A 50,617-nucleotide genomic window follows, 5' to 3' on the forward strand; every position below is an offset into this window, starting at 1 on the left:
CGGTGGCTAATTAATAAATCAAAAAGAGCACCTGGCTGACTTAGCCAGGTGCTCTTTTTGCGTATCATTTCTTCTTATTTTTAATAATATTTACAAGAAAATGCTTGTGCTGTTCATCCATGAGTTGACCTAATTGAATAAACGAATGAAATAGTGCCGGCCGGTCTAATAAAAACTTGACTCTATCCCCGCAATTAACTGGTTTTAAGAAGAGATTAGAAAATTCCGGCATTGAAGCCAAAGAAACAGGTTGCTCATTGCTCCAGAATAGTGCATGTAAAAATAGCCCTATTCCCCTTTTCATCTCCGACAATATGGATTCCCTTTTACGATTCCTAAAAGCACGGGCTATTTCCTCTTGCTGTACCTCCCATGCTTGATAAAGGAAAGAGACGGCCTGGCCAGGTTCATTCCATGGCCACTCTCCCTCAACCCCGAAATAATAGTTTTTTTCATGTAAAAACAAGACAATATTCTCTGTAATAAACGGAGGATTTATGACCAATTCACAAAAAAATGGGTGATCCAATTCAACAGGGATATGGCGCCCAGTATCTTGATTATTCATATTTATAGCTTCCCCTTCATCCTCTTTTTTCCCTCTCTGCATACTGAAAGGAGAGGGCAAGTTGGGCATTGGGGATTTTGTGCCTTGCAATGATACCTGCCAAAGAAAATCATTCGGTGGTGTGTAAGGGACCATTCGTCCATTGGCACTTTCTTCATCAATGTTTTTTCAACTTCAAGGACTGAATCCTTCCATCTGCAAATTCCAAGCCGTTTGCTTACCCGTTCAACATGTGTGTCAACGGCTATCGCTGGTACGCCGTAGGCAACGGAAACAACAACATTGGCTGTTTTCCGGCCCACTCCAGGCAGCTTTGTCAATTCATCCCTATCACGTGGTACTTCCCCTCCATATGATTCGATAAGCATGGAGCATAGTTTTTGAATATTTTTTGCTTTATTCCTGAATAAGCCTATCGACCGGATGTCATTTTGCAATTCTTCGAGCGGGACATCCAAATAATCCTGTGGAGTTTTGTATTTAGCAAATAAATTGCTGGTCACTTTATTTACTAATACATCCGTACATTGTGCGGAAAGGGCTACAGCTATGACTAATTCAAATGGATTCGAATGGGTTAGTTCACAATGGGCATCGGGAAACATCTCGCCCATCTCATCAAGGCAAAAACGAATTTGTTCTTTGTTCAACACAATTATTCACCTGCTCTTATCGTCTAGATTGATACGTTTTCTGCCAATTCACCATCTGGGCAAAGCAAAAACGAGAGAAGGTCTCTCTCGCTTTTAAAACCAGTATTATTGATCAAGCCAATTGTAAAACGGAACAGCTGCGACTGGCTGGTTTTGGCGGTCCAACGGACTAATCCTGGGCTGTTGGCGCTGCCGGAATTTCTGGCTTTGCGTTCGTGCCTGCTCAATGGTTTTAATACCGTTCTTTTTCCATTCAAAAAGTATCCGGTCAATATATCTAAAGTTAAGCTTTCCTGACATGACGGCTTCCCTAAGCGCAGTCTTGATAATTTGTGGTGCGTGCTTATCATCGTCCACCCACATTGCCAGAGTTTCACATTCAAACGGTGACAGCGGCCTGCCGAATTCCTTTTCAAAAACTGTGTACAGGTCCGCCTCCTCTGACTGCCTTCCGAGCTCTTTCTCGTTCTTTTGATTCAAGCTGAATTGGTCGATTAGCTTTTCCCATAGCGGGTCAAGAGAATATTTTTCAAAACGGATGCCATCCGGAGAATATTGATCAATTATTTCTATGTATCCTCTCTGTATCAATTTCCTTAATAAATCCGTGCACTCATTAATGGAAATTGTCATCCTGGAAGAAAGCTCTTCAGGTGTAGGAAAATTAATCCCTTTCTGGGCGTAGGCAAGTATGTTTAAAATAATGGCCAAATCATATTCTGTTAGTTTTAAGTTCCTGTATTCTGAGAATAGCAAGGAAGGTATAGTTACATTCCCCTCATTCATCCATGCAAGGATACCCGTCTTCATAATTCGACACCTCCCTTACAGTATATCATGAACAGGACTGTTCAAGTAAGGTATTCATTCAGACTACTTTTTGGGAATGGGGCGTTGAAACAAAAATCCAAATAAAGATTTATAGGAATAATGCCTATTTACTTGGTGGAATATATCTAGAAAAAACCCGCCAAATCGGCTTATTTGGCGGGTTTTTATGCTGTGTTATGGATACAGTCTGTTCAAGAGGCGCGGGAATGGAATTGTTTCCCGTACGTGTTCAACCCCACTAATCCAGGCGACCGTTCTTTCAAGCCCAAGGCCAAATCCTGAATGAGGAACGGAGCCATATTTCCTAAGTTCCAAATACCAGTTATAAGCCGGTTCAGGAAGCTTATGCTCTTCCAGGCGCTGTTTTAACAGGTCATAATCATGGATACGTTCAGAACCGCCAATGATCTCCCCATAACCTTCCGGAGCAATCATATCCGCGCACAAAACTACATCATCACGTTCTGGGTGCGGCTGCATGTAAAACGGCTTTAATCCTGTTGGATAATGGATGATGAAAATCGGCTTGTCATAGCTTTCCGCAATAGCGGTTTCATGGGGCGCCCCGAAGTCATCACCCCATTGGACGTCCTCGAACCCTTTCTCGTGAAGCAGTTTGAGTGCGTCATCGTACGTAATGCGAGGGAAAGGAGCTTTAATTTGTTCAAGCTTTGCCGTATCCCTGCCCAGAGTTTTAAGCTCAAGCTGGCAATTTTTCAAAACAGATTGAACGATATAGGACACGTACTCTTCCTGGACGACTAGGCTTTCTTCATGCCCCGTAAATGCCATTTCCGGCTCCATCATCCAGAACTCAATCAAATGGCGCCTAGTTTTGGATTTTTCCGCGCGGAAGGTCGGCCCGAATGAAAAGACCTTGCCAAGCGCCATAGCTGCCGCTTCCAAGTGAAGCTGGCCGCTTTGGGAAAGAAAAGCATCTTCTTCAAAATACTTTGTATGGAATAGCTCTGTTGTTCCTTCCGGAGCACTGCCAGTCAAAATTGGCGGATCCACCTTAACAAACCCGTTGTTATTAAAGAATTCATACGTTGAGCGGATGATTTCATTCCTGATTTTCATGACCGCATGCTGGCGTTTCGAACGTAGCCAAAGATGCCGGTTGTCCATCAGGAATTCAGTTCCGTGCTCTTTCGGGGTAATCGGGTAATCTGTGGCAAGCTGAATGACCTCAATCCCCTTGACGTTCATTTCGAAGCCAAATGGTGAGCGCTCATCCTTTTGGATTACGCCTGTTACGTAGAGAGAAGATTCCTGTGTTATCGTTTTGGCAGCCTGGAATATCTCTTCAGCCACCTCGTTCTTGACTACAACTCCCTGGATGAATCCGGTGCCATCCCTTAACTGAAGGAAAGCAATTTTACCGCTGGAACGTTTGTTGGCAAGCCAAGCCCCAATCCTTACTTCTTCTCCAACATATTTGTGTACCTCTGCAATCGTCGATTTAATCACTGTTTTTTCCCTCCAAAACTAGCAAGACAATTTCTATGTATCACCCTATTATACAATTGTAAAATTCCGCTAGCAAGGAAACTGGAAAACAGTTCCCTTGCCGTGTAGAATTATTTTTTTGTTCTTTCTTCAACAAACCTGTGGATTCGGCCAACCGCTTCTTCAAGATTTTCGAGTGAAGTTGCATACGATAGCCGGATATTCTCCATTGCGCCGAAGCCAGACCCTGGTACTACGGCCACTTTTGCTTCTTCCAGAAGCGCTTCGGAGAATTCATCTGCATCCTTAAAGCCGCATGCCTCGACAGCTTTTTGGACATTCGGAAATAGATAAAACGCGCCTTGTGGTCTTATACAGCTAAAGCCAGGAATGGAAACGAGCTTTGGAAAAATCGCCTCAAGCCTGCTCTCAAAAGCTCTCTTCATTTCCTCTACAGGCTCCTGTGTCCCCCTATATGCTTCGATTGTGGCATATTGTGAGGTTGTAGTCGGGTTGGACGTGCTATGGCTTGCCAAATTTGTCATCGCCTCGATGATTTCCTTCTTTCCTGCGGCATAGCCAATCCTCCACCCTGTCATCGAATGGGATTTCGAGACGCCATTCACCACGATGGTTTGCTCTTTTAATTCGGGTGAAATTTGGGCGATGGAAACGTGCTTTACTTCCCCATAAACAAGTTTTTCATAAATCTCATCAGAGACAATAAGGATATTATGCTTCAAGCAAATTTCACCTAAAGCTTTTAATTCTTCACGTGAATAAACCATTCCGGTCGGATTTCCCGGTGAATTTAAAATAACTGCCTTCGTCCGGTTTGTAATGGAGCTTTCGAGCTGTTCAGGAGAAATTTTAAACTGGCTGTCTTCCTTGCATTCAATGATGACTGGCTGACCATCGGCAAGCTTTACTTGCTCGGTATAGCTTACCCAGTACGGGGCGGGTATGATAACCTCATCCCCCTTATCCAGCAATACTTGAAATAGGGTATACAGAATATGCTTGGCGCCATTCCCAACGATAATTTCATTCAGAGCGTAATTTATTCCCTGATCCTTTGCGAATTTTTCCGCAATTGCTTTCTTCAAGTCCGGCAGGCCAGCAGAAGGGGTATATTTTGTGTGTCCTTCATCCATTGATTTCTTGGCTGCTTCGAGAATATGTTCTGGAGTGTTGTAGTCGGGTTCACCTGCTCCAAGTCCAATTATGTCATGCCCCTGGCTTTGCAGTTCCTTTGCTTTCGCTGTGATGGCAAGCGTTGGGGATGGGGACAATGCGAGCACCCTCTGGGCCAATTTTGTTTTCATGCTGTAACCTCCAAAGTACTTGATTAAAGATTCTCTATTAATTTGTACATTTCGCCTGAATCAAAATACACGTAATAGTAATTTAATAAACCGTTTCCAGTAGTATAATAAACCTCCCAAAATGGAACCTCTTTTTCCATACCCGGCCTTACAGATATGATTTCTTTCGGATGCTTTTCATTTTTGACCTTGCGGATTGCGTCATTTTTTGAAACACCCTTTTCGAGATTCCGAATGACAGCCTTCTTGCCCTTTTCCGGTATCCAAGCAATGACCTTCTCGCCATTATCGTTTACGCCTTCAACCACATAAACCGTTTCGTTGCCATTATATAAATAAAAATTGGTTGGATTCTTCAAATCTGTTTCTTCCCTTGCCAGACGGAAAGCTTTTTGTTCCGCGTCCCTGATAGGACTTGTTGCATTGGAGTAGATCCATCCGGCTATCCCTGTGAATAAGGCAAGGAACAGGATACTGAACAAAACAATTTTTTTCACTTCCTCGCCCCTTTACGTTCGATAAATCGTAAAAATAGCTTTGGAATCATCGCTGCGGTCAAGCGAAAGGCCGAACATTAAATCCCTGTCCTTCAGGCACCTGTTCAACGCATCCACAACCTTGTAAAGGTCTGGGCTATGTTCGATTTTTACTGTTGAGAGAATCTCAATTTTACTTTCCATGATACATCCTCCATCGTCTCCCCCGTGAATGTCCAATCCGGGAAGATTGTATTTACTAATTATATCAGTTAACGATTTGTTTGTTAAAAACCAAATTACCCCTTGATATGATTTCTACATTTAGCTAGGGCTATAGCCAACTCTCAATTTCCGTAACCACTTCATCAATGTCCGCCCTCTTGACGGCAACAGGCGGAATGGATTGCAGGAATTCCCTTCCGTACGAAGATTCCCCTAGCCGTTTATCAAAAACAACGATTACGCCTTTATCATTGCCCGTCCTGATTAACCGTCCAAAACCTTGCTTAAATCTGAGGACGGCTTCAGGAAGCGAATACTCCGAAAATGGCTTTCCTCCCCTTTTTTCAATCAATTCACACTTTGCTTTGGTAAGCGGCTCATCTGGAGGACTGAAAGGAAGCCGGACGACAATGAGACAGGACAGCCCTTCACCAGGGATATCAATTCCCTCCCAAAAACTGTTTGTCCCAAAAAGGACAGCCTTGTCATACTTCTGGAAGCTTCTTGTAAGCCTCGACCTGCTTCCGCCCGTAATACCTTGCGCAATCAAAGCATACTCTGAGAGAAGCCCGCTTTCCTTTACCAATTCATATGTCTTCCTGAGCATATCGTGCGAAGTAAATAAGACTAGGAGCCGTCCTTGTGCGGCATCGCAGATGGAGATAATCCTTCCGGCAATTTCCGTAATATATTCATTCTGCGGCACAGAGTTGATTTCAGGCAAATCGGTTGATATGAATAATTTCACGTTTTCCCTATAGTCAAATGGTGAGGGGATAGCAAGTAAATTAGCATAATCAGCATCGAGGCCCAGCCCTTCAAGAGTAAATCGGAAAGAATGATTAACAGTCAATGTTGCAGAAGTCAGAATTACTGATTTTTTTTCCAGGAAAAATCTTGTGGAAATTTCATTTGAAACCGAAACGGGCATTGATATGAGCCCCGTTGAATTTTGCGGAGCCCGAAGGTCGGCCTCTACCCATTTCACAAAGCCTTCTCCGCTGTTAAAAAAGCTTCCTATACCTCTTCTAAGTGTTTCAAGTTCCTCGATAAAAGCAATTAGGCTTCCGATAAAACCTAAAGACTCTTTAGTTTTTATTTCTTCCATCAGCCGCATAATTGAGGTTGTGGAAGAATGCAAATCCTTTAAACAAAACGAAAAACGGATGGCGGCATTTTTCAGCGCCTCCCATTCCCTTTTATTGTAATTTTCGCTAATTCTGGAGGTAATCCTTTTGGCTGTGCCTCGTTTTCCATCCCTAGAAGCATAGGCCACTGCCAGCTTAAAAAATTCGTCCATTTCATATATAGCCTCTGCAACCAGGCTGTTCAGTTTGGGCTGAGAAGGAACTTTCCCGCGGAGTGGATGCGATCCAATCACCTTCTCAGTTTTATAAAAAAGCTGGCGCTGTTCATAAAGGCCGAAATGCCCAAGAACGAGCCTTGCACCCAGATAATCAATCCTCACTCCTAAGTGCTTGGCTGCCGCCTTTTCGAAATGGTGCCCTTCATCAATGACAGCATAATCATACTCCGGTAATACTTTTCCACCGGCCTCAATGTCGGAAAGAATTAGCGCATGGTTCGTGATGATCAGGTCTGCCTGGGCTGCATTCTCTTTAGCTCTTCTGTAAAAATCAAATTCGTCCCAAGGACTGCTTCCAAAAGGATCGTCCTTCTCGTTCCGAATCGTATTCCAATAGAGAAGTCCCCCGCTTGATAGGTTCAATTCGTCCCTATCTCCATATTCCGTCCTCGTGAGCCAGACAAGAATCTGCATCTTCGCAAGGGTGGTGTCATAGTTGTCATTCTCATCTTCCAAACTTTTTGCAAACTTACGAATGGATATGTAATTGTTCCTCCCCTTTAGAAGGGCGGATTTCAATGAAAAAGGAATAATTTGCTCCAATTGGGGTATTTCCTTCGCCATAAGCTGTTCCTGAAGCTGAATCGTGTGTGTACTGATAATCACTTTTTTCCTATATCGTTTTGAGAAAAAAGCGGCAGGTAGTAAATAGCCAAGCGATTTCCCGATACCAGTCCCCGCTTCTATCAGCGCATGTGTACCGTTTTGGAAGGAATGGTACACCTCATCCATCATTTCATTTTGCCCAGACCTGCTTTCGAGCCTTGCTTCACATTTTGTAAACAATAGCTCCTTTTCGTCCATGCTGTATGGAAAGGTTATGGATTCAGAGATATCAGATTGGGCATTGTTGCAATAGTCTTGCTTTTTCAAGGCAATGCCGTTCACAAGAGCCAATGATTCAGGCATCTCCGCATCGGCGGTTTTTTGAAGGGCAATCTTGTTCAGCACCAGGTTCAGGTCACTTTTCAGACCCTCCGCCAACTGGGACAACTGAAAAAGAATCCTTTCTGGAAACTCCGCTATTTTTCTAAGGAATAAAAGGAATAATTCCGCAGTTACCAATGCGTCACTGTCCGCCTGGTGCGGGCGATCGTGGGTAAGCCCTTCCCTTTCAGCGAGGTCAGACAGCTTATAGCTATCAGCACCCGGCTCCATGAATCTCGCTAGTTCAACTGTGTCGATGACCGGACCTGAAAAAGCCTTTTCACCTGCCATGAGCAGTTCTTCCTGCAGAAAGCCCAGGTCGAAAAGGACATTATGGGCAACGAAGTAAGCATCGTCGAGGAGCGAGGATACCTTTCCCGAAATAGCCGAGAACAATGGGGCATCCTGGACATCGGAATCGCGAATTCCGGTCAATTCTTCTATAAAAGCGGGAATTGGCTGCAGAGGATTAACAAAGGAAGTAAAAACCTCGGTTATTTTGCCGCCCTCGATCACTACTGCGGCAAACTGAATAATCCTATCGCCTTTCTTTGGTGAGTTCCCTGTCGTTTCGAGATCGACTACAACAAATTTTTTAGCCATACTAAACACCCCAACTATTCTTTCAAACAAAACGGTAACATAAAAAACGAAAAATAAAAAGCGGGGTGAAAAACAACGTCTGCAACGGGAGCAAATAATAGCAGCTTCTTCATGGGGAGTGATGAATTCCTTATCCCTCCGGACTTCTAAAAAGAAAACTCCCTGGCAACGGGAGTTTTCAAATAGGAATCGAGCTTTTTACATAATCGTATTGGCAGGCTCAGCATGGAGAAGCTCGACAATTTGGTTGTATTCGTCCATTATCGCTACCTTTGGCTTATGCCCTGTCACTTTTTCTTCAGGAACAAGCACGTACGAAATGATTATGACAACATCGCCTTCCTGTACCAACCTAGCAGCCGCTCCGTTCAGGCAGACGACTCCGCTTCCCCGTTCACCGGGTATAATATAGGTTTCAAGCCTCGCTCCGTTATTATTGTTGACGATTTGCACCTTTTCATTAGCAACCATCCCGACTGCATCAAGTAGATCCTCATCAATCGTGATGCTGCCGACATAATTCAGGTTGGCTTCAGTCACACGCGCGCGGTGAATTTTTCCGTTCATCATGGTGCGGAACATTTTTCTCTCCTCCATATCCCGGCTATAGCAGCATTACACTCAGCGTTAGGGATTTAACGTAAAAATCATATTGTCAATTAGCCTTGCCCCCGAAAAGCGGACAGCAAGAGCAATGATGAATTGTCCTTCCAGCGTTTCGATCGGCTTCAATTCAGGGTAGCTGTATAGTTCGATATAATCAATTTTCCCGCTGGTCTGGTTTTCAATTATTGATTTCATATTTTCAATAATGGCTCCGGGATTCCTTTTCCCACTTTCTATCGCTGCCCGGGCAGACCGGAGGCTTAAATATAGTGAAGAAGCTTCTTTCCGTTCTTCCGGTGTCAGAAAAACATTCCTTGAGCTTTTCGCCAGCCCGTCTTCCTCCCTGACAGTTTCAACAGCCACTAGTTTGACCGGTATATTCAAATCCCTGATCAGCCCTTCAACGACAGCAACCTGCTGGGCGTCCTTTTGCCCAAAGTAGGCTCTGTCCGGCATGACGATATTAAAGAGCTTTGACAGCACTGTTGCGACTCCGTCAAAATGTCCGGGCCTCGATTTTCCGCAAAGGACATCCGTTCTATCCTGGACGGTTATTTTTACTGAAGGAGCCGCAGGATACATTTCCGAAACGGAAGGCGTGAAAATATAATCTGCCCCCGCCTGCTCGGCGAGCCTCCTGTCATGGCCTAAATCCCTTGGATAGGAATCAAAATCCTCGTTTGGGCCAAATTGGAGCGGATTGACGAAAATGCTGACTACGACTACATCATTTTCCTTCCTGGCTTTTTGAATCAATGCCAGGTGGCCTTCATGGAGGTATCCCATTGTAGGGACGAAGCCAATTGATTGCCCGTTCCTTTTATGCGCACTTAATTCCTCGCGCAATTCCTTTATGCCTTCGACCAGTTTCATTCCTTCACACCATAAAGGGCCTGGAGCTCTTCTTCCTTCATAGTAAAAGAATGGATTTTTTCTGGGAAAATTCCGGTTTTCACTTCTGAAATATATTGTCCGATCATTTCTGTAATATTGACGCTTACTTGTCCGTATTGCTTGACGAATTTAGGAACCTTTCCGGATCCATAGCCCACCAGGTCGTGATAAACAAGAACTTGTCCATCCACTCCTGAGCCTGCACCTATGCCGATGACAGGTATGGACAGCTTCCGGGATACCTGCGCAGCCAGCTGCTTTGGCACACACTCTAGCACGACGGCAAACGCGCCCGCTTCCTCGCAAAGCCGGGCATCTTCAATTAACTTAATAGCCGCCTCGGCATCTTTACCCTGGACTTTGTATCCGCCAAGCACGCCAACGGATTGGGGTGTAAGACCAAGGTGTGCGACGACAGGTACGCCTGCAGTAGTGAGGGCCTTTATTTTGCCCAGTACCTCATCGGCGCCTTCAAGCTTTACGGCGTGGGCTCCGGTCTCCTGGATAATCCTAGCCGCATTAACCAACGTTTCTCCAGTGGAAACATGGTAGCTCATGAAAGGCATATCGACAACCACGAAAGTATCGGGAGCTCCCCTCCGTACTGCCTTCGCATGATGGACCATGTCGTTTACTGTAACAGGCACCGTTGTTTCATAACCAAGGACAACCATGCCAAGGGAATCACCGACCAGGATCATGTCAACCCCAGCTTGTTCCGCTGTTTTGGCCGAAGGATAGTCATATGCGGTCAGCATAGCTATCTTTTCTCCAGCCTCTTTCATTTTTAAAAAATCCGTTGTTTGCTTCATCAAATATCCTCCTTTTGATCGGAAGAGGGTAACGGGTAAGCCGACAGCATAAAAAAAGATCCAGCTGAAGGCAGAGGATCCCGTACGAAAAGTATGATTTATCCCTCTGTCCCGGTCCATTACGGATCTAGGCAGAAACCATTTTAAATTGTCCTTGCAAATGGTGCAGTTCACCTGGATACCGCCCAATCGAATTATAGCAAAAAACCCCTTTCCATTGCCAATATAAAATTTAGGAAAGGGGAAAATCTATATCTGCAGAATAAATCTGATGGATCCTGCCGCTTACGTCTTCAAGCTGCAGTACCCCCTCATTCGTAATCCCTAGCGCCTTCCCCTCAATTACACCGCTGTAGGTCCTTGCCCTGACCCGGGAACCCATTCCCTGCGCGTAGCTTTCCCATAACAGCTTGATTGGATAAAAACCTTTTTCGAGGAAAATGAGATAAAGCTTTTCGAACTGTGAGCAAAATTCGCGAATAATCATAGATCGCCGTGCTTCCTGGCCTGTCTCCAAGGCGATTGAAGTGGCAATTCCCTGAAGTTCTCCGGGGAAGTCCTCGTTCTTTTGGTTTACATTCACACCAATGCCAATGATAACCGAATGGATCCGATCTGATTCGGCCTGCATCTCGGTAAGAATGCCAGTGATTTTTTTTCCATTTACAAGGATATCATTCGGCCATTTAATCGCCACTGATATGCCTGATGCCTCTTCGATCGCCCGAGCGACTGCTACCGCTGTAAGGAGAGTAAGCTGCGGGGCCCGTTGCGGCGGAATATCCGGCCGGAGGAGCAGACTCATCCAAATGCCTGAACCTTTCGGGGAATGCCATTTTCGGTCCATCCGCCCTCTGCCTGAAGTTTGCTCATCGGCTACAACGAGCGTGCCTTCAGGTGCGTCGGCTGCTGAAAGGGCCAGCGCAAGCTTCTGAGTGGAATCAACCGTTTCCCGATAATGAATCGTTTGTCCGATAAACCTGGATTTAAGGCCGAGCCTGATTTCATCCGCTGTTAAAGCCAATGGAGTATTGGAAATCCGGTAGCCTTTCCTTTTAACAGCTTCAATCGTGAAGCCTTCCGAGCGAAGCCCTTCGATATGCTTCCAGACGGCAGTCCTGGAGCAGCCGATCATAGCGGCAAGAGCCTGTCCTGATAAAAAACGATCACCCGCATTCGTGAAAGCGTCCAGGAGCTTTTTCCTTATGTCCGATTGCATTTCGCCAGCCACTCCTTAATTTCCTCTTTATCATTCTCGAGACGGCCTTCAAGAACCATTTTTTCAACAGCCACTAGTGTTTCTTTTACCCAAGGGCCGCCGCTCTTGCCTTCCCAGCGGATAATGTCCCCTCCCATCACCGCCAGCTCCCTTCTGTCTTTGATGGGAAGCCGGTTGTAGGTGCCAAGCCATCTTTCCATGGTTTCTTTGTTTGCATTGCCACCAGCGGCCTGTACAAGCGCCTCTGTCGATACAATTGCCTCTTCTCCGGCCTCATACAGGGTGAGTAAATCCCAATCTCCGGCTAACCTCATTTTCATGCATTGAAGCAGTTTAAGAACCCAGCTAAGCTGTTTGACAGAAAACCTCCATGAGCGTAAAAAAAGTTCGGCTTCTTTTTTGTCCAGTTCAAGGCAATATAACAGAAGCGCCCACATTTCATCGATGCCAAGCAGGCTGGAATCCAAGGTAAGATACTTTTCCAGTTCGGCCTTTCTCCCAATTAAGCCGGGAAGAAATTCGAGCATACCTGTAGCAACTAGGATTTCAAGGCCGGATTTTCTTTCCTTTCCTCCGAGCAGCTTTTCAAATTCCGCCTTTTTTCGTTCAATTGCAATATGCCGGAGCAAACCGGCAGACTCTTTCAGGGAGGATAATGTTCCATTTTCGATTGTGAATCCAAGCTGGCTCACAAATCTTGCCGCCCTCATCATCCTGAGTGCGTCTTCCCCAAATCGTTCAGCGGGGGCGCCAACCGTTCTGATCTGCTTCCGACTAATATCGGCTCTTCCCCCAAAGGGATCTACCAATTCCCCGTTCCTATCCATCGCCATGGCATTTATAGTGAAGTCACGGCGCTTTAAATCTTCATGGAGAGATGAAACAAACTCGACCCGTTCTGGCCTTCTAAAGTCCGTGTATCCCGACTCCGTCCTAAAAGTAGTGACCTCATAAGAATTCCCCTTTACAAGGACAAGGACTGTTCCATGCTCGATTCCAACATCCACTGTCTTTCTAAAAATCTCTTTAATCTCTTCCGGGCGGGCGGAAGTGGCGATATCGATATCGCCTATCGCTCTTGATAAAATCCGGTCCCTGACTGATCCGCCGACAAAATAAGCTTCATGTCCCGCTGCATGGATTGCATCCAGGACAGGAAGCGCATCGTAAAAAGGCTTCTCCACGGCTTTCACCCTATTCCAAGAGTTTATAATAAAGGCTTTCGTATTGGCAGACAATCTTGTCCGCATTGAATCGGTCTTTTACCTCATTTGACGCTCGCGCGGAAAATTCCCTATGAAGCTCCTCATCTGAAAGGAGGGATATGGCTTTCGAGGATATCGCGTCAATATCCCCAAGCTGGCAAATGTACCCGTTCTCCCCATTGGTAATTACTTCGGGAATCCCGCCAATGCAAGTACCAATGCAAGGGACTCCGCACGCCATCGCCTCGAGGGCCACTAAACCAAAACTCTCCTTTTCGGAAAGAAGGAGCATCAGGTCGCTGATTGAGTAGAGTTCTTCTACATTATCCTGCTTCCCAAGGAACAAGACTTTATTCTTTAAGCCAAGATCGTTGACAAGCTTGGCAACACTCCTCATATCAGGTCCATCGCCGACAAGCAGCAGCTTTGCCGGCATCGCAGAGGAAATGCGTGCAAACGTCCTAATTACGTCGGGAACCCGCTTTACTGGCCTGAAGTTGGAAACATGAATAACAACCTTTTCCATTTCCTTTATCCCAAGCTTTTCTTTCAGGTCTGATTCACCATTCCTTAAATAAATTCTTTCGTCAATAAAATTATAAACTGTTTCAATTTTTTTATCGGGATTAAGGAGCTCCAATGTCTCCTTGGAAAGCGAATTTGAAACCGCGGTTACGATATCGGATTTTTCAATACCGAATTTTATCGCATCCGAAAGGGACGCGTCATGCCCTAGTACAGTGATATCCGTACCATGGAGAGTGGTGATGATTTTCAAATTCCTGCCGCTCATTTCCCGGGCCAAAATGGCGCAAACAGCATGGGGAATAGCGTAATGGACATGGAGCAGGTCCAGGCATTCCTGATTTGCAACTTCAGCCATTTTGCTTGCCAGTGCGATATCATAGGGAGGGTATTGGAAAACCGAATACTGATTCACCTCTACCTGATGATAATGGATGTTATGGTACATCCGTTTGAGCCTGAAGGGCATGCTGGAAGTGATAAAATGGATTTCATGGCCCTTTTCCGCAAGCAGCTTCCCTAGTTCGGTGGCGATGACTCCCGAGCCGCCAACTGATGGGTAGCAGGTAATTCCAATTTTAAGCTTTTTCATCATTAAATTTCTCCCATCAAATCCAGGTCAAGCAACAGGGGCGCCCCGGCTATATACCCTTCAGCAAACCGGACTCCGGCTTGCTTTCCGAAAAGGCTCTCCCTTGCTTCAATGGACTCGATGTATCCATTTACAAGCGGGGTGTCGAAACTGTCCGCACTTTTGACGAACTGGCTTTTATATGAATTTAAAGCATCCTTTTTCTTTTCCATATAATTCGATATGTCGATAAAAAAATCAGGGGTGTGAAAACCATTAATCATGTAATAATGCGTTTTTTCCACCTTATGGGAGGGAAAGCTGGTTCCATCATAAAATTTTCTGATGCCTGCGGAAAAAACAGCCTCCCTGACCAGGCGGGCGCAGTTCCCGTGATCAGGATGCCGATCCTCCTCGTACGGAGCAAAAATTATCCTTGGCCGGTACTGCCTTATTACCGAGACAATCTTCTTTATGTATTCTTGTTCAATTAACAGCCCCCTGTCAGGCAGGCCGAGTGTAATCCGCTCCGCTCCAAGTATGGCCGCTGAGCTTTCTGCTTCCTGTTTCCTCGTTTCTACATCTCCATTTGAGGATAGTTCTGCCTGGGTCAAATCACAAATGACTATTCTTTTACCCTTGGCGGAAAATTTGGCGATTGCTCCCCCCATTCCAATTTCAACATCATCGGAATGTGCACCGAAGGCAAGGATATCCGTCTGTTCATTCGCTTCCATCATTGTCTGATTCCCTCGCAATCGTTCTCCAATCCAGGTGGCCCTCCTCAATTCCCTTTATCAGAATTTCAGCCGTCCCCATATTAGTAGCCAATGGGATGGAGTATACGTCGCACAGGCGCAGCAATGCGCTGACATCAGGTTCATGCGGCTGGGCTGTCAGCGGGTCACGGAAAAAGAAAATAGAATCCATTTTATTTTTCGCGACCATTGCGCCGATTTCCTGGTCGCCACCAAGCGGGCCGGATTGAAAACGGTAAATCTCAAGCCCGGTTGCTTCGGATATTCTCTTACCCGTTGTTCCTGTCGCAAATAAGGTGTGTTCGGCAAAAATATCCTTGTATGCCACGGTAAACTGCACAAGGTCGTCTTTCTTTTTGTCATGGGCGATCAAAGCAATATTCACAGTCACTTCACCTATTCCATAATATTTTCAAGGCCGTATACGAATGAATCAATTTTCATAACAGTTTCAACAGCGGTTTTTACACCCGACATAAATGAGGCCCTTGTGTAAGAGTCATGGCGGATCATGAGTGTCTGCCCTTCTGAACCGAACAAGACTTCCTGATGGGCAATCAGGCCTGGCAGGCGTACGGAATGGATTCGCATTCCATCCTTTTCGGCGCCCCTTGCTCCAGGAATTGTTTCTTTTTCGTCCGGATGGCCCTGTTTTTTCGTCGCCCGTTCTTCGGAGATCATTTGGGCGGTCTTTATAGCGGTGCCAGAAGGAGCATCCAGCTTCCTGTCATGGTGCATTTCAATAATTTCCACATCTGAAAAATATTTTGCAGCCATTTTTGCGAACTTCATCATAAGGATTGCACCAATGGCGAAATTCGGAGCAATGATGCACCCCAGGCCCTTTTCACTGGCAAGCTCTTCAAGTTCTTTCAGGTCTTCAGGGCTGAATCCGGTCGTCCCAATTACAGGCCTAACATTATAGGTTAAAGCCGTCCTTGCATGGTGCATTCCCGCTTCGGGAACGGTCAAATCAATAAGGACATCAGCTTTTACTTTTTGAAGGCATTCCTCAATATTCGAAAAAACAGGCACTTCGGTTATAGGGAAGTGGCCGATTTCACCTAATTTACTGCCGCCGTTCTTCCTGTCCAGGACTGCCACAAGCTCAAATCCGGGAGTTTCGGCAGCTAACTTAACCGCTTCGGATCCCATTCTGCCACGGGGCCCGGCAATAACCACTCTTATTTTTTCCATGCCCACCACTCCATTATCTGTTATTTTTTTGTCCAGCGATCTTTATCCCTTGTCCTGAATTTCTCCATCACCATGTCATGCGCCTGTTGAAGGTCGATATTCAGGGAATTGGCTAGGCAGATAAGAACAAACAGAACATCACCGATTTCTTCCTCAACTGTTTTTTCCTTTTCTGTCTTCTTTTTTGGTTTTTCACCATAATAATGGTTAATCTCCCTGGCAAGTTCACCAAGTTCTTCGGTGAGCCTTGCCGTCATTGCCAGAGGGCTGAAATAGCCTTCCTTGAATTGCCCTATGTGCTCGTCCACCTCTTTTTGAAGCTGGCTTACCGTCTTGGCATCCTTCATGATAACACCCCGTATGTAATAAAGTATAACTTTCATCAGTGGAGGTTTCATCCCCAACTGATTAATTTGACCCAATCCGACCCTTAAGAGGGTTGAACCCCGCCTCTTTTCTTGCTAACCCTTGTTTTTTAGGTGGGTCTTACTGCCCGCGTGGGATATAAATTATGTTTAGGAAAAGTTGCTGATGGCTATAGCTTTCATGTTAGCTAAATTATTTTCCATTTACAATATTATTGCACATGTTTGATTTTGACCGCAATTGCTCTTATCTGTTTTATTCGCTATAATTAAATCCGCTTTGACAGGGCAAATTATGGCAAGGGAGGCAGCAAATTATGATATATGGCCTAAAAGTAAAAAATATTTTATTGATTCTGCTCGGCACTGCAATCATGTCGTTTGGAATTGTAAATTTCAATATCCAGAATAAGCTTGCTGAAGGCGGAGTGACAGGGATTACCCTCCTTCTTTACTTTCTTTTTAAATTCAATCCCGCTTATACGAATCTCCTGATAAACATTCCCCTCTTTTTTATGGGCTGGAAGCTGCTTGGCCGAAAATCCTTCTACTATACCGTTATCGGTACTGTCGGAGTTTCTGTGTTTTTATGGATATTCCAAAAGGTGCCTCTTGATATGCCCCTAAAAGACGACCTCCTTCTTGCGGCATTGTTCGCAGGCGTCTGCATTGGAGTCGGCCTAGGAATTATTTTCAGATTTGGAGGTACATCGGGCGGGGTTGACATTATCGCCAGGGTTGCACAGAAATACTGGGGTATCAGCATGGGAAGAACGATGTTTTTGTTCGATGCGATTGTCATTCTCGCTTCTTGGCTGACTTATTTAAATTACAGAGAAGCAATGTATACGCTTGTTGCAGTCTTTGTCGGCGCAAGAGTCATCGATGTAATGGCCGAGGGAGCCTATTCGGCCAGGGGTGCGATGATTATTTCAGAAAAAAACAAGGAAATAGCCGAAAAAATCTTGAGCGAGCTCGACCGTGGGGTGACCGTTTTAAAAGGCTACGGTTATTTTACAAAAAACGAACGGGAAGTTTTGTATTGCGTTGTACCGAAAAATGAAATTATCAGGTTGAAAAACGCAATTACTTCCGTTGACCCGCACGCTTTTGTCTCCGTGACGGCAGTCCATGATGTACTCGGTGAAGGCTTTACACTTGATTCGAACAAAAACCCTTTTGAGATATAGAGAATGGGCGAAAACAAAAATCATCTAAGCAAAAAGAAAAGAGCGGAGCCATTAATTATGGCCCGCTCTTTGTTATTCGCTTCTATTCATTCCAGTATAGATAAGAACGAGCCTTACAAGCTCGAGTACGGCTACCGCCGCTGCTGCAACATAGGTCAATGCTGCTGCATCCAAAACTTTTTTCGTATTTCTCTCTTCTTCATTACGGATGATTCCGAGCGAAATTACCTGGTCCATTGCCCTTGAAGAAGCATTGAATTCGACTGGCAGGGTAACAACCTGGAACAGGACAGCCGCCGCCATGAAGGCGATTCCGACAAGGAGCATCCCTTGCAAATTCGCTAGAATTCCAATCAAAATCAAAACCCAGGCAAAATTGCTGCCGATGTTTGCGACTGGAACGAGTGCATGCCTGAACCGCAAGAACGCATAAGCCTGATCATCCTGGATGGCGTGCCCAACCTCATGGGCTGCAACAGCCGTTGCGGCAAGAGAGTGTCCATGATAGATATCAGGGGAAAGCCGAATGGCCTTAGCCCTTGGATCGTAATGGTCGCTAAGAAAGCCCCTGCCCTCTTCAATCCGAACATCGTATATTCCATTTGACTGAAGAATTTCCCTCGCCACTTCAGCGCCTGTTTTTCTGGAAGAAGACTCAATTTTCGAGTATTTATTGAATGCTCCCTTAACCCTCATTTGTGCCCAAAGCGGGATTAAGATAATTAGTCCAATATAAAGGATAAACATCATTTGCCTCCTACAGTTTTCTTGTTGTTATTTAAAATTTTATTTGGACAAGGAGTGAATGTCAATCTTTTAGCTTAATGGACCGTTTTTTCGCTATTTCCCTGTCGGCTTTATATTTTTTCCAGCCCACATAGGAAAGTGTCAGAATAATGATGCTTCCTGTCGATATGATTACCCACCAAAGCGAAGGGTCTGCCTCATCCTCCTCTACCCCTTCAAAAATGTCCTGCAGGCTTGCCTCCAACTCATTCAGTTCAACTTTTTCCTCCTTACTTGCAGGCGTTACTGGGTTAATTGAGGAAAGGAAATCAACCCTCGCATTCAGCCTTTGTATAGAATCTGCCCCAACATTAATTTTCATGCTTGGATATATCAAATCGTATAACGATAGGAAAGAATTCAAATTTACGTGAAATTCCATGGATTTTCCTTCAAGGGCAGCCTTTTTCGCAAGCAGGAACGACCCCATTACTTGATCTTCCATCTCAGCCCACAATGGTTCATGGGAAGAGGCGAGAGCATCCATCACAAGCCTGAAGCGGGTTACCTTGTTTAGCCGTTCATTGTACTCCATTGAAGGGCTTGCAACCGCCTCCATTGCTTCATCTCTTGACATTGATACGATTCTTGCTTCATCAACTGAAAAAGGGAAACGTCCACCACTCATGCTTCGCAATTGCTCTGAAAAGTAATTCAATAGTTTCTCGGCATCCTCATAGCGCTGATCCTTGACCATTTGGAAGGCGTCGTCCGAAAGTGTATCGAGTTGTTCTATAGCTGCAGGCCGGCCATCCGCCAAAACCTGGACCGGGAAAGATAATAAAAATAGGACAATAAGAAAGATTTTTAGCCTCATACATTGCCACTCCTCTCATACTACTAGAATGTATGAAAAAAAGGACAAGTCTAGAACTTGTCCAAGGGGTGGGTGTATAAATTCCATCTTTGATTTTAGCCTTAACAATCAGGGTTAGAGTTTTAGTTCAATACGTCCCGGCCTAAGGCAAACATACCAGGCAAGGAAGATGGAAACGATAGAAAGCCAGAATGTAAAGTAACCTATTTCTTGTACATAAATGTTAAGGACTTCATATCTTGGCAGCATAAAAAACACATAATCAATTACGTCATTATGTAGCGTCCAAACTGCAGTTACGGTAAGATGCCACCACTTTACCCGGTAAAACGGTGCGTAAAGCAAACCCTGGACTGCCATGGCAAAATGCGAGCCTACTAGCATCCAGCCAATCCAGCTCAACTCCCCTGTAACAGCCCAAACGAACAAATTCATGGCTACCGCCCATATCCCGTACTTGAATAACGTTACAAGTGCCAACGCCTCCAGCAATGGCCAATTCCTTTTAAGGAGAAACGCAATTAAGACGAACACGAAAAACAGGCTGGCCGTTGGGCTGTCTGGTACAAAGGGAAGAAAAACAGGAGGTGTTTCATTTAGTTGGCCGCCATACCAGTAATATCCGTATGCAGTACCGGCAATATTGACTATTAACAAGAGCCATAGGAAGGGCCTGTAAGCCAGAAAAGGATAAATCTGTTTGATCACAAAAATTGCCGCCTTTACAGTTTATGTATAAATGATCCTATCACAAAAGGAAGAAAAGAAAAAGCTGGTGAGTTTCCATCACCAGCTTTTTCAATCTACTCGCTTTTCAGGGTAGAAATGTATTCAGAAAGTTTCTTAAGCTCCTCATCGGTGCCTTTAAAGATCCCCGCAGGCATATTCTTGAAACCCTTTACGGCAACTTCCGCGACGTGGTCAGCTGGGAACTCCTCGTCGACCAGCTTTGGTCCCATAGCCGTTCCTTGTAGCTCGCCGCCATGGCAGCTAATACAACCTTGAGCTTCATAGATTTTGTATCCATCAACATCCTTGTCAATTCCCTGGATAATTTGCCCCTGCCTCTTGGCTGCATCCCAGTCATGGGTCGCTACAGACTGATAAGTCAGGAAGAAAACGCTTGCTATACCCAAAAGCATGAATGCAGTGGCGGCCGGGCGTTTTGATGGCCTGCGTTCCGGCCCGCGGTCGAGAAATGGCGCGAGCAAAAGGGCGCCGAATGCGAGGCCAGGAATGACCATTGCACCAATGACTGTATATGGCCCGGCTGCATAGGAATATTTCAGCAGCTGGTATAAAAACAGGAAATACCAGTCAGGGAGCGGGAGATAGCCCGCGTCTGTTGGATCGGCAATTCTTTCAAGCGGCGGTTCGTGCGCCACTGTCAAACTTAAAAAACCAACCAGGAAAACGGCTCCGACAAGCCATTCCTTCAAAAGGAAGTTCGGCCAGAAAGCTTCGGTTTTTCCGGGGTATTCAGAGTAATCTTTAGGAATCATAGGTTTTCGCTCGGATGGCGCCAAGACACGTGAATCGCCAACGAACTTCATACCTTTACCGCGATGCATCGAACAATCCCCTCCTCTTTTGTAGCATTGAACAGGACAGCAGCCCTGTCTATTTCAAGAAATTCCACCCGACTCTTATAGCGGTCCCGAGATGCCCTGTTTTCGGATCATTATGAAGTGGGCTCCCATCAGTCCCAGCAATGCGCCAGGCAGGAAGAACACATGGATTGCAAAGAACCGCGAGATAGTCTGTGCACCTACGATTTCTTGATGGCCCGCCATCAGCGCTTTTAGTTGAGGGCCGATAAGTGGGGTAGCTTCAACAATTTGAAGCGTTACCTTAGTCGCGAAAAGTGCTTTCATATCCCAAGGAAGCAGGTAGCCTGTAAGGCCAAGACCCAGCATGACAAAGAAAATAAGCACGCCGACAATCCAGTTCAATTCACGTGGTTTTTTGTATGCGCCCTGGAAAAATACGCGCAACGTATGTAGGAACATCATGACAATGACAAGGCTCGCACCCCAGTGGTGCATGCCGCGGACGATTTGCCCGAAAGCAACCTCGTTTTGCAGGTAATAGACTGATTGCCAGGCATTCTTAATATCCGGCACATAATACATGGTCAGGAACATTCCTGACAGGATCTGAATGACTGTAACAAAGAACGTCAATCCGCCAAAACAGTAAACAAATGCAGAAAAATGATGGGCGGGGTTAACGTGTTCGGGCACTTCATGGTCTGCAATATCGCGCCACAGGGGCGTAATATCCAAACGTTCATCTACCCAATCGTAAATCTTGTTTAACATTGATTACGCCTCCTTTCTAGGCTTTTCTAGGCTTTGCCTTTCCTAAATAAAGATAGCCGTCTACTTCCTTATATGGATATACATCAAGCGGCGCCATTGGCGGAGTGTTTGGAACGTTTATACCGCTCTTGTAATAACGCCCATCATGGCATGGACAAAAGAATTCATTTGGATGCTTTTCACTATTATTCCAGCCAACAGTGCATCCAAGGTGCTTACATACAGGTGAAAGAGCGACAATTTTGCCGTCGTCATCCTTATACACCCAAGCAGTGTGCGTCACTTCAGATTCATACCAGGCATCTTTTTGCTTAAATGTGAAATCCACCCGGACAGGTTCGCTTGTAATGTCCGCCATTTTTTGCGATGTCGGAATGAAATCGCCTGCCTCGTCAGCCCTTAGGACAGGATCAATGGCAAAACGGACCATCGGCATCAGCATGCCAGCGGCCATAAATCCACCCACGCCTGTCAATGTATAACTAAGGAACTGCCTTCTTGAAACTCGATGCTTACTCATGGTTCTCCCCCCTCTGTTCAAAAGTTAAGTCCATCGGACAATTAACATATATTAACTAGGACATTATCATGATATATCAATCTTATGGCAAGGTCAATATAATACTATTTTGTGAACTTTTAATACCAGCAATCTTTGAAAGCGGCATCATTCGGACCGCCATTTGGCAGTAAACAACTGCATGAGCTGTTTGACCTGATCATTAACTAAAAGCACTTTTTGCTGCTCATCGATGCTTGCCAATGGCAGCGCTGGAAGCCAGATTAAGGAGCCTTTAAGGTTTTCCTCCACAGTCCGCCATTCCTGAGCCGATGTGAGGAGGAAGATATGCCGGATTCCCTCAGCAGTAAGCCGTTCTTCCCAAATGTTTAGTCGGGCAGAGGCTTCCACCATTTCCTCCTTCAGATATGTAAATGGCGGTAGCAGCAACAGTCTGCCGGTAAATTGTCTTTCCAGCTGTGTCGCAAGGATCCCGATGTATTCTGCCGCCGATGCCGACCCAGGGAGCCCCTCTCCGAATTCGATTCCCACTAATGGAATAATAGCTGTATCCACATATTCTTTTGCCTCGATATAGGATTTAATATCCACTGCAGACCATTTCATTCTTTTTATTCTCCTCGTAATCTTTTCTATTGATTCAATCATATCATTGCCGACGCTTCTCAATTAGGTTCTATTTTATATTTCTTAATTAACAAAAGAAAAACCCGCTTATAGCAGGCTCTCATTTTTCTGACTTTTTTTCAGCCTATTCAGCTGCTCCGTAAAAGCAAGGAAGGCTTCCTTGTCCTGTTTGTCGAGTGCCTCATCAATCAGGAGGAGCAGTTTTTCTTGGTTAAATCGCTGAATGCTGTGCCGCAGGAATTGCTCGGCATCGGCCCGGTCTTTCTCATTGACCTGTAAATGTCTTGGCACATAGGGATTATCCTCGAGGACCGCCGCATATTGATGGACTTTATTCGATGCGTTGAAATTCAGCTGAATGTAAATTTCCTCCTCCCTGTTCAACCGTATATCGTGGAAGGACTTTTCCGCATCTGTCGTCATGATATTTTCCTTATAAAAACGGAACGGGACTTTGTCGGTGCAATGGGCGGACATGATTAGCCCCCTTGGGCAATATTGGGCCTGTTCGACGAAATGCACCTTCTCCATCAACTGGTCATGGCTCATTAGATAATTCAGGATCCACACGCACTCTCTTCTCTTTAATTGGTAATGGTTCAAAAACCATCTGATAAAGTCCTTTTTCTCGTTGACAGATACAGGGGTTGCCATGATCGTTTCCCTCCTCTGCGAGTTTAAACTTTACAAATTCTGAGACAGGCGTTCAACCAGATCTGCATATTCCTCATTTACAGGATCCCGCCTTACTAACTCTTTAAAAATTTCGGCAGCCTTGGCGGTTTTTCCTTCTTCAATTAAAAAATATCCATAATCATTCAAAAAATTATCATTATTTTTAAAATAAAGGTATGCTTTATCATAATTTTCCGCAGCTTTCCCGTATTTTTCCAAATGAGCGAAGGCAATAGCTGCATCCCAGTGGAACTGTGGTTCCGCATGCTCATCGATATTAATAGCTTCCATCAGCTCAATAACATCTGCAAAACGTTCCTGGTGAATTAGCAGCTTATCGAGAGTTAAAGCAGCCTCGGTAAAGCCGGGGTCCAATGCGAGTGCCTCTCTTAAAAATTGCTCGGCATCCTCTTGCCTGCCTAATTTTAGAGCAGCCTTTCCGCCAAAAAAATAAAGGTCCTTATTAAATTCATCTTGGGTGATCCCATCCTTTACCGCTTCCAACGCCTTCTCAAGCTCTTCTTCCTTTTCGTAAGCCCCGGCGAGGTAAAGATATAGGGAGTGGAAGTCTGGATCAAGAAGTTTTAATTCCTCGAACCTCTCGATAGCAGTCCGGTTATAGCCTGCTTGGAGTGCGGTGAACGCGCAGCCAAACAGTGTATTGATTTCAATCTTGCTTTGAAGCGCCTTTTCATAATGCGGCATTGCTTCCTCAAATGCACCTGAGGCGCTCAAACAATCCGCCAGTCTTTGGTGGATATTAATTCCGGCTATTTCTTCCTGTACTTTCAATACTTCCAAATACAATTCAGCTGCTTTTCTCATTTCCCCAGTTGAACTATACAATTCAGCAAGTGCGAAATCCACGACAGGTTCATCTGGTAAAGTGTCTTTTGCAAGCCTGAGCTTCCTTTCGCTCACTTCGAATAAACCCTGCAATTGGTATAAATCGGCCAGCAATAAAAGGGCTTCCCCGTAGGATGGGTCATCCGGCTCAATTTCTTCAAGCAGCAATATCGCCTTTTCTTCCTCATCATTATCGATATATGCCTCGGCGAGAAGAACAATTATTTCTCCCTCTCCTGGATAAAACAATAGGAGGTTTTCAAACAGGGAAATGGCTTCCTGCAGAAAACCATACTGGAGAAGTTTTTCCGCAAGCAAGAATTTTTCTTCAGGCAGCCCGCTTTTTAATACTTCATTATATTCTTCGATGGCTTCCTTATGTTGGCCATTTTCAAGCAAACTAATAATTTTCTCTGTTTTATCCATATTTTCTCCGCTCCGAACACGTGAATTTTTATATCGCAAAGAAGGAGTGGGTTTTGACCTTAATATATTCCCCATTCCCTTTCGCAAAATCAGTCTTGTCCCCTACACGGATAATATTTCCTCTTTGGACGGTCAGGAGCAAGTTATCGCTATTGAAAAGGAATATGGATTTTTCATCCGCAATGCCAATTCCCTCTTTCTTATATAGATTATAGCTTAATTCGGCATTATGCATAAGGCTTGACCTCCATGGATACATGCCAAGCTTATTTAATACATAGGAAGAAAGAGGGGTGAACTCCTCAAGCTCCGCCTGAATAGATGGTATTCTTTCCTGCACCATTATTTTTTTCCACTTAGCCAAGAGCTGTTTCCTCACCCCTTCCTCTCGATAAGGAATATACGGGATAAGCGGACAGTTATATGGGAACAGCGCTTCGCGAATCCTTCCCCACGGTATGCTATCGAGCCGGGTTATAGAATCAAGTTCAACAAAAACTCCAGGAAGTTTTCTTTTTTTGCATTCCCTCAACAAGGAAGGATTCAAGGTTTTCAATGGAATTTTAATCCCGATAGCATAATCAGCCGGCAATCCTGATAACCTTTCTTCAACCTCTAAAACCCTTGCATGAAGATCCCTTTCATGCTCCACTTCCGCAAAGGTCAGGACGGTTGTGCATCCTTTTTTTAAATACCTAGCTTCAATTTCCCTGGTTATTTCATCTGCCGGAATTTTCGGAAGCGTCCCGTCCAGAATGGTATAGGTTGGGGTCATTAAAAATGGTTCAATCGTCATTTTCGTGTAAGAATAAGGAGGTATATTCTCACGGACAACTGAAACCACTTTGCCGTCTGTCAAAATTGATTGGCAGTTTAGGCGGGTTTCCCTTAATATAGTGGCATTCTCAATAATGTAAGGCATATTATCACCCTTTAGCAAGTCTTAAGACAAGCTATGCTGAAAGAAGAAAAATATGCTCCTGGTGTGGGTTTTGAATTTGCTAATAAAGAAAAGGCGCCGTGCATGATACCGGCGCCGTTTTTCCTATATGCCCCAAATAACTAGGCAAGCCTTATTGAAGGCTATCGAGATGGAGGAAAAAATCAGGATAGGAAACTGCAATTGCTTCGGTGTCAAGAAGTTCAATTTCAGTTTTGCAAATTAGCGCAGCAATGGCGAGCATCATTCCTATTCTGTGGTCGCCATGGCTAGTTACCGTTCCGCCACCGAGGGCTGTTCCTCCGGTAATAACCATGCCATCTGATGTTGTCTCGATTTTCGCTCCAAGCTTGCGGAGTTCGGTTGCGACTGTTTCAATCCTGTCCGTTTCCTTCACTTTAAGCTCGGCCGCATCCTTAATGATTGTTTCGCCTTCAGCCTGTGAGGCAAGAAGGGCAATGATTGGCAGTTCATCGATAAGCCTTGGAATTAGATCTCCGCCAATGGTTGTCCCTTTCAGGCGTGAATGCCTCACCAAGATATCACCCGAAGGCTCAAACGTATCGCCTGATGAACGAACAATGGAAATATCGGCTCCCATTTTCTCGAGAACATCCAGAATGCCCGTACGGGTCCAATTTAGGCCAACATTCTTTAGGATTATTTCACTTCCTGGAACGAGTGATCCTGCTGCAAGGAAAAAGGCTGCCGAAGAAATATCGCCTGGAACATTTATTTCTGCGGCATGAAGCTTTTGCCCTCCCAGGACGGTAATAGATTTTCCAGATGTTTCAATCTTTCCGCCAAAAAGGCGAATCATTCTTTCTGTATGGTCTCTTGTTGATGCTAACTCTGTTATGAAAGTTTCACCTTCAGCCTGGAGTCCTGCCAGGAGGATGGCGGATTTGACCTGTGCACTGGCAACGGGAAGTTTGTAGGAAATCCCTTTCAGGGTTCCGCTGCTAATCGTTATCGGGATGAACTTGCCGTTCTCCCTGCCGTCAATGTTGGCTCCCATTTCCTTCAACGGGTCGGCCACCCTGTTCATCGGGCGCTTGGCAATGGATTCATCGCCAGTCAGCCTGGAAACAAACGGCCTTCCGGATAATAGCCCCATCATCAGCCTGATGGTGGTACCAGAGTTACCTACATCAAGCAGGCCACTGTATTCCTGTAGTCCATCGAGCCCGGCTCCCATTATTTTCACATTTGTTCCAGTTGTTTCAATTTTTACGCCCAGATTCCGAAAGCAAGAAACAGTGCTGAGGCAGTCATTTCCCGGAAGGAAGTTGCTTGCAACCGTTGTACCTTCCGAAATGGCTCCGAACATGACGGCTCGATGGGAAATCGATTTATCCCCAGGAATGCTGATTTCTCCGGAAAGGCCCGCTCCGGCGGGAGTTACTGTTATTGATTTCAATTTTGGCACCTCCGGGTTACATTAAAGTTCATATGAGGTCGGAAAAGAAGTACATGACTGAATGCATTTCTCTGCCCTGTCGCGATCGAGGGATGTCTGGAAACTAATCGCCAGAGCTCCGTAAATTTCTTCTCTCGTTTCAATTATCCTTATATTCGTGATACTGATTTGCTCTTCTGCCAAATAGCCGGTAATTTCCGAAACGACCCCTGGATAATCCGGGATATCGACATATAAATCATAAAATGCCGGAATAGCCCCTTTCTCTTTTACTGGGAGCCTATCACGGAAACTTTTAGCCTCCGAAAAATAGGAAGCCAGGGCCACCTCATCAGATTCGAGCAGCAAGGAACTTACCCGGTCCATTTCCCCTCTCCACAAATCCAGCAACTCAAGGAGGACTTCTCTATTATGGAGCAGTATATCGCGCCACATTTCAGGGCTGCTGGATGCAATCCGGGTAATATCCCTGAAACCGCCAGCGGCAAGCCTTGGCAAAAGTTCATATTTTCCCGATAAGCTTTTGGTTTGATGGACAATGGACGCGGCAATTATATGGGGAAAATGACTGATTACTCCGGCGAGGTAATCATGTTCATCAGGGCTTAGCTCCATGAATCTAGCCTTAGTGCCTTTCAGCCACTCTTTAAGTATTGCAACACTTTCCTCGTTCTCGCTATCTGAGGGAGCCAATATGTAAAATGCGTTTTCGAAAAGAATATCCTTTGCGGCGGTTATTCCGCTTTTATGTGAGCCTGCCATTGGATGCCCTCCAACAAAGGAAATGCCTTTTCTTTTTAATGGGGCGGCCAGGCGGGCTATTTCTTTTTTTGTGCTCCCGGTATCGGAGATGATGACCGAGTCTTTTAACTGGCACGTCTCCAGTTCAGTTAGGATTCTTGCCGTTTCCCTAACTGGTGCTGAAATGATGATTAAATCTGCATCTGCAGCGCCTGCCTTAATTGTTCCAGCAACCTCATCAATCGCGCCTAGCATTTTTGCAAGCTCAGCCTGCCGCTCTCTAATGTCGTAGCCAGTTACTTTTGCTTCTTTATGGGCCTTTTTAATGCAAAGCGCCAAAGACCCGCCAATCAATCCTAATCCAATAATAAAAACGTTGCCCTTCACTCTGACACTCCCCTATACGATCGCATTGCATTCTTTTTCGAGGAATGCTTCGAATTCATTCAAAAGGGCAGAAACTTGGCTTTCCGACCCGACGGTTACTCTTACACACTGCGGGAAACCGAGCAGCGCTCCTGACCTGACAATAAAGCCACGTTCAAGCATGGACTGGAAAACATGGTTCGCTTCCGTGCGAAAGTCAATTAATATAAAGTTTCCCTGGGATGGATAGAAAGGGAGATTCCACTTTTCACAGAAACGGTAAAACATCTCCAGGCCTTTCCTGTTTTCCTCCCGGCATTGGACGACGAAATCCTGGTCTTCGATCGCTGCCTTTGCCGCCTGCTGGGCGAGGGTGTTGCTGTTGAATGGTTCCCTTGCCGGCTCAAGAGCCCTGATGATGGAAGGATTGGCCATTCCATAGCCGACCCTTAGGCTTGCAAGGCCGTAAATTTTTGAAAACGTCCTTAAAGCAATCACGTTGGAAAACCTATCTATAAGTGTTAGCGAGTTATGGAAATCTTCAGCAACAACATATTCGTAATAGGCTTCGTCGATTACGACAAGCGTATCTGCAGGAACGTTTTCCAAAAACGAAATTAATTCGTTCTCCGGAATATAGGTGCCGGTGGGATTATTCGGGCTGCAAACCCAGATTACGTTCGTATTTTCGTCTACCGCCTTAAGCATGCCGGCCAAATCGTGCTGTCCGTCAATTAGAGGTATCTCCCGTACTTCCGCACCTTCAAGGATGGCGTTATGTCGATATTGCGGAAAGGTCGGAGAAGCCATGACTGTATTGGCCCCAGGGTATAGCAGGGCCCTTGAAATGATACGGATCAGTTCATCTGAACCATTCCCAAAAATGAGCCGGTCAGAAGTGATGTCAAGCATGTTTGAGAGGGTTTCCCTCAATTCGCCTGCGTGGCCATCCGGATAGATGGCAAGGCTATCCTCATAGGCACTTAAAACTTCCTGGGCCTTTCTGGAGCATCCGTATGGGTTTTCATTTGATGCAAGTTTCACGATTGATTCCAAACCGTATTGCTTTTTAACTGATTCAATGGATTTGCCTGGCTGATAGGGTGATAAGGTTAACAATTGCTTTTTCCAGCGCATTTTTTGAGCACCTCGTTGCTATACTTCGCTGCTTCAACGCTTTAAAGTATGTGTTTTTTTCTTTTCATTCTACCATAGGCAAGTAAAGAAGTCAGCGTTTTTTTACTTTTGTGAACTTAAAAAATTATCCAACAGAAACTCTATCCGTGTATCAGTTAAATCTTTAAGGCATGGCTGGCCGATATCGGCAAGAAGGACAAATCTTGTTGTTCCCCCTACCGTTTTTTTATCTTGTTTCATCCTTTTCATTAAACCTTTTTTTGAAAGGCCCTCCGGGATGGAGGCTGAATAGCCAAGCTTTTCAATCCAAGACCTGAGGCTGTCCGTATCAAACGTTAAGCCAACTTCGGCCCTGCTGGCTTCCAATGCGAAAAGCATGCCGATCATGACCGCTTCACCGTGCGTAAAGTTCCCGTAACCCATCTCTGCCTCAATCGCGTGTCCCAATGTATGGCCAAAATTAAGGTAGGCGCGTATGCCTTTTTCATGAGCATCCTCTGCAACGATAGAAGCCTTTACGTCAATTCCCTTCTCAAGCATCGTTTCATATTGATTTAGTGGGATTTGGCCCAAATCGTCAACGTTGTTTCGAAGCCAATTGTAAAGCGCCGGGTCACCTATAAGGCCATGCTTTACAACCTCGGCGAATCCTGAACGAATTTCGGATTCAGGAAGGCTTTTCAGAAAATTGAGGTCGTAGAAAACAGCCTCTGGCTGATGGAAGGCACCAATCATATTTTTTCCAAGATGGTGATTGATGCCTGTTTTCCCTCCGACAGAGCTGTCATGAGCCAAAATGGTAGTCGGTACCTGGATGAAACGGATTCCCCTCATGAATGTCGCCGCTACAAAGCCGGCTAGGTCACCAATCGCTCCCCCGCCAAATGCAATAATCAGCGAATTCCGATCCAGGCCATTTTCAAGTGCGCACGTCATAGCTTCATAGTAGAATTCAATCGCCTTTGCCTGTTCCCCTCCGGGTGCTGTAAATACGGCCGACTTAAATGGCGCCAATTCCTCCAATAGAGCAGGCAAATATAGCCTCCCTACATTTTCATCGGTGATAATAAGCAATTTAGTAAAATTCACATTTTCCGAGGCTAAAAACGGCTTTATAAGTGATACAGCATGTTCACCGATCATGACCGGATATTTTTTAGATGCTGTACGTACTTTAAGAGCCTTCATCAAAAAGTCCTCGCACGTTCCCGATGATTCCCTAAATCCTCCAAAAAGACATCCATTCGATCAGCATGGAATTGCTCGACAAGCGCGGAAGCCAATTCCCATGCAACCACACTTTCAGCGACTACTGCCGCAGCCGGAACCGCGCAGCTGTCAGACCTTTCAATGCTCGCAGCAAACGGTTCTTTCGTTTCAATATCAACGCTTAGGAGTGGTTTATAAAGCGTAGGGATCGGTTTCATGACACCTCTTACGATAACCGGCATTCCATTTGTCATCCCGCCTTCAAATCCGCCAAGGCGATTGGTCTTCCTGCTATATCCATGAGATTCATCCCAAATGATTTCATCGTGGACTTTTGAACCTGGTATGTGGGCCGCTTCAAAGCCAATCCCGATTTCTACTCCCTTAAAGGCATTGATGCTGACAATTCCTCCTGCAATCCGCGCATCTAGCTTCCGGTCATATTGGACATAGCTGCCTACTCCCGGCGGCATTCCGATTGCCGTTACTTCAACAATCCCACCGATTGAATCCCCGTTTTCCTTCGCAGAATCGATTGCATCCATCATGGCCTGCTCAACATTAGGATCAAGGCAGCGTACCGGTGAATTTTCGCTCCGCTCCTTCATTTCGTTTATCGAAATCTCTGGGACTTCGGCTATTATGCCGCCAATTTCAGTTACATACGAAACAATTTCAATTCCCGCCTGCTCCAGGAGCACCTTAGCTACCGCTCCGGCCGCAACACGTGCAGCAGTTTCCCGGGCGGATGAACGTTCAAGGACGTTTCTGATATCCCTATGCCCGTACTTTATCGCGCCATTTAAGTCAGCATGGCCTGGCCGGGGCCTAGAAATTCTTCTTTTAACATCTGCCTCTGCTTCTTCATCAATCGCCTCTGGCCCCATAATATGGGTCCAGTGCTTCCAGTCATCATTTTTAATCACGAGCGCAATCGGAGAGCCAAGCGTCCTGCCATGGCGAATTCCGCCGGCAATTTCCACCGTATCCTTTTCAATCTGCATCCGCCTGCCTCGGCCATAGCCTTTTTGCCTGCGTGCAAGTTCAGCGTTAATTTGTTCCGCCTGGATTTGCATCCCTGCCGGAACCCCTTCAATAATTACAGTCAGTTGGGGGCCGTGCGATTCCCCTGCAGTAAGATATCTCATTTTGCATTCCCCTTTTGAAATGATTATAGATATGGTACAGGTCATTTTTGATTTTGTCACTATGTTCTTTTCCATTTCAATAAACATAACACTTTTACCAAAATTCCCTTTTAAGAAAACGTATACAAAAAGAGCACCCAAATTGGCAAGTGCTCTTTTTTTTGACTAGTTAATCCAGCCGTTTATTAATTTGCTGTATTCAACAATCTCTTCCTGTTTAAAGAAAATGCCGATTTCACGTTCGGCGCTTGCAGGAGAATCTGAACCGTGAATGATATTCTTCCCAACAGTCAGTGCAAAGTCACCACGGATGGTTCCTGGCGCGGCATCTTTTGGATTGGTTGCACCCATCATTAGGCGTGCTGTCGAAATCACATTTTCCCCTTGCCATACCATGGCGAATACCGGACCGGATGTGATGAAGTCAACCAACTCACCAAAAAACGGACGTTCTTTGTGCTCTCCATAATGCTCTTCAGCCAGCTCGCGTGGGATGTTCATCAATTTTGCTCCAACCAGCTGGAATCCCTTCTTTTCAAAACGGGCTACGATATCACCAATTACATTCCTTTGTACCCCGTCTGGCTTAACCATTAAAAATGTCTTTTCCATTCATTCCACTCCTAAATATATATGTATCCTGATTGCTCATTGAGGCAATGCACGAAAATCGTACCATTTTTCAGAAGTATTCGCAAGAAGGAAGAAAAGCCTTCTGGCTCTTTTTCCGCTCATCAGAATTTCCGTTTTCCAATGAAGTTTGCAATATCCCTCAATGTTTTTTTCGACCTGTTTTGTGGAAGGCCATCCAAAATATCCATTGCCTTTTTCAAGTAGCGATTACTCAATTCATAGGATTTTCCAATCGCACCCGAGTTCTTGATTACTTCAATGACTTCCGCTAGTTCTACCTGGGTTGTATGTTCTCCTATTTTACTAACCTTAGCCTTTATGGCAGGATCAGCCATTGCATAGAGGACTGGCGCGGTGATATTTCCCTGGATCAGGTCGCTTCCGGCTGGTTTACCCAGTTCTTTTTCTGTTGATGTAAAATCAAGGATATCATCAATTATTTGATAGGACATTCCTACATAGTAACCAAACCAATAGAGCTTCCTGCTGATTTCCTCACTCGCATCGGCTGCGATCGCACCTAGCTGGCAGCTGACAGCTATAAGAAGGGCTGTTTTCCTTTTGATCCTTCTAAAATAATCCCTCATCGTTTGGTCAAACTGGTATTTATCGCTTATTTGCTGGATTTCGCCAACACATACCTCAACAATTGTATGGGCCAGGATTTTATGGGCTTTTGGCTTTTCGATGGTAGTCATCAACTCAAGCGAAAGGGCAAAAATGTAATCTCCTGTATACATGGCTATCCGATTGTCCCACTTTGATTTAATTGTTGGCTTTCCTCGGCGCAGTTCCGCGTCATCAATGACATCATCGTGGACAAGGGAAGCCATATGAATCAATTCAAGTGAAACCGCTACGTTCTTGATTGTATGTATATCATAATTCCCAAATTTGGCAGCGAGCAAAACAAAAACAGGACGGATCCGTTTTCCGCCCGCCTGAAGGGTGTGCAAAGAGGCCTGCCGGAGCAGCAAGGATTCCGCCTGGATTGTTTCCTCAAGTGTATTCTCAATTAATGATAAATCGGAATTTAAAAATGAAGACATCATTTTTAATTTCATAAAGGCATTCACCCTGCTTTTCTACTAAAACTTCTGCTTTCTATTGCTTATATCCGATATGGACCGCTGCTGCTCCTCCGCTGTACGGCTTGAAGGATACCTTTTTAAATCCTGCCCCTTCGAACATACGGGCAAGCTCCTTTGCTCCCGGGAAATCGCGAGCTGATTCCTGAAGCCACGAATACTCCTCATAGCTTTTGGCAAGTAGTTTTCCAAACATAGGCATAATGTACTTGAAGTAGAAGAAGTACAACTGCCTGTATACAGGCATGGTAGGCTGAGAGGTTTCAAGGCAGACAACAATGCCTCCGGGTTTTACTACCCTGTGCATCTCCTTTAATACCTGCATATAATCCGGAACATTCCTAAGACCGAAACCAATTGTCACATAATCGAATGAATTATCTGGAAAGGGAAGTTCCATTGCATTTCCATGGATAAGAGAAGCCTGGCTTAGCTTGAGGGCATCTATTTTTTGCTGACCGATTTTCAGCATATTCTTGCTGAAATCCAGCCCAATCACCTCGCCCTCTTTTCCGACGGCATCAGCGAGGGCAATTGTCCAATCTCCGGTTCCGCAGCAAAGGTCCAGCGCTTTCGAGCCAGGTTGGACATTCATTTTCTTCATGGTGTCCTTCCTCCAGGCGATATGCCGCTTGAAGCTAATCACGGAATTCATCTTGTCGTAGTTGTCATAAATGCTTTCAAAGACAGAATGAACCCGTTCTTCCTTTGAACGTTCCATGCTCCTTAACCTTCTTCCACGAAAATTTTTATTTCACCGAGTAAATCTTCTACCCTGTTTCTTAAAGTATCATTCATGTTCATAACAGCAGCCATTTTCGTTTTAAGCTCCTGTTTTAACAAGGCAAGTTCTTGGTCAAGCAAATCAACCAGGTAGGAACTGTTCCAATTTCCCAAGCCGCTCTCGAGGCCGTCTTTACTGGCGGCCGCTTCCAATGCGTCAAAAAAAGGGGAATCCTCTCCTCTGGTATACTCGTTTCTTTCTTTAACGAGTCTCTTTAGGAGGAGGAGACTTTCTATAAACGGTGTCCATGCACCCCTCCCGAAGAAGTCGGAAAATCTAGAAAGGACTGATGCCTCGATATTTTTAACACTTTCCAAAAGAAGAGCGGTCGACTCAAATTCCTTTTGATAAAGGAGGGTTTTATGTTCATTTACTCTCTTAATACCTTGTGAAAGGGTCCGAATCATCAAAATGTCGTCTGATTCAGCCAAATGCTTATAATACAGCCCGCTATAATAGTCACCGGCAAGCACATTCAACTGGCGTACTTTCGCGCCGGTAAGGGACTGGGTGTTCGTAACGTGTTCATGAATGTCCAGGGCGATCTGCACGAGCATGGCAGTAAGGGCATAGTTCTCCCGTTCCCGTTCCGACAAGCTAAGCCCATCCATGGCGGAAACAAGCAAAAGGAGCTTGTCGTCATCAATGATGGGAACTTGAATATATTTTAGCAAATACGGATGGAAGACCTTCTTGTCAATCAGGGCCTTTATCCCTGCAATTTTACTATTTATATCCTGCACTCTTTATCACCCCGGGGTATGCCTAAGCTGCGCCAACGATCTTGGGCAGAAGGGAGTAAAAACCCTCATTTTGCCCTAAACATAGCAGACATCATTATAACATAAAACATTTTTATATGGTGAAGTTTCACAAAATAATAACGAACATTGGAGCGTTATCAGCAAAAAACAACAGAACGGGAATAGGTCACCGTTCTGGTTGGATTGGATTGCTATTTTCCTGGCCCGCTTTCCATTTCACCAAAGCTGGTGAGGATGGTCGCTTTGCCCCTAATTTTCATAGCTGAGGTATGTTCGGTAAATTGGGCAATCATTACTTCCCCCTTGTCCAATTTTTCCGAATGGTGGAACCTGGTATCAGTCCCCCTCGTCAGGCCGATAACACTGACGCCATCTTCAATGGCCTTAATGAGAATGAAGTCCCCTGATTGCTGTTGCTTCTTTTCCATTTCGTCACCTCCGCCTTGCAGTTTCCTATGGTCAGTTATTGATGAAGGATAAAACCTCAGACCTGGCAATCGCGTTTTCAACGAAAATGCCTCGGACCGCGGAAGTCACTGTTTTGGAACCAGGCTTCTTGACTCCACGCATCGTCATGCACATATGTTCCGCTTCAACAACAACCATAACACCATGCGGCTGGAGCTTGTCCATGATGCTATTCGCAATTTCCGATGTGATCCGCTCTTGAAGCTGTGGCCTTTTTGCAACGGCCTCAACGGCCCTGGCAAGCTTGCTTAATCCTGTAACCCTTCCATTTTTCGGCAAGTAGGCAACATGCGCTTTCCCAAAAAACGGAACGAGATGGTGCTCGCACATTGAGTAAAAAGGAATGTCTTTCACGAGAACGAGTTCTTCATGGTCTTCCCCAAATATCGTTTCGAAATATTCACCGGGATCCTGGTTCATCCCGCTAAAAACTTCCTCATACATTTTTGCGACACGTTTCGGTGTATCCAGCAGCCCTTCGCGGTTAGGATCCTCTCCGATTGCTTCGAGGATGGATCGTACCGCTATTTCAATCTGGGCTTTGTTCACTGTTGACATCAGCTTACCCCCTACTGTTATCTTGCAAGTCTCCTTCATATTAGCATAACCTTTTTAAAGCAAGCAAAATGAAGTGCTTTTCGAAAAACTCCCTGTGCATTTTCTCCGATGCTTATTGTAAGCAGATAAAAAAAGCCATGGATTCCTCCATGGCTTTTTTTGCGCCCAAAGCACGTTCTATGTAATTATTTCACTGCGTCTTTGAGTTGTTTGCCTGGTTTGAAAGCTGGTACCTTGCTAGCCGCGATTTCGATTTCTTCGCCAGTTTGCGGGTTGCGTCCTTTGCGAGCAGAGCGTTCGCGAACTTCAAAGTTTCCGAATCCAATCAAAGAAACTTTATCGCCATTTTTAAGAGCTTCTAAAATGGAATCAAAAACAGCATCAACCGCTTTGGTAGCATCCTTCCTGGAAAGTTCGCTTGCCTCTGCTACTGCATTGATCAGTTCTGTCTTGTTCATGCCATTCACCTCCTCCCAAATAATTTGCCCAGTGAGTAGAATACGTTACTTATCTACATTTCTAAACAAATTTCATCAATTCTATACGCGGTTGCGTATTTTATTGACAAGGCTAATCATATAGCAAGCCTTGTTGGATTTCAATTGTTTTTATAAAAAAACGAAAAGAAAACCCAATGAAATAAAGGCTTTTTGCTTTGTAGGCTAATTCTGTTAAAAGATTATCACAATCAATTGGTCTAATCAAGAATATTCCTTTAAATAGTGGAAATCTTTTTACTTTTTCCTATCCGGAGATAAGAGTTGTCGAAAAATGAGTCTTTTTGTTAAAAAACTATTAGAGAATTTTAGGCCAAAAGCCTCTTTACCAGGCATTTAGACGCATTTTTATTTCAATCTAAAACGGAAGAAAAAAAAGGCTGTAAAAACAGCCTCTTCGCCAAAATGAGCATAACCTATGAAAAAAAGGAGGGAGGAAACCCTGAACTGGCCATTTAACCAGTTCTAAAGAATAATAGCTATTAACCCTCCCGAGCCTTCGTTGATAATCCTTTCAAGCGTTTCTTTCAATTTATATCTTGCATTATCTGGCATAAGGGATATTTTCGCATGAATCCCTTCCCTTACAATTGAACTGAGGCTTCTGCCGAAAATATCGGAGTTCCAGATGGAAAGCGGGTCATCTTCAAAGTCCTGCATTAGGTAGCGCACAAGCTCTTCGCTTTGTTTCTCAGTCCCAATAATCGGGGCAAATTCAGACTCCACATCGACTTTTATCATGTGGATTGACGGTGCTACTGCCTTAAGCCTAACCCCGAAGCGCGCTCCCTGCCTGATGATTTCCGGCTCTTCTAGGCTCATATCCGATAAAGTAGGGGATGCAATGCCATACCCTGTTTGTTTTACCATCCTCAATGCGTCCGAAATGTGGTCATACTCGGCCTTAGCGTGGGCGAATTCCTGCATGAGTTCTAGTAGGTGATCCTTTCCTCGGATTTCGACCCCGACAATTTCCTTAAGGATATCATCATACAGTTCGTCCGGAGCGTACAAATCAATTTCGGCTACTCCCTGACCCATTTCAATCCCGGCAAGCCCAGCCCTCTCAATAAACTCGAAGTCACTAAATTGATGGACTACCCTGTCAACATCCCTCAGCCTCTTAATATCCTTCACAGTATCACGGACAGCTTCCTGGTAGCTTTCCCTTAGCCAATGATTCTCCCTTAATACCATGACCCAGCTAGGCAGGTTCACATTTACCTCAAGGACAGGGAATTCATACAAGGCTTCCCTTAGCACATTTAGCACATCCGATTCGCGCATCCCTTCCACACTCATCGCGATGACCGGAATGTCGTATTTTTCGGCGAGGCTTACCCGGAGTGCCTCTGTTTGGGGATGATGCGGCTGCGCGCTATTGACAACCATAATGAAAGGCTTGCCAACTTCCTTCAATTCATTTATGACTCTCTCCTCGGCATCGAGATAAGATGTCCTCGGAATTTCACCAATTGTTCCATCTGTCGTTATGACAACACCGATTGTTGAGTGCTCCTGGATAACTTTCCTCGTGCCTATCTCTGCTGCTTCATGGAATGGAATTGGCTCTTCATACCACGGGGTTGTGATCATCCTCGGCCCATTTTCGTCTTCATATCCCTTAGCGCCTGGAACGGTGTAGCCGACACAGTCAACCAGCCTGATATTTACTTCCAGCCCCTCATCGACATAGACTGCCGCGGCCTGATTTGGGACAAACTTTGGTTCGGTTGTCATGATGGTTTTCCCAGCCGCGCTTTGCGGCAACTCATCCATTGTCCTGGCTTTGTCTGCCTCATTGCTCATATTGGGCAGGACAACGAGTTCCATAAACTTTTTGATAAAAGTGGATTTGCCGGTCCTTACAGCGCCGACAACCCCGAGATAAATATCGCCGCCAGTCCTCTCAGCAATATCTTTAAAAATATCTACCCTTTCCAAGAGATCCCCTCCCGATCCTAGAATAAGTGGGATAATCGTATCCATTTAGGTAATTTTGGACAGTATATGTTTATGATGTTGTCCTATTGAAATATGCTACTATCTAGTATATTTATTTTTACCTCCTGTTCGGATTGCCCAAAAGTATGTGTCCGGTGCGGTTTCTTCCAGCAGCCTTGAAAAATGCAAAAAACCCTTCTCCTATAACTATATTTTTAAGGAGAAGGGTTATGACTGTTATTAACCAGGAAAGACCTGTAAAGAGTTTACTATTTTAGTAGCATCGGATCAACTTCCCATAAAAATCGGTTCTCCGCTATTGGGATCGAGGGTGTATGGGAGCGAATACGCAGGCACAAACATGGACTTATCTGTCAGGATAGACCGAATATCGTCACCTTGCTTAAATTTACTGGTGGAGTCTTTTAGGTATTGATATAAATCGCTCTGGTAATCAACATATATTTCGCCATTTCCCGCAATGACAAAGGAGAGGTTATGCTGCGTGAATGGGCTTACCACATAAGGAGGAGTCTTATATCCAAGCTTGGAAAAGTCGAGCGAATAGACATTTTTACCTACAACTTCCTTAAATGGCGGATAGCCGTTTGCTTTAATCCTCATCTTTATTTCGCGGATTTGATCCACAATGCGTAAATCCAGAAGCTTTACGGTTGGATTTGATTCAACATCGATAAGAACATATTGGAATATGCCACCATTTTCAAACGCATTTCCTGGAGGTTCCTGTATATAACGAGGAGAAATCCTCGTAAAGTCGATGATGTATTTTTCGTAAATGGCAGTATCTGAATCCTTTGTTTTGATTGGAAGTATTCCATCATTATCCCTTTGGAAGCTATCGACTGCAGCCTGTACAGATTGAACCTGATCTTCATAAGGTGTCTGGTTTTTTGCAAGCTGATCGCTAGGATACATACAGCCCCCCAGAAGCAGGATAAGAAAAATCGGCACGGCCAGCTTTAACATTTTCATCATTTGACCAACCTCTTTAATCATATTGGCTATTCTCCCGTTGGACCGCTTATAACAACGAGGAATATGATTATTCCCGATAATATCATCAAGGCATAAGCGAAAATTGCCGAGATAAGCCGGAAAACCCCTTTAAGTTTAAATCTGCTAAAATAAATCATTATCATTGAAATAAACATAAATCCCATTGCTGCTAGAGAAACCCACATTTTCATTAATGACGGTGACAAAGCACATCCCCCCTTTTTCCGAGAGTAATTATATCATAGGCTGCATAAAGGGTGAAATGGAACCGCCCTTTGAGCAAAAAGAAAAGAGCAAGGGAGGCGAATCCTTGCTCAAAACATGTGACTAAATTACCCAAACTACGTTCCACGAAACCAGTTTGATTCGTTGCATTGTATGCAGGCAAAAAAATAAATGCATCGCCAATCGCCCACATGAATGAATTAATTGAAATCTTTACGGTTCATTTAAAATATTCGTCAAATCTTCCATTTCGTGAGTCTTCCCACGTGCCATTAATAAATCGGCTGCATCTTGGGCTGGTAGGCCTTCAAATAATACTTTATACAAAGTTTCGGTTATTGGCATTTCAACCTCATATTTGGCCGCAAGCTGGTATGCCGCTTTTGTTGTGCGGACTCCTTCAACGACCATCCCCATGTTATCGAGCACTTCCTCAAGCGACTGCCCTTTTCCAAGCAAATTTCCCGCTCTCCAGTTCCTGGAATGCACGCTTGTGCATGTAACAATTAGATCGCCAATTCCAGCCAAGCCTGAAAAGGTTAACGGATTGGCCCCCATCTTCACTCCGAGCCTTGCAATTTCGGCTAAGCCCCTAGTCATGAGGGCAGCCTTTGCATTATCACCAAATCCAAGACCGTCCGTAATACCCGCAGCAAGGGCGATAATATTCTTAAGCGCCCCGCCAATTTCCACACCGACTACATCCGGATTGGTATATACCCTGAAGTTTTGATTTATGAACAAATCCTGGATCCTTTCGGCTTCCGCCATATTTTCCGAAGACACTGTCACCGTGGTAGGATGCCTTAAGCTCACTTCCTCCGCATGGCTCGGCCCCGAAAGAACGACGATCGATTTCAGAAGCTCTGGAGGCATCTCTTCCGCAATCATTTGGGAAATGCGAAGCAAAGAGTCTGGCTCGATCCCCTTGCTTACATGGACGATTGTAAGTGGCTGATTACGGCTTTCCCGTATCTTGCCGATAACTTCCCTGATTGCTTTCGTCGGTACGGCAAGTATTAAGGTATCCAAGTCGGCAAGAGCTTCATCCAATGAATTTGTAGCATGGATGGATTCATGAATTTTAATGCCTGGCAGGTACCGTTCATTTGAATGGGTTGAATTTATCTCCTGTACCTGAGCAGGATTATGGCTCCACAGCCTTACATTGTGGCTATTGTCGGCAAGAACAAGGGCAAGGGCTGTCCCCCAGCTGCCCGCGCCGAGCACTGCAATTCCCATTGTTTGTTCCCGCATTCAAATCACTACCTTTTAATTATTTTCTTTCCCTGGCATAAATCCTGATTGGGGTACCCTCAAAGCCGAATGCATCCCTTATCCTGTTTTCCAGGAACCGCTCATACGAGAAATGCATTAACTCCGGTTCATTTACAAACACAACAAAAGCGGGAGGCTTCACGGCAACCTGTGTTGCATAATAGATTCTCAGTCTGCGCCCTTTATCCGTAGGAGTTGGATTCATAGCCACCGCATCCATGATGATGTCGTTGAGGATGTTTGTCTGCACACGCATGGAGTGATTCTCGCTTGCCATATTGATGACAGGAAGCAAAGTATGGATCCTCTTTTTTGTTTTAGCTGAAAGGAACACAATCGGGGCATAATCAAGGAATTGGAAATGATCCCTGATCTTTTGCTCAAAATCCTTCATTGTTTTCTCGTCTTTTTCAATGGCATCCCACTTATTAACGACAAAAATGACACCCCTGCCGGCTTCATGTGCGTATCCGGCAATTTTTTTATCTTGTTCGATGATTCCTTCTTCAGCGTTTATGACCACAAGGACGACATCCGAACGTTCAATCGCCCTTAATGCGCGAAGAACACTGTATTTTTCAGTGCTTTCATAGACCCTTCCTTTTTTCCTCATGCCGGCTGTATCAATAATGACATATTCCTGTCCCTCATATTCGTATATGGAATCAATCGCATCGCGTGTCGTACCGGCAATGTCGCTAACAATGACCCGCTCCTCGCCGAGCAGCGCATTTACGAGAGAGGATTTACCAACATTCGGCCTTCCGATAAGGCTGAATTTAATTACATCATCAGGATACTCGTCAGCCTCCAATGTCGGGAAATGCTTTGCAGCTTCATCCAGCAAATCCCCAAGTCCGAGACCATGTGCGCCGGAAATCGGAAACGGTTCACCAAAGCCAAGAGCGTAAAAATCATAAATATCTGTGCGCATTTCCGGGTTATCGATTTTATTGACAGCCATGACCACCGGCTTTTTTGTTTTATAGAGAATTTTAGCTACTTCTTCATCGGCTGCAGTTACACCTTCACGCCCATTCACCAGAAAAATGATAACATCCGCTTCATCAATGGCTATTTCCGCCTGCTGCCTAATTTGCTCAAGGAAAGGCTCATCGCCTATGTCGATGCCTCCTGTGTCAATAATATTAAAATCATGCGTCAGCCATTCAGCCGAGCTGTAAATCCTATCCCTTGTCACGCCGGGAATGTCTTCGACTATCGATATCCTTTCGCCAACTATCCTATTAAAAATCGTTGATTTGCCTACGTTTGGGCGTCCGACAATCGCAACTGTTGGTTTTACCATTCAACTCACCCTTAACTTCACATTTTAAGATTAGCAGCTACACCTTGAAAACGCTGCACCTTATTCGTATTCATCCTATAAAATAAACCCTTCTTTCAAAAGGAAGGGCTTAACTTAATTATAGTATCAATGAATTAGCATAAGCGCAATGAAAACCTCCGCAAATCAGTGCTTTACAATGATGCAGGTATCCTCCGACAGCGAATGGGCGATACCATCCAGAATCGCCTCTAGGCTTGCCGCAACCGCCTCCATCTTCTTGGAGGAATCACAATGAAAAACGCATGCGCCACCCGAAATGTTTTCTGGCCTTGTTGTCACAACAGCCAAAATATATTTTTCTATAGTCATCTCATTATCCTCCAAGGATTAGGGTTTCCCTTTTTTGGCGGGCATCCTGATTGCGTTTTCCAGTGCCGGAACAGCTCCAATTACATCAATCGCCTTCTGGGGATCATTTACATGCGGCAGTACAAAGACACCAAGCCGCCCATCTTTTAAATCTCTTTTTGCCAGCGGAACAAGCGCTGGTGTACCAGAATCCCTGTACACACCCAAGGCGGTTGAGACATCGTGCAAAATTGCCTGGCGCTGGCCGAGGTTTGCAAGTGTAATCTTTGAATTCGCGTTTTTTGGAGTGAGAATAAAGCCCATTCCATTTTCAAGAATTTCCTTTCTTCTTTCTGGCAGCCCGATATTCATGATATAGATGGAGCCTACATATAAACCCGCACCATCAAAATGCGGCTGTACATATTCAATGTCCGCAAGCCTATTGATTGTGCCTCCGGACATCAAAACTTTGGATAGTAGGAGCGTGCCGATTCCAACAATGACAGCCGCGAAAAAATTTACAGCCAAATAAACAAGGGTTACCGAAAATGAAGTTAATATGACAAGATAATTGCGGCTTTCAAAAGCAATTGCAATCCCTTCAATATAGGTATTTCCCCTCGGTACCAGTTCATATTCATCCATCATTGAAAGTGTATTCCTTTCCATGTTCCTTACTTCCCTGAACTGGGTTGCCGCAAGGGCGAGAAACGTTACGGCCGTGAATTCCTTTTCCATGATGGAAGGAATCGCCACCGCACCAAGGCTAGCCGCGATAAACCCGACAGAAATATGAATAATCCTTCCATGCAGGTAGGTGGGATACTGTCTATAATCCGTCTTTAACATATACACCCTCGAGAGTGTTCCTAACAGGATGCCGGTGATGAGTGGCCATGTATATTCACTCATTGGGATGCTTACCTGCCCTTTCCGCTTGATTCGAAAATGAATTGAGCCAGGAAGCGCTTTTAACAAGGATTCCCCAACCAATTACCGTTAAAACAGCGAGGGATATCGTATCTAAATATTCAAAGCCGCCCACCTCAAAAGCCAAGAAGTTTTTTTGTAGGACAAGGGCATAAAGCATTTCACCCTGCATTGATCCAAAGACAATTAACATAAGCCTCCACCTTAGAGAGCTATATAGGAAAATCGCCAGAAAAGCCAAGAAACCGGCAATAAGCCATTCTTTTTTTACAATAAAAACAATTGGATCAAATAACTCAAAAAACCTGAAGGAGCAGTAAAAAAGTGAAATAATTAATGAAAAAATAAAAAAGATTGACTTTTCCTTTTTATTCGCTTGAATGACGTGGATTAATGAATAAACGAATAGGCTTATGCCACCCAAAAAAACCTTTGATTCTCCTAGTGGTAAATGGAGCGGAGAAGCGATGATTGCCAGCAGAACCGCAGCCTGCAAACCCTTTCCTTCTCTCTCCTGCCCGCCTTTCAAAAACACCAAATAAATCCATAACAGCCATGCGGCCAAATAAAACAAGTACCCCTCCATAAAGACTACCTCCTATCCTTACCATTATGGTAAAGGGCATGTATTTTCATACCAGGATAATATTCTTTGTTTGTTAAATAATTTAGGTATCGGAGGTGATAGGTGTTGGGACAGGACAGGCAGGAAAAAAAGCTGAAGAAAAGCAAAAGGGTTGAATCCGACCGCGACCAATCGCTCCATTATCCTGGGGCAACTGGGCTACAAACCCCAGAAGAGGCCAGAAAGCTGAATGATGGGAAAAAATCGTAAATAGGAAAAGAAAAAGCTTCCGCGATTGCCGCGGAAGCTTTTTTTGTCAACTTATTTTTTCAAATTCTTTAATTTATCGCCAAGCAATTCTCCCAGCTGGAATCCCTTGGATTCCTCAGGAAGCTCATAATCCATATTCTCCTCAGCATCCCGTTCCAAAAGATCCTTAATGCTCAAGGAGAGGCGCTGTTCTTTGCCATTCACTTCAAGCACCTTAACCTGGACTTCCTGGCCTTCTTTCAGGACTTCATGAGGTGTGCCGATGTGTTTGTGGGCGATTTGCGAAATGTGGACAAGGCCTTCCACCCCAGGGAATACTTCAACGAACGCGCCATAAGAAACAAGCCTACGGACGGTACCTGTCAACACACTGCCCTTAGCCGCTTTTTCAGTTATATCAGCCCATGGTCCAGGCAGTGTTTCCTTGATGGAAAGGGAAATTCTTTCGTTATCCCGGTCAACGCTCAGGACTTTCACTTCAACCTTTTGTCCTTCCTGCACAACATCCCCCGGTTTCTCCACATGCTCGTGGGAGAGCTGGGAAATATGGACAAGGCCATCAATGCCGCCGATGTCTACAAACGCGCCAAAGTCCGTGATTCGCTGTACTGTGCCTTCAATTATCTGCCCCGGCTGGATGGATTCGAGAAGATCCTGTTTCTTCCTGCCTTTCTCCTCTTCAACTACAGCCCTGTGGGAAAGGATCAGCCGATTCTTCTCTTTGTCCAGCTCAACTATTTTAAAAGAAAGTTCCTTGCCTTTGTAATCGGAGAAATCTTCGACAAAATAGGCTTCTACCAATGAAGCCGGAACAAATCCGCGTACACCTAGGTCGACAACTAGCCCGCCTTTAACGACATCCTTAACTTCAGCGTTGAACACTTCCCCACTCTGGAATTTCTGTTCAAGAACATCCCAGGCTTTTTCTGCATCAACTTTGCGCTTGGATAGGATGAGGGCTTCTTCCTCGACCTTCATGACTTCAAGTTCGAGCGAATCCCCTTCGGCCACTGCATCTGAAGCTTTCTCAATATGAATGCTCGACAATTCACTAATTGGAATGATTCCATCAAGTTTGCTGTTTTGGATATTAACAAGCACCTGTTTATCCTCTACCTTGGTAACTTGTCCTGTTACCCTGTCTCCAACTTCAAAATTCCCGACTTCAATTTGATTCATATCTTCCGACATATGTACTCCTCCTTAACCATTGGCTGCCCTTTGAAATATATAGATGCGTTACATGCTTCACTTGCATGCGGCGCCCATCATCACGGCTGCGTTTCATAGAATATTCAAAAAAATATCCTTTGTAATAACTTCTTACAAAAGGACTTTTTTGTCAAGCGGAAACTCCTTTGTGTTCCTCAATAAGTTTGCGGATTTCCGACATGATTAATTCAGTGGCCGCTTCTGCGGACAATTTTTCTTTCCGCACCCTATCCATATCAATCGGCTTCCCGTATACCACTTTCAGCTTGCCGAAAGGTTTATAAGGTCCGATTATCGCGCATGGAACAACATGTGCGTCAGACCTAAGAGCAAAAAAGCCCGCTCCGGCCAGACCTTGGCCCAATTCTCCCGTCTTGCTCCTTGTTCCCTCTGGAAACAATCCTAAAACCTGTCCCGCCTTTAAAACACCAAGTCCTTTTCTGAGCGCTTCCCGGTCACTCATTCCCCGCTTAACTGGAAACGCATTGCATGCCCTAACAATATTCCCTAGGATTGGTATCGAAAAGAGTTCTTCTTTTGCCATGAAATGGACAGGGCGTGGAGCGGTTATCCCCACAACCGGCGGATCCAAATTGTTAATATGGTTCGAGCAAAGCAGAACTCCGCCATCTTTCGGGAAGTTCTCGGCCCCATACACTTCATACCTGTAAATTGGTTTTAACGCACTGTTTGCGACGAATCTTGCAAATGAATAAAATGTCATAGGTCTCCCACTCTTTCTTTCACAAGCGCCATTATTCTCTCCACAACATCTTCAATTGAAAGTGAGGTAGTATCGATTTCAAATGCATCCTCCGCCTTTACTAAAGGGGCAACTTCCCTTTCAGAATCCAGCTTGTCCCGGGTAGCAATTTCTTTTTTCAAAATATCAAGATCCGACTGAAAGCCTTTCTGGAGATTTTCAGTATGGCGCCTTATCGCCCTTTCTTCAACACTCGCCAAAAGGAAAACCTTTACCTCTGCATTTGGCAATACTTGTGTTCCAATATCGCGGCCATCCATGACTACCCCGCCCATGGATGCCAGCTTTTGCTGCCTCCGGACCATTTCCTCCCTGACCTTTCGGTGCCTGGCAACAATGGAAACCGAGTTTGTGACAGTGGAGGAGCGAATTTCGCCTGTTACATCTTCCCCATCCAAAACAACAAGCTGGCCCGCTGCGGAAGGGAAGAGTTCGATTTCACTGTTTAAAAGAATGGCCAACAAGCTGTCTTCCTGTTCTAGGTCGGCCCCCAATTTTTGTGCTTTATATGTAAGTGCCCTATACATAGCGCCCGTGTCGATATAAATATAGGAAAGCTTTTCAGCGACAATTTTGGCAACTGTACTTTTTCCTGCTGCCGCAGGCCCATCAATCGCAATTGAAATTTTCTTATCCATGTTTCCTCCTGTTACCTGTTCTGAAGCATCTTTAGTTGTCTCTTGCTCCGTTTTCCTTTTTACCTTCAATTATTCATTTTACCATACTATCAATAAATGCTCTTTCATATTGCAACATTTTTTCATGAATATCAGACAGGAATGATCCCTGTATATAAGTTGAATCAAAACTTAAAATTGTATTGAATCCTTGCCTGTCGATTTCCGTTCTATGCACTTCGCTTTCCATGGGGCGCCAGTGTAGCCTTCTCGGCGCTTGCGCCTGCGGGTTCCCCCCTTGCCCTTTATCCCACCCGAGTCTCTGTGCCTTACGCTACAATCGACTATCATTTAAATTAATTTTTCAAAAAAATAATTTGAACCTCTAACCAAAGAAAAAAGGCAGGATTCCCTGCCTTACCTTCCCTGGAAAACTTCCAGCATGTCAGAATGGTTCATTTGCCCGGTACCTTCATATTTTGTTACCCCTATTAATTCGGGAAGGGCGCCAACCTGGTGAAGGAAAATCTGGGCAAGTAAAAGAAAGATAAACTGAGCAATCGCAATCTTTATAAGGATTCGCTCGACATGTTTCAGATCTAGCCACTCTCCTTTCAAAAGCCATAACCGGATGAAGGAGCCCGTCCCAAAGGACAGGCGGCAGCCAACGGCCATATTAGACCGCGTCTTCAAACATTTCTTCTGAATTTTTGAGCTTATCTACCTTCTCTTCCTCACCAGTCGAAGCATTTACGAAAATTCTGTACGTATCGTCACCCATTGTTCCCAGGAATTCATAACATAATACTTCCTTCTTGAAATCATTCAAAATGATTGCCTGGCGTTCTTCCATAATTTTTACATTCGGATTAATTTTCGTTCGAGCCTCCTGTATGTCAATAGCGGGGGTTTCCATCTTCCTGGTTTTCTTCGTCTTTAAATAATCTTCTGCAGAAAGGCCTACAAGGTGGCCATTATCAAGAGCAACCTTGATTTTTATCGATTCAGGATAAATTCTCACTTTTCCTGACTTGGTTACAAAAGTAAAAACACCAATCGCATCATACTGCGCGCTTTCAGCCAGTTCCAGCGACTTATAGCCATTCTCTTTAAGGAAGGATACTGCCCTTTCCCCTCCTTCATTGAGGGAAATTCTTTGTTTATTGATAGACCGGTTGTTAAGGAACCAGATAGGGTAACCTCCTTTTTTTGTTAAATCCATGCTCGCCTCCATCCCGGTTTTCCTGTTGCTTACGGAGACAGTGTAAAATCCGAAATCAGATCCCTTGCCATTATCGGATACCTTGGATTTGGAATTTCCGTCAAATCCTATATACTTCCTTGCTATAGCCAATGCTTCAGCCTTCGAAATTTTTTTACCCTGAATTTTGCTGAAATTCTTATCCTCTTCTTTTAATCCGGCAATTTCAGGCCCAAAGTCAGTCTCCTCGTATCCTGAAACAGTTTTTTCCACTGTTTTAAATCCGTCAATTAGTGTATTATCCGAATTCTCCTTTCCAGAAGCGATCGCAAGTTCCACATCCATCCAACGCAAATTGTTCTTTAGTGCCAAATGCTGTACTTTCCTTAAATCGCCTTGAACATCGGACGCCTGTTTATATAAAGTTTGAAGTGTCTTATATTCCTTGCCGGTTAATGGTTTCTTGTCCAGATCCCTTACCGCAGTCCTGTAACTGAATTCACCAACTCCGGATAAAAATTCCTCCGTTTTGTTAAAAGGTAGGAGCGATAACGGAAGCTGGCCAACATTCTGCCGAGCTTCGGATGTTATCCTCCACACCTCGGCCAGAGACGGGGATAGCGATTTTCTTGAATTCATGGCAAGCGTGGTTCCAAGCTTGTCATGCAATAAATCAACACGGTATGACAATTCATGGAATGCCTGCTGATAATTATTTTCCGCGTTTATCAGGACAGCGTTTTTTTCCTTCCGTTCCTGATAGCCCCAGTAGGCAGTTCCCGCTAGCCCAATTGCCAAGACAACTATTATAATATTTCTTATCACTGCCATTCACCTTCTTATTTACAGAATATATGCTTTCCGATCCGTTTAATTTGCGGACGGGACCAAATCCACTTGCTTGTGGCGGTAACCGGATTGAAGTAATACAGTGCGTTGCCTGTAGGATCCCACCCATTAATTGCGTCAAGGACTGCTTTCCTCGCCGATTCGTTTGGAGTAAGCCAGATTTGTCCATCGGCAACAGCAGTGAACGCAAGCGGTTCAAAAATCACACCCGAAATAGTGTTTGGAAATGACGAGCTTTCCAGTCTGTTTATGATGACTGCAGCTACGGCGACCTGTCCTTCGTAAGGTTCGCCTCTCGCCTCCCCATATACTGCATTGGACATCAATTTAATATCGTTCTGTGAAAATCCAGACGGGACATTGACTGCGCTCTGCTTCGCCGGGGCACTTTTTTTAGCAGTTCCACCTTGCATATTTTTGGTTGCCTTAACGAGCTTAGCTTTTGTAGCGCTTCCTGCTAGCCCGTCAATGGGAAGGCCAAATTCATACTGGAAATTGCGGAGTGCCCAATAAGTACTCCAGCCAAATACACCATCAATTTTCTTTGTGTAAAAACCAACATGTTTGAGCCTCTTTTGGAGTTCAATTACATCATCGCCGACTGCTCCGTGCTGGATGACCTGGTTGCTGAATGCTTCAGCTTTTTCGCCGTTCCATAAAAAAGCAGGAACGAGTAATCCGCATAAAAGCAGACGAACTAGGAATGCGTTTCGTTTTTTCACAAATCATACCTCCAAATGCTATTCATTTTCCATTATGTCTATTTTTTGTTTTAAAGGGATTTTTATTCAAGAAAAGGGCTTGCGTGGAAAAAGCTTTTTAAAAAAAGGTTAATGGACGAACAAAATGCTCAAGCGCCTTGGTCAGCCCCGACCAGATTAAGACGGGGCCCGCAGGACACTGAATGGCATCCCTGAATTCGCCCACGCACGAAGGAAATGCGAGCATTTCCGAGGACGGGCCTGCCCTCCGGAGGGAACCGGCTTAAGACCTCGAGGGGCTAGGCGCTGGAGCTGGATAACGACAACTTATTTCGAGTTCTTCACAATGTTCTATTTATAGTTTCCTGAAATAAGAAAAAACCTCTTCACTGTGTATGAAGAGGTTTCGGATTGTCGACAAAAGGCAGCGAGAGGTTACCCACTCGTGCCTTTTGTAATTTATATGGAAATTACGGATGTTAAAGGTTCTTCCCAACAAAAGTGGTTTTAGCGAATGTGTTGATTTGCGCTACGGGCACACGCTTTCCGCGGGGCGTCAGTGGAGCCTCCTCGGCGCTTGCGCCTGTGGGGTCTCCACCTTGCCGCTGCATCCCGCTGGAGTCGGTGCCCTCCGCTCCAATCAACATAAAAGTTAGGCATATTTATCCATAAAGTAGCACTTATGGTGAAGAACAGGATAAATTAACTTAAGAATTACTTCCAATTGCTCACATTCATTGGCTTGGATTTTTAGTCATCATGGGAGGTCACCCCATACATAGTGTCATTTATATAAAGGAAATTTCAGTTGATTGAAATGGAGGGTGGCGACTCCTCGAAAACGCTACGCGTTTCCTTCGTGCG

At 44.8% G+C, this 50,617-nt stretch carries 56 protein-coding genes; 2 read left to right on the top strand and 54 right to left on the bottom strand.

The window, feature by feature from the left end:
* Positions 1 to 64: 64 nt before the first annotated feature.
* The 18 genes from AR337_RS04950 to AR337_RS05030 form a co-directional block, all read right to left on the bottom strand.
* Entirely contained in the window at positions 65 to 658 is a 594-nt protein-coding gene (locus AR337_RS04950; protein WP_156424318.1) for a YpoC family protein, read from the bottom strand.
* Complete coding sequence (nth, locus tag AR337_RS04955; protein WP_059170929.1) at positions 571 to 1,221, bottom strand: endonuclease III; 651 nt, start codon at positions 1,219 to 1,221, stop codon at positions 571 to 573. Before nth ends, AR337_RS04950 begins: the two co-directional genes overlap by 88 nt.
* A 105-nt stretch (positions 1,222 to 1,326) precedes the next feature.
* Positions 1,327 to 2,031: a DnaD domain-containing protein gene (locus AR337_RS04960; protein ID WP_059170930.1), complete on the bottom strand. Its 705-nt coding sequence runs from the start codon at positions 2,029 to 2,031 to the stop codon at positions 1,327 to 1,329.
* A gap of 195 nt (positions 2,032 to 2,226) precedes the next feature.
* A complete protein-coding gene (gene asnS, locus AR337_RS04965) occupies positions 2,227 to 3,519 on the bottom strand; it encodes an asparagine--tRNA ligase (RefSeq protein ID WP_156424344.1) in 1,293 nt (430 codons plus the stop codon).
* A 113-nt stretch (positions 3,520 to 3,632) separates the two neighbouring features.
* Positions 3,633 to 4,826: a pyridoxal phosphate-dependent aminotransferase gene (locus AR337_RS04970; RefSeq protein WP_059170932.1), complete on the bottom strand. Its 1,194-nt coding sequence runs from the start codon at positions 4,824 to 4,826 to the stop codon at positions 3,633 to 3,635.
* 23 nt (positions 4,827 to 4,849) lie between these two features.
* Positions 4,850 to 5,323: a DUF5590 domain-containing protein gene (locus AR337_RS04975; RefSeq protein ID WP_059170933.1), complete on the bottom strand. Its 474-nt coding sequence runs from the start codon at positions 5,321 to 5,323 to the stop codon at positions 4,850 to 4,852.
* Between the two features lie 12 nt (positions 5,324 to 5,335).
* Positions 5,336 to 5,506, bottom strand: coding sequence for a YpmA family protein (locus AR337_RS22605; protein WP_082686856.1), 171 nt, complete (start codon positions 5,504 to 5,506; stop codon positions 5,336 to 5,338).
* A 130-nt stretch (positions 5,507 to 5,636) separates the two neighbouring features.
* Positions 5,637 to 8,423 carry an ATP-dependent DNA helicase DinG gene (gene dinG, locus AR337_RS04980; RefSeq protein WP_059170934.1) on the bottom strand — a complete coding sequence of 929 codons (2,787 nt, stop codon included), beginning with the start codon at positions 8,421 to 8,423 and terminating at the stop codon, positions 5,637 to 5,639.
* A 198-nt stretch (positions 8,424 to 8,621) separates the two neighbouring features.
* Entirely contained in the window at positions 8,622 to 9,005 is a 384-nt protein-coding gene (panD, locus tag AR337_RS04985) for an aspartate 1-decarboxylase (RefSeq protein WP_059170935.1), read from the bottom strand.
* Positions 9,006 to 9,050: 45 nt separating this feature from the next.
* Positions 9,051 to 9,902 carry a pantoate--beta-alanine ligase gene (gene panC / locus AR337_RS04990; protein ID WP_059170936.1) on the bottom strand — a complete coding sequence of 284 codons (852 nt, stop codon included), beginning with the start codon at positions 9,900 to 9,902 and terminating at the stop codon, positions 9,051 to 9,053.
* Positions 9,899 to 10,735, bottom strand: coding sequence for a 3-methyl-2-oxobutanoate hydroxymethyltransferase (panB, locus tag AR337_RS04995; protein WP_059170937.1), 837 nt, complete (start codon positions 10,733 to 10,735; stop codon positions 9,899 to 9,901). The genes panC and panB overlap by 4 nt, the downstream gene beginning before the upstream one ends.
* Before the next feature lie 232 nt (positions 10,736 to 10,967).
* Entirely contained in the window at positions 10,968 to 11,954 is a 987-nt protein-coding gene (locus AR337_RS05000) for a biotin--[acetyl-CoA-carboxylase] ligase (protein WP_082686857.1), read from the bottom strand.
* Positions 11,939 to 13,138: a CCA tRNA nucleotidyltransferase gene (locus tag AR337_RS05005; RefSeq protein WP_059170939.1), complete on the bottom strand. Its 1,200-nt coding sequence runs from the start codon at positions 13,136 to 13,138 to the stop codon at positions 11,939 to 11,941. Before AR337_RS05005 ends, AR337_RS05000 begins: the two co-directional genes overlap by 16 nt.
* 10 nt (positions 13,139 to 13,148) lie before the next feature.
* The gene (bshA, locus tag AR337_RS05010; RefSeq protein WP_059170940.1) at positions 13,149 to 14,279 is read right to left on the bottom strand and encodes an N-acetyl-alpha-D-glucosaminyl L-malate synthase BshA; all 1,131 of its coding nucleotides are present in this window, start codon (positions 14,277 to 14,279) and stop codon (positions 13,149 to 13,151) included.
* Positions 14,279 to 14,992 carry a bacillithiol biosynthesis deacetylase BshB1 gene (gene bshB1 / locus AR337_RS05015; RefSeq protein ID WP_059171548.1) on the bottom strand — a complete coding sequence of 238 codons (714 nt, stop codon included), beginning with the start codon at positions 14,990 to 14,992 and terminating at the stop codon, positions 14,279 to 14,281. Before bshB1 ends, bshA begins: the two co-directional genes overlap by 1 nt.
* Positions 14,979 to 15,398 carry a methylglyoxal synthase gene (gene mgsA, locus AR337_RS05020; protein WP_059170941.1) on the bottom strand — a complete coding sequence of 140 codons (420 nt, stop codon included), beginning with the start codon at positions 15,396 to 15,398 and terminating at the stop codon, positions 14,979 to 14,981. The genes bshB1 and mgsA overlap by 14 nt, the downstream gene beginning before the upstream one ends.
* Before the next feature lie 11 nt (positions 15,399 to 15,409).
* Positions 15,410 to 16,210, bottom strand: a complete 801-nt coding sequence (gene dapB / locus AR337_RS05025; RefSeq protein ID WP_059170942.1) for a 4-hydroxy-tetrahydrodipicolinate reductase — start codon at positions 16,208 to 16,210, stop codon at positions 15,410 to 15,412.
* Between the two features lie 20 nt (positions 16,211 to 16,230).
* Complete coding sequence (locus AR337_RS05030) at positions 16,231 to 16,557, bottom strand: nucleotide pyrophosphohydrolase (RefSeq protein WP_059170943.1); 327 nt, start codon at positions 16,555 to 16,557, stop codon at positions 16,231 to 16,233.
* 335 nt (positions 16,558 to 16,892) lie between these two features.
* Here AR337_RS05030 and AR337_RS05035 point away from each other — a divergent pair, with 335 nt between their 5' ends.
* On the top strand, positions 16,893 to 17,765 hold the full coding sequence (locus AR337_RS05035; protein WP_059170944.1) for a YitT family protein: 873 nt from the start codon (positions 16,893 to 16,895) through the stop codon (positions 17,763 to 17,765).
* 72 nt (positions 17,766 to 17,837) lie between these two features.
* Here the strand turns inward: AR337_RS05035 and AR337_RS05040 are convergent, their stop codons facing one another.
* The 30 genes from AR337_RS05040 to AR337_RS05185 all read right to left on the bottom strand — a co-directional run bounded on the left by AR337_RS05040 (position 17,838) and on the right by AR337_RS05185 (position 44,161).
* Positions 17,838 to 18,512 carry a zinc metallopeptidase gene (locus tag AR337_RS05040; protein ID WP_082686858.1) on the bottom strand — a complete coding sequence of 225 codons (675 nt, stop codon included), beginning with the start codon at positions 18,510 to 18,512 and terminating at the stop codon, positions 17,838 to 17,840.
* A 61-nt stretch (positions 18,513 to 18,573) separates the two neighbouring features.
* Positions 18,574 to 19,368: a sporulation protein YpjB gene (gene ypjB, locus AR337_RS05045; protein WP_059170946.1), complete on the bottom strand. Its 795-nt coding sequence runs from the start codon at positions 19,366 to 19,368 to the stop codon at positions 18,574 to 18,576.
* A 114-nt stretch (positions 19,369 to 19,482) separates the two neighbouring features.
* On the bottom strand, positions 19,483 to 20,073 hold the full coding sequence (locus AR337_RS05050) for a DUF1405 domain-containing protein (protein ID WP_059171549.1): 591 nt from the start codon (positions 20,071 to 20,073) through the stop codon (positions 19,483 to 19,485).
* Between the two features lie 98 nt (positions 20,074 to 20,171).
* Positions 20,172 to 20,939: a menaquinol-cytochrome c reductase cytochrome b/c subunit gene (locus AR337_RS05055; RefSeq protein WP_059170947.1), complete on the bottom strand. Its 768-nt coding sequence runs from the start codon at positions 20,937 to 20,939 to the stop codon at positions 20,172 to 20,174.
* Between the two features lie 75 nt (positions 20,940 to 21,014).
* On the bottom strand, positions 21,015 to 21,689 hold the full coding sequence (gene qcrB, locus AR337_RS05060) for a menaquinol-cytochrome c reductase cytochrome b subunit (RefSeq protein WP_059170948.1): 675 nt from the start codon (positions 21,687 to 21,689) through the stop codon (positions 21,015 to 21,017).
* A gap of 16 nt (positions 21,690 to 21,705) precedes the next feature.
* On the bottom strand, positions 21,706 to 22,209 hold the full coding sequence (locus AR337_RS05065) for a ubiquinol-cytochrome c reductase iron-sulfur subunit (RefSeq protein ID WP_059170949.1): 504 nt from the start codon (positions 22,207 to 22,209) through the stop codon (positions 21,706 to 21,708).
* Between the two features lie 147 nt (positions 22,210 to 22,356).
* A complete protein-coding gene (locus tag AR337_RS05070) occupies positions 22,357 to 22,815 on the bottom strand; it encodes a YpiF family protein (protein WP_059170950.1) in 459 nt (152 codons plus the stop codon).
* Positions 22,816 to 22,923: 108 nt separating this feature from the next.
* Positions 22,924 to 23,490 carry a ReoY family proteolytic degradation factor gene (locus AR337_RS05075; protein ID WP_059170951.1) on the bottom strand — a complete coding sequence of 189 codons (567 nt, stop codon included), beginning with the start codon at positions 23,488 to 23,490 and terminating at the stop codon, positions 22,924 to 22,926.
* 30 nt (positions 23,491 to 23,520) lie between these two features.
* Entirely contained in the window at positions 23,521 to 24,783 is a 1,263-nt protein-coding gene (locus AR337_RS05080; protein ID WP_059170952.1) for a tetratricopeptide repeat protein, read from the bottom strand.
* A 28-nt stretch (positions 24,784 to 24,811) separates the two neighbouring features.
* Entirely contained in the window at positions 24,812 to 25,705 is an 894-nt protein-coding gene (locus AR337_RS05085) for a hypothetical protein (RefSeq protein WP_059170953.1), read from the bottom strand.
* A gap of 151 nt (positions 25,706 to 25,856) precedes the next feature.
* On the bottom strand, positions 25,857 to 27,143 hold the full coding sequence (gene aroA / locus AR337_RS05090) for a 3-phosphoshikimate 1-carboxyvinyltransferase (RefSeq protein WP_059170954.1): 1,287 nt from the start codon (positions 27,141 to 27,143) through the stop codon (positions 25,857 to 25,859).
* A gap of 21 nt (positions 27,144 to 27,164) precedes the next feature.
* A complete protein-coding gene (locus AR337_RS05095; RefSeq protein ID WP_059170955.1) occupies positions 27,165 to 28,271 on the bottom strand; it encodes a prephenate dehydrogenase in 1,107 nt (368 codons plus the stop codon).
* Between the two features lie 12 nt (positions 28,272 to 28,283).
* On the bottom strand, positions 28,284 to 29,387 hold the full coding sequence (gene hisC / locus AR337_RS05100) for a histidinol-phosphate transaminase (protein ID WP_059170956.1): 1,104 nt from the start codon (positions 29,385 to 29,387) through the stop codon (positions 28,284 to 28,286).
* Between the two features lie 102 nt (positions 29,388 to 29,489).
* Positions 29,490 to 30,575 carry a 3-dehydroquinate synthase gene (aroB, locus tag AR337_RS05105; protein ID WP_059171550.1) on the bottom strand — a complete coding sequence of 362 codons (1,086 nt, stop codon included), beginning with the start codon at positions 30,573 to 30,575 and terminating at the stop codon, positions 29,490 to 29,492.
* The gene (gene aroC, locus AR337_RS05110; RefSeq protein ID WP_059170957.1) at positions 30,575 to 31,744 is read right to left on the bottom strand and encodes a chorismate synthase; all 1,170 of its coding nucleotides are present in this window, start codon (positions 31,742 to 31,744) and stop codon (positions 30,575 to 30,577) included. The genes aroB and aroC overlap by 1 nt, the downstream gene beginning before the upstream one ends.
* A gap of 165 nt (positions 31,745 to 31,909) precedes the next feature.
* Complete coding sequence (gene ndk, locus AR337_RS05115; protein WP_059170958.1) at positions 31,910 to 32,356, bottom strand: nucleoside-diphosphate kinase; 447 nt, start codon at positions 32,354 to 32,356, stop codon at positions 31,910 to 31,912.
* Between the two features lie 122 nt (positions 32,357 to 32,478).
* A complete protein-coding gene (gene hepT, locus AR337_RS05120; protein WP_059170959.1) occupies positions 32,479 to 33,441 on the bottom strand; it encodes a heptaprenyl diphosphate synthase component II in 963 nt (320 codons plus the stop codon).
* Positions 33,442 to 33,481: 40 nt separating this feature from the next.
* A complete protein-coding gene (locus AR337_RS05125; RefSeq protein WP_059170960.1) occupies positions 33,482 to 34,186 on the bottom strand; it encodes a demethylmenaquinone methyltransferase in 705 nt (234 codons plus the stop codon).
* A 5-nt stretch (positions 34,187 to 34,191) separates the two neighbouring features.
* On the bottom strand, positions 34,192 to 34,992 hold the full coding sequence (locus tag AR337_RS05130) for a heptaprenyl diphosphate synthase component 1 (protein WP_059170961.1): 801 nt from the start codon (positions 34,990 to 34,992) through the stop codon (positions 34,192 to 34,194).
* A gap of 212 nt (positions 34,993 to 35,204) precedes the next feature.
* Positions 35,205 to 35,441: a trp RNA-binding attenuation protein MtrB gene (mtrB, locus tag AR337_RS05135; protein ID WP_059170962.1), complete on the bottom strand. Its 237-nt coding sequence runs from the start codon at positions 35,439 to 35,441 to the stop codon at positions 35,205 to 35,207.
* 31 nt (positions 35,442 to 35,472) lie between these two features.
* Positions 35,473 to 36,039 carry a GTP cyclohydrolase I FolE gene (folE, locus tag AR337_RS05140; protein WP_059170963.1) on the bottom strand — a complete coding sequence of 189 codons (567 nt, stop codon included), beginning with the start codon at positions 36,037 to 36,039 and terminating at the stop codon, positions 35,473 to 35,475.
* Positions 36,040 to 36,224: 185 nt separating this feature from the next.
* The gene (locus tag AR337_RS05145) at positions 36,225 to 36,497 is read right to left on the bottom strand and encodes an HU family DNA-binding protein (protein ID WP_059170964.1); all 273 of its coding nucleotides are present in this window, start codon (positions 36,495 to 36,497) and stop codon (positions 36,225 to 36,227) included.
* A gap of 504 nt (positions 36,498 to 37,001) precedes the next feature.
* Complete coding sequence (spoIVA, locus tag AR337_RS05150; protein WP_059170965.1) at positions 37,002 to 38,480, bottom strand: stage IV sporulation protein A; 1,479 nt, start codon at positions 38,478 to 38,480, stop codon at positions 37,002 to 37,004.
* A 288-nt stretch (positions 38,481 to 38,768) separates the two neighbouring features.
* Entirely contained in the window at positions 38,769 to 39,479 is a 711-nt protein-coding gene (locus AR337_RS05155) for a hypothetical protein (RefSeq protein ID WP_059171551.1), read from the bottom strand.
* A 26-nt stretch (positions 39,480 to 39,505) separates the two neighbouring features.
* Positions 39,506 to 39,706 carry a DUF2768 domain-containing protein gene (locus AR337_RS05160; protein WP_059170966.1) on the bottom strand — a complete coding sequence of 67 codons (201 nt, stop codon included), beginning with the start codon at positions 39,704 to 39,706 and terminating at the stop codon, positions 39,506 to 39,508.
* Positions 39,707 to 39,938: 232 nt separating this feature from the next.
* Positions 39,939 to 40,982 carry an NAD(P)H-dependent glycerol-3-phosphate dehydrogenase gene (locus AR337_RS05165; protein WP_059170967.1) on the bottom strand — a complete coding sequence of 348 codons (1,044 nt, stop codon included), beginning with the start codon at positions 40,980 to 40,982 and terminating at the stop codon, positions 39,939 to 39,941.
* Between the two features lie 19 nt (positions 40,983 to 41,001).
* Positions 41,002 to 42,312 (bottom strand): ribosome biogenesis GTPase Der, encoded by a 1,311-nt coding sequence (gene der, locus AR337_RS05170; RefSeq protein ID WP_059170968.1) that lies wholly within the window; start codon positions 42,310 to 42,312, stop codon positions 41,002 to 41,004.
* 165 nt (positions 42,313 to 42,477) lie between these two features.
* Positions 42,478 to 42,663: a hypothetical protein gene (locus tag AR337_RS05175; protein WP_059170969.1), complete on the bottom strand. Its 186-nt coding sequence runs from the start codon at positions 42,661 to 42,663 to the stop codon at positions 42,478 to 42,480.
* A gap of 18 nt (positions 42,664 to 42,681) precedes the next feature.
* The gene (locus AR337_RS05180; RefSeq protein ID WP_059170970.1) at positions 42,682 to 43,557 is read right to left on the bottom strand and encodes a YIEGIA family protein; all 876 of its coding nucleotides are present in this window, start codon (positions 43,555 to 43,557) and stop codon (positions 42,682 to 42,684) included.
* On the bottom strand, positions 43,550 to 44,161 hold the full coding sequence (locus tag AR337_RS05185) for a hypothetical protein (protein WP_059170971.1): 612 nt from the start codon (positions 44,159 to 44,161) through the stop codon (positions 43,550 to 43,552). Before AR337_RS05185 ends, AR337_RS05180 begins: the two co-directional genes overlap by 8 nt.
* A 105-nt stretch (positions 44,162 to 44,266) precedes the next feature.
* On the opposite strand from AR337_RS05185, the gene AR337_RS22610 reads away from it, so the two are divergent.
* Entirely contained in the window at positions 44,267 to 44,410 is a 144-nt protein-coding gene (locus tag AR337_RS22610) for a YpzI family protein (protein WP_082686860.1), read from the top strand.
* 51 nt (positions 44,411 to 44,461) lie between these two features.
* Here AR337_RS22610 and rpsA read toward each other — a convergent pair whose 3' ends face one another.
* The 6 genes from rpsA to sleB all read right to left on the bottom strand — a co-directional run bounded on the left by rpsA (position 44,462) and on the right by sleB (position 49,744).
* Positions 44,462 to 45,601, bottom strand: coding sequence for a 30S ribosomal protein S1 (gene rpsA / locus AR337_RS05190; protein WP_059170972.1), 1,140 nt, complete (start codon positions 45,599 to 45,601; stop codon positions 44,462 to 44,464).
* Between the two features lie 151 nt (positions 45,602 to 45,752).
* Positions 45,753 to 46,346 (bottom strand): 1-acyl-sn-glycerol-3-phosphate acyltransferase, encoded by a 594-nt coding sequence (locus AR337_RS05195; protein WP_059170973.1) that lies wholly within the window; start codon positions 46,344 to 46,346, stop codon positions 45,753 to 45,755.
* On the bottom strand, positions 46,343 to 47,023 hold the full coding sequence (gene cmk, locus AR337_RS05200) for a (d)CMP kinase (RefSeq protein WP_059170974.1): 681 nt from the start codon (positions 47,021 to 47,023) through the stop codon (positions 46,343 to 46,345). Before cmk ends, AR337_RS05195 begins: the two co-directional genes overlap by 4 nt.
* A 396-nt stretch (positions 47,024 to 47,419) precedes the next feature.
* The gene (locus tag AR337_RS05205; RefSeq protein WP_253701527.1) at positions 47,420 to 47,695 is read right to left on the bottom strand and encodes a YpfB family protein; all 276 of its coding nucleotides are present in this window, start codon (positions 47,693 to 47,695) and stop codon (positions 47,420 to 47,422) included.
* On the bottom strand, positions 47,679 to 49,028 hold the full coding sequence (gene ypeB / locus AR337_RS05210) for a germination protein YpeB (RefSeq protein WP_059170975.1): 1,350 nt from the start codon (positions 49,026 to 49,028) through the stop codon (positions 47,679 to 47,681). The genes AR337_RS05205 and ypeB overlap by 17 nt, the downstream gene beginning before the upstream one ends.
* A 14-nt stretch (positions 49,029 to 49,042) precedes the next feature.
* Positions 49,043 to 49,744 carry a spore cortex-lytic enzyme gene (gene sleB, locus AR337_RS05215; RefSeq protein ID WP_253701558.1) on the bottom strand — a complete coding sequence of 234 codons (702 nt, stop codon included), beginning with the start codon at positions 49,742 to 49,744 and terminating at the stop codon, positions 49,043 to 49,045.
* Positions 49,745 to 50,617: the final 873 nt, after the last annotated feature.

Origin of the sequence: Bacillus sp. FJAT-27445, assembly GCF_001510665.1 — a bacterium.
Lineage (GTDB): Bacteria > Bacillota > Bacilli > Bacillales > Cytobacillaceae > Bacillus_D.

Bases quoted from the DNA above. Each gene is read 5' to 3' on its own strand.
- AR337_RS04960 (WP_059170930.1), bottom strand. From the start codon at position 2,031: ATGAAGACGGGTATCCTTGCATGGATGAATGAGGGGAATGTAACTATA.
- AR337_RS04970 (WP_059170932.1), bottom strand. From the start codon at position 4,826: ATGAAAACAAAATTGGCCCAGAGGGTGCTCGCATTGTCCCCATCCCCA.
- AR337_RS22605 (WP_082686856.1), bottom strand. From the start codon at position 5,506: ATGGAAAGTAAAATTGAGATTCTCTCAACAGTAAAAATCGAACATAGC.
- dinG (WP_059170934.1), bottom strand. From the start codon at position 8,423: ATGGCTAAAAAATTTGTTGTAGTCGATCTCGAAACGACAGGGAACTCA.
- panD (WP_059170935.1), bottom strand. From the start codon at position 9,005: ATGTTCCGCACCATGATGAACGGAAAAATTCACCGCGCGCGTGTGACT.
- panC (WP_059170936.1), bottom strand. From the start codon at position 9,902: ATGAAACTGGTCGAAGGCATAAAGGAATTGCGCGAGGAATTAAGTGCG.
- panB (WP_059170937.1), bottom strand. From the start codon at position 10,735: ATGAAGCAAACAACGGATTTTTTAAAAATGAAAGAGGCTGGAGAAAAG.
- AR337_RS05000 (WP_082686857.1), bottom strand. From the start codon at position 11,954: ATGCAATCGGACATAAGGAAAAAGCTCCTGGACGCTTTCACGAATGCG.
- bshA (WP_059170940.1), bottom strand. From the start codon at position 14,279: ATGATGAAAAAGCTTAAAATTGGAATTACCTGCTACCCATCAGTTGGC.
- bshB1 (WP_059171548.1), bottom strand. From the start codon at position 14,992: ATGGAAGCGAATGAACAGACGGATATCCTTGCCTTCGGTGCACATTCC.
- dapB (WP_059170942.1), bottom strand. From the start codon at position 16,210: ATGGAAAAAATAAGAGTGGTTATTGCCGGGCCCCGTGGCAGAATGGGA.
- AR337_RS05030 (WP_059170943.1), bottom strand. From the start codon at position 16,557: ATGAAGGATGCCAAGACGGTAAGCCAGCTTCAAAAAGAGGTGGACGAG.
- AR337_RS05035 (WP_059170944.1), top strand. From the start codon at position 16,893: ATGATATATGGCCTAAAAGTAAAAAATATTTTATTGATTCTGCTCGGC.
- AR337_RS05040 (WP_082686858.1), bottom strand. From the start codon at position 18,512: ATGTTTATCCTTTATATTGGACTAATTATCTTAATCCCGCTTTGGGCA.
- ypjB (WP_059170946.1), bottom strand. From the start codon at position 19,368: ATGAGGCTAAAAATCTTTCTTATTGTCCTATTTTTATTATCTTTCCCG.
- AR337_RS05055 (WP_059170947.1), bottom strand. From the start codon at position 20,939: ATGCATCGCGGTAAAGGTATGAAGTTCGTTGGCGATTCACGTGTCTTG.
- qcrB (WP_059170948.1), bottom strand. From the start codon at position 21,689: ATGTTAAACAAGATTTACGATTGGGTAGATGAACGTTTGGATATTACG.
- AR337_RS05065 (WP_059170949.1), bottom strand. From the start codon at position 22,209: ATGAGTAAGCATCGAGTTTCAAGAAGGCAGTTCCTTAGTTATACATTG.
- AR337_RS05070 (WP_059170950.1), bottom strand. From the start codon at position 22,815: ATGAAATGGTCTGCAGTGGATATTAAATCCTATATCGAGGCAAAAGAA.
- AR337_RS05075 (WP_059170951.1), bottom strand. From the start codon at position 23,490: ATGGCAACCCCTGTATCTGTCAACGAGAAAAAGGACTTTATCAGATGG.
- AR337_RS05080 (WP_059170952.1), bottom strand. From the start codon at position 24,783: ATGGATAAAACAGAGAAAATTATTAGTTTGCTTGAAAATGGCCAACAT.
- AR337_RS05085 (WP_059170953.1), bottom strand. From the start codon at position 25,705: ATGCCTTACATTATTGAGAATGCCACTATATTAAGGGAAACCCGCCTA.
- hisC (WP_059170956.1), bottom strand. From the start codon at position 29,387: ATGCGCTGGAAAAAGCAATTGTTAACCTTATCACCCTATCAGCCAGGC.
- aroB (WP_059171550.1), bottom strand. From the start codon at position 30,575: ATGAAGGCTCTTAAAGTACGTACAGCATCTAAAAAATATCCGGTCATG.
- aroC (WP_059170957.1), bottom strand. From the start codon at position 31,744: ATGAGATATCTTACTGCAGGGGAATCGCACGGCCCCCAACTGACTGTA.
- ndk (WP_059170958.1), bottom strand. From the start codon at position 32,356: ATGGAAAAGACATTTTTAATGGTTAAGCCAGACGGGGTACAAAGGAAT.
- hepT (WP_059170959.1), bottom strand. From the start codon at position 33,441: ATGAAATTAAAAATGATGTCTTCATTTTTAAATTCCGATTTATCATTA.
- AR337_RS05125 (WP_059170960.1), bottom strand. From the start codon at position 34,186: ATGGAACGTTCAAAGGAAGAACGGGTTCATTCTGTCTTTGAAAGCATT.
- mtrB (WP_059170962.1), bottom strand. From the start codon at position 35,441: ATGGAAAAGAAGCAACAGCAATCAGGGGACTTCATTCTCATTAAGGCC.
- folE (WP_059170963.1), bottom strand. From the start codon at position 36,039: ATGTCAACAGTGAACAAAGCCCAGATTGAAATAGCGGTACGATCCATC.
- AR337_RS05145 (WP_059170964.1), bottom strand. From the start codon at position 36,497: ATGAACAAGACAGAACTGATCAATGCAGTAGCAGAGGCAAGCGAACTT.
- AR337_RS05155 (WP_059171551.1), bottom strand. From the start codon at position 39,479: ATGATGAAAATGTTAAAGCTGGCCGTGCCGATTTTTCTTATCCTGCTT.
- AR337_RS05165 (WP_059170967.1), bottom strand. From the start codon at position 40,982: ATGCGGGAACAAACAATGGGAATTGCAGTGCTCGGCGCGGGCAGCTGG.
- der (WP_059170968.1), bottom strand. From the start codon at position 42,312: ATGGTAAAACCAACAGTTGCGATTGTCGGACGCCCAAACGTAGGCAAA.
- AR337_RS05175 (WP_059170969.1), bottom strand. From the start codon at position 42,663: ATGACTATAGAAAAATATATTTTGGCTGTTGTGACAACAAGGCCAGAA.
- AR337_RS05180 (WP_059170970.1), bottom strand. From the start codon at position 43,557: ATGAGTGAATATACATGGCCACTCATCACCGGCATCCTGTTAGGAACA.
- AR337_RS05185 (WP_059170971.1), bottom strand. From the start codon at position 44,161: ATGGAGGGGTACTTGTTTTATTTGGCCGCATGGCTGTTATGGATTTAT.
- rpsA (WP_059170972.1), bottom strand. From the start codon at position 45,601: ATGTCGGAAGATATGAATCAAATTGAAGTCGGGAATTTTGAAGTTGGA.
- AR337_RS05195 (WP_059170973.1), bottom strand. From the start codon at position 46,346: ATGACATTTTATTCATTTGCAAGATTCGTCGCAAACAGTGCGTTAAAA.
- cmk (WP_059170974.1), bottom strand. From the start codon at position 47,023: ATGGATAAGAAAATTTCAATTGCGATTGATGGGCCTGCGGCAGCAGGA.